This window comes from Vescimonas fastidiosa, from assembly GCF_018326305.1.
Lineage (GTDB): Bacteria > Bacillota > Clostridia > Oscillospirales > Oscillospiraceae > Vescimonas > Vescimonas fastidiosa.
On sequence record NZ_AP023415.1, the window covers coordinates 115,344 to 171,762 of the forward strand.

54 protein-coding genes and 1 other annotated feature (2 of these 55 only partly in view) are annotated in these 56,419 nt (G+C 59.4%); of the genes, 29 read left to right on the top strand and 25 right to left on the bottom strand.

Annotated elements, in window-relative coordinates:
- Together KI236_RS00535 and KI236_RS00540 are read left to right on the top strand one after the other, a co-directional pair.
- Positions 1-3,858, top strand: partial view of a phosphodiester glycosidase family protein gene (locus tag KI236_RS00535; RefSeq protein ID WP_212818396.1) — the 3' portion only. It extends 3,690 nt beyond the left edge of the window; the window shows 3,858 of its 7,548 coding nt (coding positions 3,691-7,548); the start codon falls outside the window, past its left edge; it ends in the stop codon at positions 3,856-3,858.
- Between the two features lie 115 nt (positions 3,859-3,973).
- Entirely contained in the window at positions 3,974-5,200 is a 1,227-nt protein-coding gene (locus tag KI236_RS00540) for a cohesin domain-containing protein (RefSeq protein ID WP_212818398.1), read from the top strand.
- 127 nt (positions 5,201-5,327) lie between these two features.
- Here KI236_RS00540 and KI236_RS00545 read toward each other — a convergent pair whose 3' ends face one another.
- From KI236_RS00545 to KI236_RS00595, 11 genes are all read right to left on the bottom strand, one after another.
- Entirely contained in the window at positions 5,328-5,693 is a 366-nt protein-coding gene (locus KI236_RS00545) for an arsenate reductase family protein (RefSeq protein WP_212818401.1), read from the bottom strand.
- A gap of 144 nt (positions 5,694-5,837) precedes the next feature.
- Positions 5,838-6,587 (bottom strand): EFR1 family ferrodoxin, encoded by a 750-nt coding sequence (locus KI236_RS00550; protein WP_212818403.1) that lies wholly within the window; start codon positions 6,585-6,587, stop codon positions 5,838-5,840.
- Between the two features lie 77 nt (positions 6,588-6,664).
- Complete coding sequence (locus tag KI236_RS00555; RefSeq protein ID WP_212818404.1) at positions 6,665-7,300, bottom strand: DUF3592 domain-containing protein; 636 nt, start codon at positions 7,298-7,300, stop codon at positions 6,665-6,667.
- The gene (locus KI236_RS00560; RefSeq protein ID WP_212818406.1) at positions 7,290-8,210 is read right to left on the bottom strand and encodes a hypothetical protein; all 921 of its coding nucleotides are present in this window, start codon (positions 8,208-8,210) and stop codon (positions 7,290-7,292) included. The genes KI236_RS00555 and KI236_RS00560 overlap by 11 nt, the downstream gene beginning before the upstream one ends.
- Positions 8,211-8,423: 213 nt before the next feature.
- The gene (locus KI236_RS00565) at positions 8,424-10,166 is read right to left on the bottom strand and encodes a glutamine--tRNA ligase/YqeY domain fusion protein (protein ID WP_212818408.1); all 1,743 of its coding nucleotides are present in this window, start codon (positions 10,164-10,166) and stop codon (positions 8,424-8,426) included.
- Between the two features lie 79 nt (positions 10,167-10,245).
- The gene (locus KI236_RS00570; protein ID WP_212818411.1) at positions 10,246-10,761 is read right to left on the bottom strand and encodes a CYTH domain-containing protein; all 516 of its coding nucleotides are present in this window, start codon (positions 10,759-10,761) and stop codon (positions 10,246-10,248) included.
- Between the two features lie 156 nt (positions 10,762-10,917).
- Positions 10,918-13,611 (bottom strand): M28 family peptidase, encoded by a 2,694-nt coding sequence (locus tag KI236_RS00575; protein ID WP_212818413.1) that lies wholly within the window; start codon positions 13,609-13,611, stop codon positions 10,918-10,920.
- 132 nt (positions 13,612-13,743) lie between these two features.
- Positions 13,744-14,352 (bottom strand): toprim domain-containing protein, encoded by a 609-nt coding sequence (locus tag KI236_RS00580; protein ID WP_212818415.1) that lies wholly within the window; start codon positions 14,350-14,352, stop codon positions 13,744-13,746.
- Entirely contained in the window at positions 14,349-15,395 is a 1,047-nt protein-coding gene (holA, locus tag KI236_RS00585) for a DNA polymerase III subunit delta (RefSeq protein ID WP_212818417.1), read from the bottom strand. Before holA ends, KI236_RS00580 begins: the two co-directional genes overlap by 4 nt.
- Positions 15,396-15,411: 16 nt before the next feature.
- A complete protein-coding gene (locus tag KI236_RS00590; RefSeq protein WP_212818419.1) occupies positions 15,412-17,697 on the bottom strand; it encodes a DNA internalization-related competence protein ComEC/Rec2 in 2,286 nt (761 codons plus the stop codon).
- A 345-nt stretch (positions 17,698-18,042) separates the two neighbouring features.
- Positions 18,043-18,648 carry a helix-turn-helix transcriptional regulator gene (locus tag KI236_RS00595; protein ID WP_212818421.1) on the bottom strand — a complete coding sequence of 202 codons (606 nt, stop codon included), beginning with the start codon at positions 18,646-18,648 and terminating at the stop codon, positions 18,043-18,045.
- Between the two features lie 277 nt (positions 18,649-18,925).
- Between KI236_RS00595 and KI236_RS00600 the strand changes: the two genes are divergently transcribed.
- Positions 18,926-19,615 carry an MgtC/SapB family protein gene (locus KI236_RS00600; RefSeq protein ID WP_212818423.1) on the top strand — a complete coding sequence of 230 codons (690 nt, stop codon included), beginning with the start codon at positions 18,926-18,928 and terminating at the stop codon, positions 19,613-19,615.
- 120 nt (positions 19,616-19,735) lie between these two features.
- Here the strand turns inward: KI236_RS00600 and KI236_RS00605 are convergent, their stop codons facing one another.
- Genes KI236_RS00605 through KI236_RS00620 form a run of 4 tightly spaced genes read right to left on the bottom strand, consistent with a single transcriptional unit; the run spans position 19,736 to position 23,084 of the window.
- Complete coding sequence (locus KI236_RS00605) at positions 19,736-20,413, bottom strand: N-acetylmuramoyl-L-alanine amidase (RefSeq protein WP_212818425.1); 678 nt, start codon at positions 20,411-20,413, stop codon at positions 19,736-19,738.
- Positions 20,406-20,624: a holin gene (locus KI236_RS00610; protein ID WP_212818427.1), complete on the bottom strand. Its 219-nt coding sequence runs from the start codon at positions 20,622-20,624 to the stop codon at positions 20,406-20,408. The genes KI236_RS00605 and KI236_RS00610 overlap by 8 nt, the downstream gene beginning before the upstream one ends.
- Before the next feature lie 49 nt (positions 20,625-20,673).
- On the bottom strand, positions 20,674-22,785 hold the full coding sequence (locus KI236_RS00615; protein ID WP_212818429.1) for a metallophosphoesterase: 2,112 nt from the start codon (positions 22,783-22,785) through the stop codon (positions 20,674-20,676).
- A complete protein-coding gene (locus tag KI236_RS00620) occupies positions 22,785-23,084 on the bottom strand; it encodes a hypothetical protein (protein ID WP_212818431.1) in 300 nt (99 codons plus the stop codon). The genes KI236_RS00615 and KI236_RS00620 overlap by 1 nt, the downstream gene beginning before the upstream one ends.
- Positions 23,085-23,469: 385 nt before the next feature.
- Here KI236_RS00620 and KI236_RS00625 point away from each other — a divergent pair, with 385 nt between their 5' ends.
- The 12 genes from KI236_RS00625 (at position 23,470) to KI236_RS00680 (ending at position 36,186) form a co-directional block, all read left to right on the top strand.
- Positions 23,470-23,631: a PglD-related sugar-binding protein gene (locus KI236_RS00625; RefSeq protein ID WP_212818433.1), complete on the top strand. Its 162-nt coding sequence runs from the start codon at positions 23,470-23,472 to the stop codon at positions 23,629-23,631.
- Positions 23,628-24,812: a glycosyltransferase family 4 protein gene (locus KI236_RS00630; RefSeq protein ID WP_212818436.1), complete on the top strand. Its 1,185-nt coding sequence runs from the start codon at positions 23,628-23,630 to the stop codon at positions 24,810-24,812. The genes KI236_RS00625 and KI236_RS00630 overlap by 4 nt, the downstream gene beginning before the upstream one ends.
- A complete protein-coding gene (locus KI236_RS00635) occupies positions 24,809-25,660 on the top strand; it encodes a LicD family protein (RefSeq protein ID WP_212818437.1) in 852 nt (283 codons plus the stop codon). Before KI236_RS00630 ends, KI236_RS00635 begins: the two co-directional genes overlap by 4 nt.
- A 30-nt stretch (positions 25,661-25,690) precedes the next feature.
- Positions 25,691-26,473: a glycosyltransferase gene (locus tag KI236_RS00640; protein ID WP_212818440.1), complete on the top strand. Its 783-nt coding sequence runs from the start codon at positions 25,691-25,693 to the stop codon at positions 26,471-26,473.
- A 2-nt stretch (positions 26,474-26,475) separates the two neighbouring features.
- Positions 26,476-27,531 (top strand): EpsG family protein, encoded by a 1,056-nt coding sequence (locus tag KI236_RS00645; RefSeq protein ID WP_212818442.1) that lies wholly within the window; start codon positions 26,476-26,478, stop codon positions 27,529-27,531.
- Between the two features lie 21 nt (positions 27,532-27,552).
- On the top strand, positions 27,553-28,494 hold the full coding sequence (locus KI236_RS00650) for a glycosyltransferase family 2 protein (RefSeq protein ID WP_228738106.1): 942 nt from the start codon (positions 27,553-27,555) through the stop codon (positions 28,492-28,494).
- Between the two features lie 24 nt (positions 28,495-28,518).
- Positions 28,519-30,069 carry a lipopolysaccharide biosynthesis protein gene (locus tag KI236_RS00655; protein WP_212818444.1) on the top strand — a complete coding sequence of 517 codons (1,551 nt, stop codon included), beginning with the start codon at positions 28,519-28,521 and terminating at the stop codon, positions 30,067-30,069.
- 126 nt (positions 30,070-30,195) lie between these two features.
- Positions 30,196-31,464: an EF-P 5-aminopentanol modification-associated protein YfmF gene (gene yfmF, locus KI236_RS00660; RefSeq protein ID WP_212818446.1), complete on the top strand. Its 1,269-nt coding sequence runs from the start codon at positions 30,196-30,198 to the stop codon at positions 31,462-31,464.
- Positions 31,461-32,732 (top strand): EF-P 5-aminopentanol modification-associated protein YfmH, encoded by a 1,272-nt coding sequence (gene yfmH, locus KI236_RS00665; RefSeq protein ID WP_212818448.1) that lies wholly within the window; start codon positions 31,461-31,463, stop codon positions 32,730-32,732. Before yfmF ends, yfmH begins: the two co-directional genes overlap by 4 nt.
- 4 nt (positions 32,733-32,736) lie before the next feature.
- Positions 32,737-33,672: a prolipoprotein diacylglyceryl transferase gene (gene lgt / locus KI236_RS00670; RefSeq protein ID WP_228738059.1), complete on the top strand. Its 936-nt coding sequence runs from the start codon at positions 32,737-32,739 to the stop codon at positions 33,670-33,672.
- Between the two features lies 1 nt (position 33,673).
- Entirely contained in the window at positions 33,674-34,519 is an 846-nt protein-coding gene (folD, locus tag KI236_RS00675; RefSeq protein WP_212818450.1) for a bifunctional methylenetetrahydrofolate dehydrogenase/methenyltetrahydrofolate cyclohydrolase FolD, read from the top strand.
- 14 nt (positions 34,520-34,533) lie between these two features.
- Positions 34,534-36,186: a formate--tetrahydrofolate ligase gene (locus KI236_RS00680; RefSeq protein WP_212818452.1), complete on the top strand. Its 1,653-nt coding sequence runs from the start codon at positions 34,534-34,536 to the stop codon at positions 36,184-36,186.
- 106 nt (positions 36,187-36,292) lie between these two features.
- Here the strand turns inward: KI236_RS00680 and KI236_RS00685 are convergent, their stop codons facing one another.
- The 3 genes from KI236_RS00685 to KI236_RS00695 form a co-directional block, all read right to left on the bottom strand.
- Positions 36,293-37,141 (bottom strand): DegV family protein, encoded by an 849-nt coding sequence (locus tag KI236_RS00685; RefSeq protein ID WP_228738060.1) that lies wholly within the window; start codon positions 37,139-37,141, stop codon positions 36,293-36,295.
- A 5-nt stretch (positions 37,142-37,146) separates the two neighbouring features.
- Complete coding sequence (locus KI236_RS00690; protein WP_212818456.1) at positions 37,147-37,593, bottom strand: MarR family winged helix-turn-helix transcriptional regulator; 447 nt, start codon at positions 37,591-37,593, stop codon at positions 37,147-37,149.
- A gap of 215 nt (positions 37,594-37,808) precedes the next feature.
- Positions 37,809-38,105 carry a hypothetical protein gene (locus tag KI236_RS00695; RefSeq protein WP_212818458.1) on the bottom strand — a complete coding sequence of 99 codons (297 nt, stop codon included), beginning with the start codon at positions 38,103-38,105 and terminating at the stop codon, positions 37,809-37,811.
- Positions 38,106-38,277: 172 nt separating this feature from the next.
- Between KI236_RS00695 and KI236_RS00700 the strand changes: the two genes are divergently transcribed.
- Positions 38,278-39,273 (top strand): hypothetical protein, encoded by a 996-nt coding sequence (locus tag KI236_RS00700; protein WP_212818460.1) that lies wholly within the window; start codon positions 38,278-38,280, stop codon positions 39,271-39,273.
- A gap of 60 nt (positions 39,274-39,333) precedes the next feature.
- Here the strand turns inward: KI236_RS00700 and KI236_RS00705 are convergent, their stop codons facing one another.
- The 3 genes from KI236_RS00705 to KI236_RS00715 form a co-directional block, all read right to left on the bottom strand.
- The gene (locus tag KI236_RS00705; RefSeq protein ID WP_212818462.1) at positions 39,334-39,579 is read right to left on the bottom strand and encodes an IreB family regulatory phosphoprotein; all 246 of its coding nucleotides are present in this window, start codon (positions 39,577-39,579) and stop codon (positions 39,334-39,336) included.
- An 87-nt stretch (positions 39,580-39,666) separates the two neighbouring features.
- Positions 39,667-42,108: a phenylalanine--tRNA ligase subunit beta gene (gene pheT, locus KI236_RS00710; protein ID WP_212818464.1), complete on the bottom strand. Its 2,442-nt coding sequence runs from the start codon at positions 42,106-42,108 to the stop codon at positions 39,667-39,669.
- Positions 42,109-42,126: 18 nt separating this feature from the next.
- Entirely contained in the window at positions 42,127-43,164 is a 1,038-nt protein-coding gene (locus tag KI236_RS00715) for a phenylalanine--tRNA ligase subunit alpha (protein WP_212818466.1), read from the bottom strand.
- A 432-nt stretch (positions 43,165-43,596) separates the two neighbouring features.
- Between KI236_RS00715 and KI236_RS00720 the strand changes: the two genes are divergently transcribed.
- The 5 genes from KI236_RS00720 to nrdR all read left to right on the top strand — a co-directional run bounded on the left by KI236_RS00720 (position 43,597) and on the right by nrdR (position 47,491).
- Positions 43,597-44,448 (top strand): NAD(P)H-hydrate dehydratase, encoded by an 852-nt coding sequence (locus KI236_RS00720; protein ID WP_212818468.1) that lies wholly within the window; start codon positions 43,597-43,599, stop codon positions 44,446-44,448.
- A 100-nt stretch (positions 44,449-44,548) separates the two neighbouring features.
- Entirely contained in the window at positions 44,549-45,136 is a 588-nt protein-coding gene (locus tag KI236_RS00725) for a hypothetical protein (protein ID WP_212818470.1), read from the top strand.
- A 13-nt stretch (positions 45,137-45,149) separates the two neighbouring features.
- Positions 45,150-46,319, top strand: coding sequence for an alanine racemase (gene alr / locus KI236_RS00730; protein ID WP_212818472.1), 1,170 nt, complete (start codon positions 45,150-45,152; stop codon positions 46,317-46,319).
- 148 nt (positions 46,320-46,467) lie between these two features.
- Positions 46,468-46,833, top strand: a complete 366-nt coding sequence (locus KI236_RS00735) for a type II toxin-antitoxin system PemK/MazF family toxin (protein WP_212818474.1) — start codon at positions 46,468-46,470, stop codon at positions 46,831-46,833.
- A gap of 205 nt (positions 46,834-47,038) precedes the next feature.
- Positions 47,039-47,491: a transcriptional regulator NrdR gene (nrdR, locus tag KI236_RS00740; protein WP_212818476.1), complete on the top strand. Its 453-nt coding sequence runs from the start codon at positions 47,039-47,041 to the stop codon at positions 47,489-47,491.
- Between the two features lie 647 nt (positions 47,492-48,138).
- On the opposite strand, the gene KI236_RS00745 is transcribed toward nrdR, so the two are convergent.
- Positions 48,139-48,519 carry a DUF4363 family protein gene (locus KI236_RS00745; RefSeq protein WP_212818478.1) on the bottom strand — a complete coding sequence of 127 codons (381 nt, stop codon included), beginning with the start codon at positions 48,517-48,519 and terminating at the stop codon, positions 48,139-48,141.
- On the bottom strand, positions 48,516-49,199 hold the full coding sequence (locus KI236_RS00750; RefSeq protein ID WP_212818480.1) for a DUF421 domain-containing protein: 684 nt from the start codon (positions 49,197-49,199) through the stop codon (positions 48,516-48,518). The genes KI236_RS00745 and KI236_RS00750 overlap by 4 nt, the downstream gene beginning before the upstream one ends.
- A 320-nt stretch (positions 49,200-49,519) precedes the next feature.
- Here KI236_RS00750 and glmS point away from each other — a divergent pair, with 320 nt between their 5' ends.
- Together glmS and KI236_RS00760 are read left to right on the top strand one after the other, a co-directional pair.
- The gene (gene glmS, locus KI236_RS00755) at positions 49,520-51,355 is read left to right on the top strand and encodes a glutamine--fructose-6-phosphate transaminase (isomerizing) (protein WP_212818482.1); all 1,836 of its coding nucleotides are present in this window, start codon (positions 49,520-49,522) and stop codon (positions 51,353-51,355) included.
- A 12-nt stretch (positions 51,356-51,367) separates the two neighbouring features.
- On the top strand, positions 51,368-51,772 hold the full coding sequence (locus tag KI236_RS00760; RefSeq protein ID WP_212818484.1) for a hypothetical protein: 405 nt from the start codon (positions 51,368-51,370) through the stop codon (positions 51,770-51,772).
- 269 nt (positions 51,773-52,041) lie between these two features.
- On the opposite strand, the gene KI236_RS00765 is transcribed toward KI236_RS00760, so the two are convergent.
- Positions 52,042-53,274 carry a BaiN/RdsA family NAD(P)/FAD-dependent oxidoreductase gene (locus tag KI236_RS00765; RefSeq protein WP_212818486.1) on the bottom strand — a complete coding sequence of 411 codons (1,233 nt, stop codon included), beginning with the start codon at positions 53,272-53,274 and terminating at the stop codon, positions 52,042-52,044.
- Complete coding sequence (ruvX, locus tag KI236_RS00770; protein WP_212818488.1) at positions 53,271-53,696, bottom strand: Holliday junction resolvase RuvX; 426 nt, start codon at positions 53,694-53,696, stop codon at positions 53,271-53,273. The genes KI236_RS00765 and ruvX overlap by 4 nt, the downstream gene beginning before the upstream one ends.
- Positions 53,697-53,984: 288 nt before the next feature.
- Between ruvX and rpmG the strand changes: the two genes are divergently transcribed.
- The 6 genes from rpmG to rplJ all read left to right on the top strand — a co-directional run.
- On the top strand, positions 53,985-54,134 hold the full coding sequence (gene rpmG, locus KI236_RS00775; RefSeq protein WP_022176735.1) for a 50S ribosomal protein L33: 150 nt from the start codon (positions 53,985-53,987) through the stop codon (positions 54,132-54,134).
- Positions 54,135-54,161: 27 nt separating this feature from the next.
- Positions 54,162-54,371 (top strand): preprotein translocase subunit SecE, encoded by a 210-nt coding sequence (gene secE / locus KI236_RS00780; RefSeq protein WP_212818490.1) that lies wholly within the window; start codon positions 54,162-54,164, stop codon positions 54,369-54,371.
- Positions 54,372-54,381: 10 nt separating this feature from the next.
- Complete coding sequence (nusG, locus tag KI236_RS00785; RefSeq protein ID WP_212818492.1) at positions 54,382-54,906, top strand: transcription termination/antitermination protein NusG; 525 nt, start codon at positions 54,382-54,384, stop codon at positions 54,904-54,906.
- Between the two features lie 133 nt (positions 54,907-55,039).
- Positions 55,040-55,465, top strand: a complete 426-nt coding sequence (rplK, locus tag KI236_RS00790; protein ID WP_212818494.1) for a 50S ribosomal protein L11 — start codon at positions 55,040-55,042, stop codon at positions 55,463-55,465.
- Between the two features lie 14 nt (positions 55,466-55,479).
- A complete protein-coding gene (gene rplA, locus KI236_RS00795) occupies positions 55,480-56,172 on the top strand; it encodes a 50S ribosomal protein L1 (protein WP_212818497.1) in 693 nt (230 codons plus the stop codon).
- Positions 56,173-56,222: 50 nt separating this feature from the next.
- Positions 56,223-56,356 (top strand) — a sequence feature (ribosomal protein L10 leader region).
- Between the two features lie 36 nt (positions 56,357-56,392).
- Positions 56,393-56,419: the 5' end (the start) of a 50S ribosomal protein L10 gene (gene rplJ, locus KI236_RS00800; RefSeq protein WP_212818499.1), read on the top strand. It continues 489 nt past the right edge of the window; the window shows 27 of its 516 coding nt (coding positions 1-27); its start codon is at positions 56,393-56,395; its stop codon lies beyond the right edge, outside the window.

Genomic DNA, 56,419 nt, shown 5'->3' on the forward strand with positions numbered 1-56,419 from the left:
ACCAATGGCGTATCTGAGCCAAATGCTAAGAGCATAACTTGGCTTACCCAGATCGATGGCTCCGCTGCTGTGGCGCAGGTGAAGTATTCCACCAGCGCTGATCTCAGCAATGCCGTGACGGTGGAGGGAACCTCTGCGCTTCAGACCTTTGTGCAGAGCAGCCGCGGCGATGCCCTGCGCAGCAACAGGGTGTATCTTACCGGTCTGCAGCCCGGCGCGACCTATTACTATCAGGTGGGTGACGGGGAGACCTGGTCTGATACGCAGAGCTTTAAGATGCCTGCGGAAGGGGCTGAGTCGACCAACTTCTTCATTCTGGGCGATATTCAGTCCAGCAATACTTCTAATCTGGACAGATCGTTGCGTGCTCTGAGGGATAGCGAGACCAGCTATGACTTCGCTATCCAGACCGGCGACGCCATCGACGATGTGACAAACTACATCGGGAACTGGCGCCCGTTCCTAAACGCGGTCAACAGCAAGACTCTCAGCGGTGTGGACATGATCCATGTTATGGGCAACCACGAATATTATGGCGATCCGGACGGTGAAATTAGTAACGCGATCTATGATTTGCCTGTCAGTACCGAGAATAGCTGGTACAAGATGGAGTATGGTAAGGTTTGTGTTGTTGCTATTAACAACGGAAAGAAACTGGCGGAGACCCTTGCTGATATTGCCGAAAACCTGACCACTGACTGCATCTGGAAAGTTCTTGTAGCCCATGAGCCGATTTATGGCACAGAGTCTGTTTCTGCAACGCCGGAGATTATCTCTTCTATTGAAAAGGCGGGCTTTGACTTTGTGTTCGGTGGGGATGATCACGCTTATGCGCGGACTTATCCTATGATCGGAGGCATAGCGCAGCCTGAAAATAGCCGCGGCGGTGTCGTGTACTATGTCTGCGGTGACCTCAGTGGCAAGAGCAATGAGTTCCATGACCGCGATGAGTATGCAGAAGCGATCTCGCACAACGATTATACCGGTATGTACCTGACGGTGCAGGCAACGACGGAAACCTTCACGGTGCGTGCAATTGACTACCAGGGCAACCTGCTGGATACTTATACCGAGAGGCGTACGGATTGCGAATTGGGCAACCACAAGGTAGATGCTTCCAGCAAGTATGATATGTCCACAGGGACGATTACCTGCGTGACCTGCGGAACGGCGTTGAAGCCCACGGGTGAGTATGCGTTCAGTGGACTGCTGAATACCACCGATGGCAAGCAAGTGATTCTCAAAAATGGCGTACCTATGAAGAACGAGTTTGCATCACGGGGTGACAGCAGATACCATGCCTGTGCGAATGGCTACGCCTATGTCACCGCGCAGAGCGATAGCCGCACCTGCGTAACAGGAGGCTATATCACCTACACCTGTCCGGAATGCGGGGCAAAGGATAGATCTGATTTCCAACGGCCTGTGGACCACAAATGGGATGACAATCACATCTGCACTGTATGCCATACGAAGGGTATTGATATAAACAGCAAGGAAGTCGTCTTTAAGCTGGGAACACCTGAGAAACCTCGCGACCTTACCCCGATACCCAGTTACTACTATAGTGGCAGTGGAGTTCGTCCCGGCAGCTTTGCCAAGCGCGGAGACTATGTTCTGACGCAGAATAACGATGCCAATCTTATTAATGGCAGAATCCCGGACCTCTATGTGCAATGGCCTGACAGCAAAAATGTGGGCAAGGCTGAGATTGAGTGCGAGGGCCGCGGTGATTACTACGGAAGTAAAACCTTGACCTACATTATTGTCCCCAACGATGTAAAGAATCTCAAATGCGAGACTTCCACAGAAACAACGCTGACACTAAGTTGGTCTGCGGCCTTGGGCGCGGAGTATTACGAGGTTTTCCAGTGTAATAAAAACAACGACAAAGGCACAAGAACCTCCTTGGGAACTACCTACGAAACTACATTTAGCGTCACCGGGCTGACAGCGGATACGGACTACTATTTTGTGGCAGCCGGCCGCACGAAAGTTCCTACGGAAAACAACGAGGTCTACAATAGTGCTAAGTGGTCGAATATTCTCCACGCACGGACCGCCCCCAATCCGTCCGATGTCACCGGAGTGAGTGCGGTGGTGGATGGGCAAAGGATTGCCCTTGCGGAAGTCGACGGCGCAAAGTACCTCTTCTTGCCGTCGTCTACGGATTTGACAAAGCTATCTCTGACCTTTGTCACAGAGCCCCTGAGTGATAGAATTGCACTTTCCGGCAACAAGGGAACTGTTTATTGGAGCAGCTCCGTAGATCTTACCGCTGTTGCAGATGTGAATGCAGCCGGATATCGGGAAATCACCGCTTCTGTTGGCAGTGGCCAGACAATAACCTTCCGCGTGATGCAGGCGTCGCCCATTTCTACCGTGTATCTGACCAGTAGTAACTCTGCTCAGGGACGCGATTGGGTAGATAGAGACAAAAAGAATATTACAACCGGATCTATGAGCATGGTCAGCGCGGATGGTGGTTCTATTTACTCCGGTGAACTTAAGCAAATTAAGGCGCGGGGCAATTCTACCTTTACCTATGCAGATAAGAAATCCTATCAGATCAAGCTGAACACGGCTTCTGATCTGCTGGGGAATCAGGAGCAGGTAAAGACTTGGGTGCTGCTGGCGAGCTACTTTGATGCGACGCAGATGCATGACAAGCTTATGAAGGACCTGGCAACTAAGCTGGGCCTTGCGTATACCGCAAGCTGTAATTGGGTAAACCTTTACTATGACGGTGAGTATCGCGGCGTCTATCTGCTCAGCGAGAAGAACTCTGTTGGTGCAGCTTCCGTGGCCATAACTGACATGGAAGAGGCGTACAAAGCACAAAACCCAAGCTATGGAGACAATATGAGCACCGCCTTGTCTCAGAATGCCTACGGCCAGCAATTCCAATACACAAAGGGACTGCAGGAGCCTGCAAATATAACAGGTGGCTACCTTATCGAGCTGAACCACAATATGTGGGATGAGGCCAGTGGCTTCAAGACTCGCCAGGGTGTTGCGTTCAATGTCAAGAGCCCTGAGTGGTGCGGCGAAGCGGCCATGCGTTATATAAGCGAGTATTATCAGGACTTTGAGGACGCTGTTTACGCAACAGACAAATCCGGCGCTTATACGGGCTATAATGCCTCTACCGGGAAGTATTTCTATGACTATGTGGATATGGATTCACTGGTCAAGGTATTCCTTCTGCAGGAACTGTCGCTGAATTGTGATGGATTTATTTCCTCGGTCTACTTCTACAAGGATGCAGACGGCAAGATGTTTGCTGGTCCCATCTGGGATCAGGATATGACCTTCGGTACCGGCTGGACCAAGACAAATGCTGCTGACATTGAGGACTATCACTATCTGGCAAAGGCGCTGATTCAAATTCCGGCCTTTAAGACTGCGGTAGTCGAGTATTACAGCAGCACCTTTGCTCCGGCAGTGCGGGAGTGGCTGGGTAATAATGGTACGATTGCACATCACTATAACCTCCTGAAGGACAGTGCAGCCATGAACTATAAGCTTTGGGACTTCATTCGCATTGGTGATCCGAAGGCCGACGGCCACATTTGGCAGGGCGCAAGCTATGACAGTGTCGTGGCAGACATGACCTCGTGGATCGAGGCACGGCTGTCCGTTATGGATAAGCGCTTTGCCCAGCAGACGACCTTGGCAGGAGATGTCAACGGAGATGGCGATGTTGATATTTTCGATGTCTACGCACTGAGTCGCTACCTTGCGGGGTATGAGGTAGAAGGTATCATTCCTGCTAATGGCGATATCAATGGCGATGGCGATGTTGATATTTTTGATGCTTGGACGCTTCAGCGTCGACTGGCTGGCTATAACGACTGAGTCATCCCCCCTGTCTCTGTCGGGGGTGCCAATAAAAAGGCACCCCCGATGGATCAAACCTCATTCGTGTATCCTGTGATACAACACATTTTTATAATGAAAGGAAAGAAAAAACATGAAAAACAGAAAACGCGTGCTGTCTGTTCTTCTTGCTCTGGCGGTGGTATTTACCATGTGCATTACCGCGGCTGTGGCAGTTGATACAGGTAGCGGTAGTGCAGCTAAAGTTACCGTTGAGACTGTGAATAAAGCGGTCAAAGTGGGCGACACGGTTACGCTGAATGTCTCCATTGCAGGGAACCCGGGCTTTGCGGCTTTTGACTTTACCGTCAAGTATGACGAAGGTAAGCTGGAGCTGGCAAAAGCTGAAAAGGGAAATAATATTGAGGGCAGCTTTACCGGCAATAAAGAGACGGGAAAGGTGAATCTCTATGTTGCTGCCGATAAAAAGGAATATACAGAGGATGGCGTGCTGTTTACCTTGACATTCGATGTAAAAGCAGATTGCACAGATGGTGCGCAGGTAACGCTTGAGACCACCACCTTTAAGAATGCGCAGAATGTTAAGCTCGACCCGACCATTGTGGCTGGCGGCATCAATGTGACCACTGGCGGCAGCACCACTGGCGGTAGCACCACCGGCGGCAGCACCACTGGCGGTAGCACCACTGGCGGCAGCACCACTGGCGGCAGCACCACCGGCGGTAGCACCACTGGCGGCAGCACCACTGGCGGCAGCACCACCGGCGGCAGCACCACTGGCGGCAGCACCACCGGCGGCAGCACCACTGGCGGCAGCACCACCGGCGGCAGCACCACTGGCGGCAGCACCACTGGCGGCAGCACCACTGGCGGCAGCACTACTGGCGGTAGCACCACTGGCGGCAGCACTACTGGCGGTAGCACCACCGGCGGCGGCACCACTGGCGGCGGTAGCACTGTGGTTTACAATATCATCGAGGGTGCCAACGGCTCTTGGACGCAGAACAGCGACGGCACCCTGACCGTCCGTGTAGACGGCGTATTCAGCAAGTTTACAGACGTGAAGGTGGACGGGAAACGCCTCATTGCCGGTAAAGATTATACGGCGAAGTCTGGCTCGACGATTGTTACGCTGAGCAAGGATTATCTTGCAACGCTGTCTGTTGGCCAGCACACCCTTACCGTTGTATTTAATGACGGCTACGGTGAAGCCACTTTCGCAGTAACCCCCGACAATACCACCAACAATCCGCAAACCGGTGATCACAGTGGCATTGTTCTGGCTGTTGTGGTATTGCTCGTCAGTGGCGGCGCTCTGACTGTGCTTGGCATTGCAAAGAAAAAGTCTGGCAAGTGCTAAGAAACGCAAAGTGAAGTAACCGTCAAATATAACCGCGCATAAAACACCAGGGCTGGCAGGTCATTGACCTGCCAGCCCTGGTTCGTTTATTTAGTGACCGTCAAATCACACCGCGCAGCACCCGGCGTCAGTTTTTAACATCGGCAGAGAGCTGCTCTGCCCACGCACTTTCCTTGAATCCCACCAGCACAAAGTCGTCGCCTACCAGCATCGGGCGCTTGACCAGCATCCCGTCTGTAGCCAGGAGCTGCAGCATTTCCTCCTCACCCATGGTGGGGAGCTTTTCTTTTAGCCCCATGGATTTATACAGCAGGCCGCTGGTGTTGAAAAATTTCTTCAGCGGCAAGCCGCTGCGCCGATGCCATGCAGCCAGCTCGTCATAGGTGGGGTGCTCTCCCTTGATATCCCGGAGAGTATAGGCGATGTGGTTATCCTCCAGCCACCTTTGCGCCCTTTGGCAGGTGGTGCATTTAGGGTAACAGAGAAAGATCATTTTTCCACGCTCCTTTTAAAATTGATTTTACCATACTGGGTCACGGTTGCCCGACTAAAGGGCTGAGGCGATGGACGCAGTCACACCGATCGGTGAGGAGCTGTGTGATCTGCAATCCCCGGGGCACACGGCAAAACGCCGCCCTTACAGTGCCTCCAGTCGATACCGGGGCTTGCCCACGCTCTTTTTCCCGTATTCAATGGCCTCTGTGGGGCAGTAGCTGATGCAGGCCATGCAGTGGGTACAGTTTCCGCCCCAGACGGGCTTGCCGCTTCGAAGAACGATATTATTGGTGGGGCAGAGCTGCGCGCATCGGCCGCAGCCGGTGCAGGCGGCTCCGGCCGCAAAGGCCCTGTCCTTCACCACCAGAGCGTAAAAGACCGGATTCACCGGCCCGCTGACCACCCGGTCATAGAGGTTATTCCGGAGCGGGGCAAAGGCTTCGCCTGCGGCGAGGGCGGCAATGGCCCGGTCTATGTCCGGCTCGGCCCGGGTCACGATCTGCCGGGACTCCTCCACGCCGGGCACACGAAACAGGGCAATGTAGTTCTCCGGCATCACCACCTGGGCCGTACCCATGTAGCTGAGTCCCATCTCCCGGCTAAGGGCCCGGTTATACTTTTCCGCGTTCCCGATCTCACTGCCGCAGGTCATAAGAAACCACACCCGTTTCGCCCCGGGGAATTTCGCTTTCTGCAGCCAATCCCCCACAAGACGGGGAATGCGCCAGGCGTAGGTGGGGGTCACCACGATCAGCCGCTCCCCGGTCTCCACCGGCGAATAGTCCCCGGCCTTAATGCGCTCATTCAGGCTGCACAGCGGCTCCCCCAGGGCCCGGGCCACCCGCCCGGCCACATATCGGCTGTTCCCGGTGCCCGAAAAATACAGTACCATGTTTTTGCTCCTCTCTTCGGTTGCAGTGTCTGAAAGTCCATAAATTCGCCGCACCCGCCGTCCGGATGGGGGGTGAATTAGAATCTCGCATTTTGGATGAGCATGAGGATAAATCCAAAAAGCAGGAATATGAGTATCGGTGCAAGGGTTCGGAGGATATTGCGTATCCCCATAACTATATCGCGGGCTGAGGGTGCGGGGGCTTTGGGGGGCGCGGCGCGTTCCTCTTCCGGCGGTGCGTAGTCTGGGATCTCGCTTCGATGCAGTCCCCGCAGAAGCCTCCGCAGCAGGCCGAGAATGCCCGTCATGAAAAACCCAGGCACGGCAAGAATCGTTCCTATGATCACCAGGGCAAGGTCATTGCCGCCGGGTGCCAAAATGCCGGTGGAGTTTTCCGGGGCGTTCGGATCATATTTGATGCGGATGGACCTTCCCACCTCGATAGAGTTCGCCAGGGGGCCGTACTCGCCCGTGTAGCGCGTGCCATCCACTTCATATTCATAGGTCATCGAATAGCTGATGCCGCCCCTGCCAACTCTGCTTCCGTTCAACTGGGAAATGCCCGTAATGTATGCATTTCCAAATACCCAATCCGTCTGCTTGTACGATTGAATATAAGTATTGGCCCCCATATAAAACATAAAGAGGCCGATAAGCAGCGCCGCAACGCCCCAGCCCTGTATCACAGACCGAAAAACCGAATCATTCTTCATCTTCTTTTGCCCTCTCGATCCTGGCGACCAGCTCGTTCATCTCTCGCTCGTAGAGCGATTTGTCATAGAGAACCCGGTGTGTCCGGTTTGCGCGGTCAGTGAATTTCATGTAGTAAGCGTAATATGTTTCGTGTCTGCGCGTACCCCGCTCCGCCTCCACGAGACAGCAGTCCAGAATGTCGCCGTAGCGGTAGTACCGCCCGTCGAAGGGGTTGGTGCGGCAGTAAAAGCCGTCCTTCTGGATCTTTAGCTTGAAAAACAGCCCGTGGGAAAAAACCTTAACGACCGGAATCAGCACAACGGCGACCGGAATTATGCGCAGAATCAGCGGCATGGAGGTCCACACAAAAAGAATCAAGTAAAGCACCGGCAAGAGAAGCACCGCGAAGATCATAAGTCCCCCGACCTTCTTTTTGCCGGGGATGACGAACTCGCGGTCACGGTCATCCTCTTCGCGGCTGGCTCCCACGGCCTCAACCCGCTCAATCATATAATCCACTGCGTCGATGTTGGGGTCAAGCACGAGAAATCTCGACCGTTTCCCATCCATCGTCTCAAAATTGCAGTAGGTCGCCTGCTGTAAATCCGTCTCTTTGTCGGTGGCGAGCCACATGCTGCGAATCTCGCGGTAGCGGTAGTACCGCCCGTTGCCGGGTTTGGTCCGAAAATAAAAGCCGTTTTGATCCACAAGCAACTTGAAAGACATCGCACCGTATGCGGACAGAACGCAGATGATAGCAAAAAAGGCTGTCAGCCCGCCGAGTCCAACAAAGGCACCGTCGTGTGCGGTGTAAAGCCAGAATGTGAATCCCCCGGAGACCGCCGTCGTGATGGCAACTGCGATGACCGCAGTCCAGCTGCTGGTGATCTTATACTTCCAGTTTCTTTCTTCCATTTTATTCTCCATCATGAATCCCTTTCCCCTGCGGAGCTTATATAGAAATAGTATATCTCAAAATCCAAAAAAAGCCAATATTTTCATGAACATTCAGACATTTCTTTTCCTTATGCGCTCCCATGTCCGGGTGGGCTTGGCGGTTACGGAAAAGCCTGCCGGCGGCAACGCCGGGTGCGGGACGAGAAAAATCCCCCGGAGCGGGCTCCGGGGGAGGGAAGATGGGGCTTATTTTTTGAAGCTGTCCTTCAGAGAGACGCTGCGGTTAAAGACCAGGTGGTCTGCGGTACAGTGGCGGTTATCCATGCAGAAATAGCCGGTGCGCATAAACTGGAAGGTAGGGGCGTTGGTGCCGGTGCGGTTTTCCCGCTTGTCAAATTCGGCAGCCACGGCAGCCATCCTCTTTTCCACCTTGCATCCGGTGAGGATGGAGAGAGAGTCGGGGTTCAGACAGTCCAGGAAATTCTTGTCCGGCCCATCGGGCTGGGCGTCGGAGAAGAGGTTGTCATAGAGCCGCACCTCGGCATCCAGGCAGTTTTCCGCGTCAACCCAGTGGAGCGTCGCGCCCTTGACCTTGCGGCCGTCGGCGGGATCGCCGCCCCGGGAATCGGGGTCATATTCGCACAGGACCTCCGTCACCCGGCCGCTTTCATCCTTCACGCAGCCGGTGCATTTCACCAGATACGCGCCCTTCAGGCGGCACTCGGGGCCGTCTGGGTACAGGCGCTTATACTTGGGGATGGGCTGCTCCATGAAGTCGTCGGCCTCCATCCACAGGTGGCGGCTGAAGGTGATCTCGTGGGTGCCCTGGGTGGGGTCGGTGGGATTGTTCTCCACCTGAAAAACCTCGCTCCGTCCCTCGGGATAGTTGGTAACGGTGAGCTTGATGGGGCGCAGGACGGCCATAGTGCGCTCGGCGGTGGCGTTCAGATCCTCCCGCAGGCAGTGCTCCAAAAAGCCGTACTCCACCACATTGGGGGACTTGGCCACGCCGATGCGCTCGCAGAAATTGCGGATGGAGGCGGCGGTGTAGCCCCGGCGGCGCAGGCCGCCCAGGGTGGGCATACGGGGATCGTCCCAGCCGGAGACCCGGCCCTCCTCCACCAAGGCCCGGAGCTTGCGCTTGGACATGACGGTGTGGTCGATGCCCAGCCGGGCAAACTCGATCTGCCGGGGATGGGCGGGCAGCTCGCAGTGCTCAATGACCCAGTTGTACAGCGGCCTATGGGCCTCAAACTCCAGGGAGCAGAGGCTGTGGGTGATACCCTCCAGGGCATCCTGGATGGGATGGGCGAAGTCGTACATGGGATAGATGCACCACTTGTCACCCTGGCGGTGGTGATGCATATGGTTGATACGGTAGATGACCGGGTCGCGCATATTGAAGTTGCCGCTGGCAAGATCGATCTTAGCCCGCAGGGTCATGGCTCCGTTGGGAAACTCCCCGGCGCGCATACGGCGAAACAGGTCCAGGCTTTCCTCCATAGGCCGGTCCCGGTAGGGGGAGACGGCGGGCACACCGATGTCGCCCCGGTTGGCCTTGAATTCCTCCGGGGTGAGCTGGCACACATAGGCCAGCCCCTTTTGGATCAGCAGCTCCGCCTGGCGGTAGTCCTCTTCAAAATAGTCGCTGCCGTAGAAGAAACGGTCGCCCCAGTCGAAGCCCAGCCAGTGGATGTCCTGCTTGATGGCCTCCACGAACTCCTCGTCCTCCTTGGTAGGGTTGGTGTCGTCCATGCGGAGGTTGCAGAGACCGCCGAACTTCTCGGCGGTGCCGAAGTCGATGCACAGGGCCTTGCAGTGGCCGATGTGCAGGTAGCCGTTGGGCTCCGGCGGGAAGCGGGTGTGTACGGTCATGCCCTGGTACTGGCCGCCCGGGGCCAGATCCTCGGTGATGAAATTATAGATAAAGTTGCTGCTCTCGGCGCGCTCCGGCTCGCCGGAGGTGATGACTTTGGTTTCCTCGCTCATATGCATCGGCTCCTTATGGTAGATTACAGAAATACCTAATTATTATAAAGGGTATTGGGGGAAAAAGCAAGGCTTCCTTTTACAGAAGCTCATTTTCCGCCGGAATGCGCCGGGAGAGGGCGGCATTGCTGAATCGGTGGTCGCCGGTAAGCTCCCGAATTACGCGGATGCCGTGGGGAAAGCGGAAGGGGGCGTCCTCCCGGGGCAGCTCTATCTCCATGACGGCGTAGTGAGGCCAAAAGGGGTAGAGGTCGATTTCAAAGGTGTACGGCCCCTCAGGCAGGCAGTAGCGGGTCTTGTAGATGGTCTGGGTCATGGGGTCCCGGCGGGAGAGATAGGCCTCGTATGCCTCCGGGGTAATTGCCTCCTCCTGCTCCAGGCGGGTGAGGGCGGTACGGTCGATTTTCACAGTGTGGAAAAAGGCCACGCCGTCCTGCCCCTCCCGACGGCGGACCCGCTCGGTCTGGTGGGGCGGGGAGAGAAGATAGGTCTGCTCCATGGAATAGACCCGGGTGCAGCGCCTGTCCAGCTCCGCCGTGTCCGGACGGAGAATGAGAAAGCGGCGCTCGATCTCCAAGGGCTCCGAGCTGTTCATAAAATCCCTCCCGAAAAAGCTTTCTATAAAATAATTATATCTGCCTTACAGGGGAATTGCAAGATGTATTCCCACGCGCTCGACATAAAAAGGCTGGGCGGACAGCAACACTGTCCGCCCAGCCGTAGGGTCTAAGGGTATGAGGTTCAGTGAAAATCACTGGGTCACGCGTCTGCGCAGCAGCAGCACACCGGCGCCGGACACGGCCAGCAGAGCAAACATGGCTACGATGGGCATAGTGTCACCGGTAGCGGGATTGCTTGCGGGGAGCTTTTCAAATACCACCTGGATGGTATCGCCGGAGGCCAGCTTATCCAGCTTGGCAACCTTGCCTACGCTCTTGCCGTTGAGCAGCACATCCTTAATGGCGTAGCCGCTGTCCGGCGTGATGGTGGCCTCGGTCATATCCTGGTTGAAGGTGACCTTGCCTCCCTCATTGGTTTTGGCGGTGGGGTTCACGAAGGGGATGAGCACATCGTCCTCGGTGAGCTCCTTGGTAGCCTGAGGATCGGCAAACAGCTTGCCGCAGTTCTGGCAGTACCAGAACTCAATGTTGCCGGGCTCGCTGAAGGTAGGCGCCGCAGCGTCGATCTTCACAAGACCGGTGTGGGTCACCTCATCCTGCAGATACTCATCGGCGCAGGCCAGAGCCAGAGCCAAACGCTGCTCCAGCAGGTCCAGCAGCTCCGCCTGGGTATCCCGGAAGATCTGGCTGGGCGCATCCAGCAGGTACTCGGCGGGGGAGGCCAGGGCCTCCTTGTACCAGTCGGCCCAGGCCTGGAGCACTTCCTTCTCATTAGCCAGGGCAGCGGTGAAATCCTTGCCGTGGGCCAGGGTGTAGATGCGGTGGTTCTCGGTGTTGGCCTGCTCCATGTCGAAGCGGTCCAGGGCGGCCATCATTACGGTGCCCAGGATCTCCAGGGCCAGGGCTTCGTTGCCGTCGGTGGCGTTGGCGATCATCAGGGCGGTGGCCATGGTGGTAATGCTCACATTCTCCATCTCCCGGGCGCTGGACATATTCAGCGTATCCACGGAGGAGTGGTAGGTGTAGTCGGTGAAGTGCCAGGTCAGCAGGGCGGGCACATTCTGGGCCAGGAACCGGGAGTGGTCGCTGCCGCCCTCATAGGGGCACACATCCACCCGGAAGTCGCTGTCGTGATAGTTGATCACGCCCTGGGCGGCATACATATAGAGATCGTTGAGGAAGAAGCCCTCCTGGAACATACCCTCATAGGAGCCGGCGCCCCACAGGGTGTGGGAGTCGGGCAGACGGATAAACTGACCGTCGGGATCGGCAAAGGTCTCATCGTAATAGGAATCCGTTTCCCAGGGCAGGGTATCCAGGGTATAATTGTACTTGGCGGAGGGATCGGGGGTCTTTTCAATGCGCATGACGCCGCCGGTCTTATCGGGATCTTCGCCCACCATGTCCATGTCCAGCGCGGAGATGACCTTGGCCTTTTCATCGGGATGGCTGTTCAGCCACAAGGTAGCCAGATTCATCTCGTCGCCCCACAGGAAGGTGATGGTGCGCTCAGGCCGGGCAATGGCGCCGCTGTCCACCATCTTCTTCAGAGCGGTGGCCAGGCCCAGCAGGGAGGCAACGCCGGTGGCATTGTCGTTGGAGCCGGGCTCCTGCACATGGGCGCAGATGATGACCCGCTCATCGGGCTTGGAGGCGCCCTTGATCTCGGCCATGGTCACAGCCTGACCCTTGCCGCCGTTAGAGGCGTCATTCATGGCATAGGTGCGGCCAATGCTGATGTTGGTGGCGTATACGGGGGTGCCGTCGGCCTTCTCCAGCAGCTCCAGCAGAGCGGCCTTCTGATCGTTGGAGAACTGCCACTCCACAATGGGCTTGCCGGTCTCGGTCTGGGCGGCGGTGGTTTTCAGAGCTGCGCCGGAGGCATACCGGGCGGAGTAAACAAAGGGCTCCAGGATGTTGCCGTTTTCATCTCTGGGGGTGCTGTAGTTATTGAGGCTGGCGGTGGACATCACGGCAATAGCGCCGGTCTGCTGCGCCAGGGCAAAGGCATTGCGGAGAGAGGAATCCGTCAGGATGACCTTGCCGGAGAGGTTGGCATTGGCCTCGTCCACAGTGGGATACTTGGTGCAGGTATAGGAGCCGCTCTTGCCGCTGACAGCGCCCACATACACCACCTCGCCGGTGACGCCTACGGCGTCGGCGGGCTTGGTGCCGCCGGGCTCAGTGAAGCAGCTGTTCCAGGCCAGGTGGCAGCGCTTGTTCAGCTCGGCCTCCTTGCCATTGAGCACATTGACGCGGTTGCCGCCAGCGTCCTTCTCGGTGATCCACTTCCACATGTCGTCAATGGAATCGACACCGTAATGCTCTTTATATGTATCGGTGGTGGGATTGAAGCCGTAAGACTCCACATTGACACGGTCAATGAGCTTGTCCACGCCGTCAAAATTGGCGTTGGTGGTAATGGAGAGCTTTGCGTACTCAGGATCCCAGGTCAGAGTATCTACATCATAATAAGTGACCCATGAATAGTCTTTGTCGTGTTGGCCACTCATGTCGTTGGAACCTTTGGTTCCCAGGGCCACGGATTTACCGCCGGTGAACGCATAGCCGGCCGCCTTCAGCTGGTCCACCACAAAGGTGTCGATCACCTGGTTTTGCCAGGAGCCGCCGGTGGTGCGCCAACCCAGGTAAACATAGGACAGATAGTCGAAGATTTTTTCACCGTCCACATATTTGCCAAGGGTCTCAACCAGAGTCTGCATTTCCGTGGTTTCCTCATCGTTTTTCGCGAATGCGGGGGTCGTCATGCCCATGATCAGGCACAAGGAAAGAATCAGCGCTAAAAATGTCTTGATTTTTTTCATTTTCGTACCCTCTTTTCGTCTTTTTTCAAATTTGCCGGATTCTGCTAACAAAAGACCTCCCTTCCAATATAATTACTATATTCATAATACCATGGGAAACAAAAGACTTCCATTATAAGTAATAGAAAAAAATTACACTTTCATTTGGTCGTTATCGCTAAAAAATTGAGTGTCAAATTCGTCAGGTGTGAACAAAATGTTCAGGGCCTCCAGCAGGGCGTTGGGGGTCAGATGCGCAGGCAGCGACAGCTCCCTCAGGAGGGCCTGCCGCCTGGTCACGCTGCCGGGACCGATGAGGCCCCTCTCCAGCAGGTCCGCCTTGGTGATAGGGGCCGGGGGCGGGGAGAGGGTCTCACCGTCGAAGGTAGCGCCGCTGCGGCGCAGGGCCTCCAGGAGGATTTCCGGGGTCATACCCTCCACCCCCAGCTTGCCCTCCTTCCCGGCCTTGCGCTTGCGGCGCTCCTTGCCGGGTATGTCGGGGATGTAGGCCTGCTTCACCCGGTCCCGGGGCAGGGCGCCCTTGAGATAGTTGCGGATAACAAAGCCTGCGCCGTCCGAGTCCGTCAGCAGGATAATGCCTCGCTTTTGGGCCAGGGTGCGGAGAAAGGCCAGCTTTTCCCGGTCGTTAAATACGGAGAAGCCCCCGGTCTCCACAATAGTGGCGTCCACCACCTGGGAAAGGATGTTCTTATCGTAGCGGCCCTCCACCACGATGACCTCTTGAATGCGCTGCTTGCTCATTTTTGTGCCAGCTCCAGTACGAATTTTGTCAGCTCGCCCTCCCGGTCGATGTTCTTCTCGCTTTTCATGCGCCGATCCAGCACCTGGCAGGCGGTGAGGGAACGCTTGCACCACTCGTGGTCCACATTCCGGGCCGCCTGCAGCAGGAGCTTTGCCGGGTAGTCGCTGCGCATCTGCCACAGCTCCATGAGCCAGAAGCGGTCCTTACCGGCGTCTATGGCCATGCGGGCGGTGTAGAGCCGGCGCAGCTCCTTGCCGATGGCCCCCAGAATGACAATGGGCTCCGTCTGCATCCGCAGCAGGTCTCCCAGCACGGCGGCGGCCCGGTCGTATTTCCCGGCGGAGATATGGTTGGTCATGTCGAAAATCCGGGCGTCCAGCACCGGCTCGGCCACGGCGTCGATGTCGGCGGTGGTGATCTGCTGGGCCTTGGCGTAGGCGGCCACCTTGCTCACCTCGCTGATGAGGTTATCCATCATGGTGCCGCAGTAAAAGAGCATATAGTCCGCGGTGGTGAGGTCGATTTGGTGGTCCAGGGCCCGAAAGCGCTTTTGCAGCCACCGAACCAATGCGTCCCGGGACTGGCCCTGAAACTCCACCACCTCCACATTTTTGTCGATGGCGGCGGCCAGCTTTTTCATCTTCCCGTCCCGCTTATAGGCAACGGTGTCGTAGATGAATAGAAGGGTGCAGTATTCCGGGATGTCCTCCAAAAGCTCTATAAGCTGGCTGCGCTGAGCCTCCTCCAGCTTAAAAATGTCCCAGTCTGTAACGGTGACCAGGGTGTTGGCAGCCATCATGGGCATAGCCTCCACGGCGTCAGCCACCTCCTGAGCGGTGAGCCGTGGGCCGGAGAGACGGTGGAGGTTAAAATCCTCGCTGCCCTTGGGAATGAGCAGGGTCTGAAGCTGCTGCACATAGGTCTGGCGCAGATAGCTCTCCTCCCCGTAAAAGAGGTAGGCCCGGGCCGTGGTCTGCGCCTTCAGAGCGGCGCGGAGACGGTCGTAGGCGGCGTTTTTAGAGGTTTTCTTTTCCGATGCCATAGGGATTATCCTTTCCTCATTGCTTGTGCAAAGTCACGGTGACGCAGCCCTGCCGGTCGGTGCGGTACACCGTGGCCCCGGCGGCCTCCAGACGGGAGATGGCGGCGTCGGTGGGATGGCCGTAGTTGTTGTCTCCCACGCTGATAATAGCTGCGTCCGGTTCGATTTTCGACAGAAACTCCTGCTGAGAGCTGTATTTAGAGCCGTGGTGTCCCACCAGCAGCACCTCCACATCCGGGAGCTTGTACATTTGCGTCAGGGCCAGCTCCGTGGGGCCGGACATATCGCCGGTAATAAGCAGGTCAAAGTCGCCGCTGGTGCAGAGATAGGTGAGACCCTGCTCGTTCATGTCGCCCTTGCCCACAGGGGGAAAAACCGTGACGGTGGCCGCCCCCAGGGAGATCTCCGTCTGCTCCGTAACGAAGATGACCCGGATATTTTTCTCCGCCGCCAGGGCCACCAGCTTGTCCCGAACGCCGTACTCATCCTCTATTTCGGGCAGGTACAGCGCATCCACAGCCACCCGCTCCAAAAGCTCCGGCAGACCGTTGGTGTGGTCGGCGTGGTAGTGGGTCACCGCCACGGCGGAAAGGCGCTCCACGCCCATGCTGCCCAGCTGAGAAAGCACCTGCTGGGCGGGCTTTTTATAGCGGTTGCTGCTGCCGCAGTCCACCAGGATCGTGTCCTCCCCGGACCGGAGCAGGGTGCTGGCCCCCTGGCCCACATCCACAGCCACCGCCGTCAGGGCGTCGCTGCGAAATTCCCCGGTGCGCAGGGTGATGCACAGAACCAAAGTGAGAACGGAAACCCCCGCCGCAAAGGCGTATTTTCGCCCTCGCTCCCGGCTGAGAATGCACAGGAGAAAGACGGCGTATACAAACACCAGCCACCACACAAGATAGGGATTGGTGTCCGTGTAGAGAGCGTGGTAGGGGATGGCGCAGGCCAGGTCCACCACCCATAAAAAGAGCTTGGTCAGCACCCGGCAGACATACCCCAGCACCTGGGCCGCCGGAAGAAACACGAAGCCCAACAGGGCGGTGAGAAACCCGGCCATGAAGTTCCAGGAGGCCAGGGGAATGCACAGGAGGCTCGTTAGCGGGGCCACGGTGGAGAAAACGCCGAAATAGTAGGCTGTCAGCGGAACGGTGAACACCATGGCGCCCAGGGTGGAGCAGAGGGTGCTGAGGAGAAAGCTCACGGCGGCCCGGACCGGCTTTTTCCGCGGTTGGATGCGCCCGGCGAAAAAATCATGGACCCGAGGCGTAACCAAAATCAGTCCCAGCATAGCCCCGAAGCTCAGCTGCAGGCTGACGCTTTGGGCGGCATAGGGATTCCAAAGCAGGATCACCAGCAGCGCCGAGGCCAGAGAGGTGGGCGGGTCGGCGTCCCGGAGAAACAGCGGGGCCAGCAGCAGGAAAAACTGCATGATGCACGCCCGCACCACCGACGGCGTCAGGCCCACCATGAGCATATAAACCGTCAGCACGGCGATGCCCACCGCCGCCAAAAGCCGCCGCCGCTGGGGCCCCACCAGGAGTGAAAGCAGCGTCAGCAAAAAGGCGCAGTGCAGGCCCGACACGGCAAACAGGTGGCTCACCCCCGCCTCAGAAAACCGGGAGGAGAGGGCGGTGTCTATGCCGGATCGGTCTCCCAAAAGCTCTGCCCGGAGGATAGCGGCTGCGGTTTCGTCCGGCCATACCCGGCTGATCGTATCGCGCATCGCCCGGGCCAGGTGCTGGGGCAGATATCGTACCGATCCGGCGCTTCCCGGGGAGACATCGGGAAATGTATTGCAGTACAGCAGGGCGAAAACGCCCCGGGCGGTGAAGGTGGTTATCTCTGTGCCCTTGATAACGGAGGCGTCTTGCCAGTAAGCCTCCCCCAGGAGCATTTGGCCCGGCTCCAGGCCTGCGGCGTCGTCACTGAGATAGCACACGGCCTTGGCGCCCCGGGCATCGGTCAGGCGCACCGTGACCCGCCAGCCGGAGTCGGTCTCCTGAGGCCAGTCGCATACGGTGGCGGAAAAGAGGTGACTGCCGCCGCACTTTTCCCGGACGGGGTCAGCGATGAAGTGACGCCAGCCCCGGCCGTACAGCAGTCCCGCCGCCAAAGACAGGGCGATGAGGACCAGGGTGAGCCGCAGCCGCTTGGTTTTCCCAAGGGCCGGGAGCAGAAGCGCCGCCCCACCCAGAACCGCCAGCCCTGCCGCGGCCCAGAAGGCCCAGGCCCCCTCCGGCAGATAGCACAGCAGCGCCAGCGCCGCGGAGAAGGAAAACGCTATGGCAGCCAAGGTGCGCACCGAACAGGACCTCCCTCCGTTTATATTCTGTGTCGATTATAGCAAATATAGAAAATGATAACAAGAGAAAAAACGCCCTCGTTTTCAAAGCGAAGGAGGCGTCAGCGCGACAAAAAAGCCTCGCAGAGTTACGCGTCCGCAGACGCGAAAAATTGGGATCATTTTTCACCGCGACATGTGCGTGGGGAAAAATACCGCGCAGTCTGCCAGTGTGGACTTTTGTCGCTTTGCGGCAAAAGTATGCGCGCAGCAGACTGTAAACCTTTTGTCGGAAAAACCGGAGGTTTTTCGACAGTCTCAAAAAACGCCCCCTCTGCCGAAGCGGAGGAGGCGTTTGTGGCGCGGTCAGGTTTTGGATATATCAATGTTGGTGTAGCCGGAGAGCTGGTTGAAAACGGACTGCTTGCCCTCCTCCACGGCGTGATGCAGCATCTTCATATCGGGCTGCACATTGTCAGGACACACCAGGTCGCCGCAGACCTGATCCATCTCGTAGTTTTCCAGAATGGTCCGGGCAGCCGTGACCCGGGAGCGCAGAGAGCTGTGGCAGTGGGCCGTGAACATCTGCAGCAGGGAGTACCAGGGGCTGCCGTGGCGGCCGGCCATGAGGTAGAGGAGCTGGCGCTTTTCCACCTGCGTCATGTTCTTCACCAAAAACAGCAGGGCCTGCTCAATTTCCTCGTCGTTGTCGTCGGGCTTAATGCCGTCAAACATCCAGGGATAGAGGAAGGCCAGGTAGTAGGGCAGGGGATTGATACCCAGCACCCGGAACCACTCAGACCCCTCAAACAGATCCGGGGCGCTGGCGCCCTTTTCCCAGTTTTGAATGGTTTTTTTACTTACGCCCAGGCCGTTGGCCATGTATTCCTGGGTCTTGTCCGTATCGGCGCGGGACAGGCTCCAGATCTGCGCGAAGCGCTTGACGCGATCACTTTTATTGTCTTTACGCATGTATATCACCCACTTTACAAAAAATCATATTCGGCAATAATATTTTATCAGCTTAATAACAGCTTGTCAACAGCTAAGATAATTTTTTTGACCTAAATTATTGGGGTCGAGATAAATATTCTGCCATAAAACGCACAAAAAATAGGGCACTGCGCTTTTGACTGCATTTCCGGTCTCCTTTTTTGCATCTGCCGAGGACAAAACCAACGGTTGCAATGGAGCCGAATTTATGCCATAATCAGGTCACAAAAACATTTTTAAGACCGGGAGGGGCGTAATGGCGCACTTTTTGACCTTATTACAGGAAAATAATCTCTTGTCCACCGTGTTGCGGCTGCTGCTGGCGGCGGTGCTGGGGGGCCTTATCGGCACCGAGCGGGGAGCCAAGGGCCGGGCGGCGGGGATGCGCACCCACATCATCGTGTGCATCGGCGCGGCCATGACGGCCCTGGTGGGGCTTTACACCACGGATGTCCTGGGGCAGAGCTCCGACCCCATGCGCCTGAGCGCCCAGGTCATTTCGGGCATAGGCTTTTTGGGCGGCGGCATGATCCTCATCCGGGGCCGGCACCGCATCACGGGGCTGACCACGGCGGCGGGCCTGTGGACCACGGCGGCCATCGGCCTGGCGGCGGGTGTGGGGTTTTACACCGGAGCCATTGCCGCCTCGGCCCTGCTGCTGCTTACCAATATTCTCCTGCCCCATATTGAGCGGGAGAAGAGTCTCACCCGGGATGTGATCTACGCGGAGGTGGACCGAGAGGGCTGCATCAATGAATTTTTGGAGCTGATGAAGGCCCGGTACGCCATCGACAGCGTCCGGGTGGTGGCGGCCCGAAGCAATCTGCCGGGGCATATCGGCCTGGAGCTGGATGTTCCGGCGGCCAGCAAAATCAAAACCGAGGATATTTATAAGCAGATCCGGGAGCTTCCCTATGTGGCCTTTGCCATGGAGCAAACGGACTGAAAGACGATGCTTTGCAAACAAAAAAATTCGGTGTGCGGGGACGCTCCTTCGGAGTACCCCCGCACACCTTTTTTTATTTTTATTGTAAGTTTTATCGAAAACTGTTTTCGGGACAGCCTGTTAGCTGCCCTCCCGGATAAACCCCTCAAACCCGGCTTCCCTCAGACGCCGGAGCATCCTCTCGGCGTTTTCCCGTACGGCGAAGGCGCCCACCTGCACACGGTAGAGCTTGTCGGTGGCGGGCTTTTCCGGCTCGACAGGCTTGGGCTGCTCTTTCTCCTGGAAGGTCACACCGAAGTAGTCGCAGATGCCCCGGGCGATGGTCTCCCCGATGAGCCCGGTGTTCTCCACGATCCACTTTGACGCAGTGGGGTTATCGTGGAACTCGCACTCGATATAGGCCGTAGGGGCGGCAGGCACCCGTACCTCGTAGAGGGAGGCATCTGCCCGGATATTCTCACTGGTGCCGGGGGTGACCGGGGCCAGCCGGTTGAAAATGGCCTGACAAGCCTTCTGACCTTCCCCGCCCTCGGCGTAGCAGAACATCCGGGTGCCGCTCACCGTGCCGTTAAAGGCGTTGGTGTGGATGGGCACATGGAGGTCGGCGCCGAAGGCGTTGGATGCCGCGCACTTCTCCTGCATGGATTCATCGTGCATCAGCTTCACGGTCACGCCGCTGCGCTCCAGGGCCTCCCGGCAAGCCTGGGCGATCTTGCCGCACTGTACGCCTTCGGTGGTGTCGCCGTAGGCGTAGCGGTTATCATACTGGTTGCTGGGGGAGAGAAATACCTTAGGCATTTTCTGCGCCCTCTTCCTTGATTTCCGGCAGGCCCGCCACGCTGGTGAGCAGGGACAGGATGCCCGCCAGCAGCGACGCGCTGCCCACCATCACCCAGTTTACCTCGCCCAGCACGGCGCTGGTGCCGATGGTGGCCACGGCGGTCTGTGCCACGGTCTTTACGGCGCGCACGGCGGCGGCCTTTGCCCACTGTTTCCAATTCTTTTTCATTTTTTGCTCCTTCCTGTACCCGGTGGGTACGATCCATTTTATGATTTTCTCAGTAACACAGCTCCCGGTCATAGCCTGCGCCATAGGCGATAAAGTGGAGCTTTCGGTTCTTGCGGTCGATGCTCACCACGCAAAAGCTGGTGCTCTCGGCGGTGTTTTGGGTTTTGGGATAGTATACGGGGGCGCCGCTCTCGTCCCGCTCCCCGAAAACCCGTTTCCAGTCTGCGTCGTTGGCGGTGGCGGCCTCATTGTTGCGGCACACATCCAGGTTGGGGATGCACACGCTCCAGAGCCAGGCCTTTTCCGCCGTCACGGCGTGCCAGGGCTCGCTGCTGATCTTGCGGCAGGTGAAGTTGTGGTTGTGGCCGTGAATGGCGCAGATGATCTCCCCCCGGGGCTTTTCGGTAAAATCATAGCTTACAGCCGAGGTAACGCCGTTGCCGGTGACGCTCACCGTACCCTTTGTGCCGTTTTTGTAGGCGGTGAGCACGGCTGTGACCTGGGGGAAAATACTCAGGCAGTGGTGGGAAAACAGAACGATCTGCCACTTGCCTGCATCGGCCTTTCCCGAGAGATCTAGAGCCGTGTCCGCCAGCCACCGGGTCTGCACCGCCGTCACATCCGAGGCGCTGTCCGCCTGGCCCGTCAGGTCCGGCCAGTCCAGGGAGTCAATGGTGTTGAGATAAATGCAGCGGATACGCTGATTTTCAAAATCCAGGAATCCGTAGTTTCGGCCCGGATGGTCCGCGTCCTGCCTGGGTGCGGTGTTACCGGCTCCGATGGCGGCGTATAGCTCGTCCTCTGTCAGGCGCCGGTCGGCGTTTGCGCCGTAGTTGATGTCGTGGTTGCCGGTACACCAGATGCCGGGCAGGCCCCGTACCGCCTCCGCCATGTACCGGTGATACTGCCGCAGATCCCGCTTCACCTGGGCCGCCGTCTCCGCGCTGTCGGCGTAGGTGTAGTCCCCCAGCATCACCGCCAGGTCCAGGGGGATGTGCCTGCGCAGCTGCTCCAGCCCCAGCCCCGCATCCCGGCAGGCGGTGAGGTTGGCCTGCACCGCCGTCAGGGGCGAATCCACCTCCAGGTGTGCGTCCGCCATAGCCGAAAAGGTCAGGCTGCCTGCGGTGCGCTTAGACTGCACCAGGTCCGCCACCCGTGCGGCCTCCGCCGCAATGTACGCCGGAGCGTCGCCCTCCCGGGGCAGCGCCGCCTTCTCCTCCAGGGCCAGGATGCGCCCTTCATAGTCCGCCGGCACAAAGGCGCGGCCCGTGCTTTGCCAGCCGGTAACGGTCTGGGTGGTGCTCTCCAGGGGCTCATTTACCGTCACAACGGTGGCGCTGTCAATGAGCAGCATAGACAGGCGCATATAGGCCGTCTGCCGGAGCTGGTCCTGCGTCATAGTGGTGGTGGCAGCGGTGGAGAGACTGCCCTCCAGGGTGCCGTCCTCCAGAAGGAACTGGGCCAGGGGGTTATACTTGCTGTTCATGGTGAAGGCCACCAGGAAGCCGTGGTTTGCATCGTAAAAGCAAATGTTGTTGTAGCCGTTGGCATCCTCCACCCGAAAGCTTTTGGCCCGGAAGGTGTCCTCGTAGGTCACCGGGATGAAGCCGGACACCTCGTAGTTGGCCCGGGCGTCCTCTCCGCCGGTGCCGCCGTGGAGCTTGTAGCCGGTTTTCCATCCGGCCCCGCCGTTAAAGGGCGTACCGTCCGCCTCGGTAGACAGTGGCAGCCGGTTGGTGGGGTGGAGCACCGAGGTCTTGGTCATGTTGGCATAGACGAAGCCGTCCGGCAGCACATAGACCTTGCTTGTGTCGGTGCAGTCCGCCACGGTGTCGGCGTAGAGGGGGATGAGCTGGGTGGTACCGGGCTCGCCCTTGTCCCCCTTACTGCCCCTGTCGCCCTTTTCGCCCTTTTCGCCCTTTTCCCCCCGGTCTCCCTTTTCCCCGGGCACGCCCTGGGTGCCCCGGGAGGGCAGCCCCGTGTCGGTGCTGCCCAGAAACCAGTTGCCGTTTACCCCGATGGTGGGGGTGTCGCCGTCCTTTCCGTCCCTGCCGATGTTCACGAACCCCTCCGATACCGCCGTAAAGCAGCGGCTCTCCTCCGCCATGGCGGCGGGGAAGGGGATATTCTCCGCCTGCAGGGAGACTTGCATCTTACCCATCACAGCGTCCCCTCTTTCAGAATTCGGCCCACCGTGGCGGTGATGACCTCCGAGGCCAGGCGCTTTTCCCCAATGCCGCATCGAAGCTGGATCTGCAGCACCGACCCGTTTTGGCGAAAGGCCAGGGTGTCCTCCTCCGTCAGACGCACGGAGACCTGCTGCCCGCTGACGGTGCAGTCCTCCAGTTTTTTCTCCAGCACCAGGACGCCGTCCTGCTCAAAGGCGATGGATAGCTTTGTCAGCGCTCCAGCGTCGAAGGGCAGCTGGAAGGTGAGCTCCGGGGTTGTTCCCCTTGTCACATTCGATCACTCCTTTCTCAGTATTCACCTATCCCCCATCCCGGCCGGGATGTTTCCCCTCCGTTGCCTGCCTCTGTGCAACAGGAGCAGACTTTTTATCCGGTGTTAATTTTTCGTATATTTCGATAAAAGGAAAACTGCGAAAATTACGATTGATTTCACATGAATTGCCATAATTTTTTGGCGTATTGCCGAAAAACGCAATAAAAAATCTACAAACAGACATATAGGAAATGCTGGTAAACTTATTCCGGTATGCTATAATTAGACCGTAAAATCTTTCGTTTATTCGACAAAATGAGACAGGCGCTTGCCTGGTGCGTCACCGCCCCGGGCTGTGCCGCGGCGGAGAAATTCAAAAGAAGGAAAGAGGCGAGCGCGGAGCATGAGAAAGCGCCTTGTGATCTTCGGCGGCGGTCATGGCAGAGCCATGGCCGATGCCGCGCTGAAAATGGGCTACCGCACCCTCGCATTCCCGGATGACCGCGCCACGGGCCGGTGTATCGGCTTCCCGGCCCGGAGACGGGAGAAGGGGGCCGCCGTATGAACATTCTCCTGCTGGCCCACTTCGTCACGGACTTCGACCCCCACGGCACCAGCCGCTTCATCTGCCTGGCCCGGCGTTTGGGCCGGGAACATCGGGTGGAGCTGGTGACATCGGATTTTGACCATCGGGCTAAGGAGACCCGGCGGGAAAGGGACTTCGCCCTGCCTGCAAAGGTCACCCTTCTGCCCGAGCCGGGCTACCCGAAAAATATATGTCTGCGGCGGCTTTTCAGCCATTGGCTCTTTGCCCGCCGGGTGCGGGCCTATCTCAAGGGCCGGGAAAAGCCCGACGCGGTTTACTGCGCCGTACCGTCCCTGAGCTGCGCCTACTACGCCGCCCGGTACGCCGAGAAAAACCGGATTCCCTTTGTCATCGATGTGCAGGACCTGTGGCCGGAGGCCTTCTCCCTGGCGGTGCCCGGAGCGGCCCGTTTCCTGCTGCGCCCCCTTGTCCGGCGGGCGGAATATATCTATAAAAGCGCCGACATCATCGTGGGCGTTTCCGAGACCTATTGCCGCCGGGCGGCCCGCTGCAGACCCGACCCCGTGCCGTGCCTGCCGGTATATTTGGGCACGGATCTGGCCCGGTTTGACCGCTGGGCTTCTTCTCCGGCCCGGCGGGACCCGGAGAAATTCATTCTGGCCTACGGCGGCACCCTGGGCCATAGCTATGATATCCCCTGCGTTTTGGAGGCCCTGGCTCTTTTGAAAGGGCGAGGCATCTCCGTGACCCTTTGGGTCCTGGGCGACGGGCCTCTGCGCGGAGCTTTTCAGACCCGGGCGGAGGAGCTGGGGGTGGAGGCGGTGTTCTATGGCCGGGTGCCCTACCCGGAGCTGTGCGCCCTGCTGCGTGCCTGCGATGTCTGCGTCAATCCCATCGTTCCCGGCGCGGCCCAGTCCATCATCAATAAGCACGCCGACTATGCCGCCGCCGGGCGACCGGTCATCAGTACCCAGTCCTCCCCGGAGTATCGGGCCTTGCTCACGCGCTACCGCTGCGGCCTGAGCTGTCCAGCCGGGGATGCCGCCGCCGTGGCGGAGGCGATTTCCTATCTTATGGACCATCCCGGGGAGCGCCGGGCCATGGGTGAGCGGGCCCGGCAAATGGCGGAGGACTTATTTGACCGGGAAAAAACCTATGAAAAGATTTTGGATTTGTTTTCCGGGGAGGGGAGCCTATGACCGCGCTGCAAGAGCATCAGGCGGTGCTGCTGGAGCTGCTTCGGGAGCTGGACCGGGTCTGCACGGCCCACAATATCCCCTATGTCCTCTTTGCGGGCACCGCCCTGGGGGCGGCCCGGCACAGGGGCTTCATCCCCTGGGACGACGATTTGGATGTGGCCCTTCTGCGTCCGGACTACGAACGGCTTCTGGCCCTGGACGATGGCTGCTGGGGCGAAAAGTATTTTCTCCAGCGGGAATTCTCTCCCCACTGGCCCCTGCATTTTTCCAAGCTCCGCAAGAACGGAACCACCTGCCTGGAGAAGTATCGGCCCAAGGATGAGAGGAGCCACCGGGGCATTTACATAGATGTGTTTCCGCTGGATAACGCCGCGCCCACGGCGGCGGGGCGGCTGTGGCAGTTCGCCGCCTCCCGGGTGGTGCTGGCCAAGAGCCTGTGGGAGCGGGGCTATGAGACGGATTCGGCCACGAAAAAGCTGTTTATGACCCTGTGCAGGCCCCTACCGATTGGGCCGTTTTTGCGCGCCGTGAATCGGCCCGGGGCCAGGGATTCTCAGTGCGTTCACAGCTTCTTAGGCGGCACCTCCAGGTGCCGAAAGGGCGTGTTTCCCCGGGCCTGGTTTACAAGGCGGAAGACCGCCGATTTCGCGGGCTTCCGGGCTCCTGTGTCGCAGGAAAACGAGGCCCTGCTCACCGCTCTCTACGGCGACTATAGGCGCCTTCCCACAGCGGAGGAGCGGAGCAAAAAGCGGCACGCCATGCTGGTGGATACCCGGCGGGATTACAGGGAATATGCCGGGCGGCAGGAGACGCTGCCCATTACGGAGTTTACCCGGAATATCCGGTAGCTTTCGCCTGAAAAGAGAGGAGGTCGGGGTGTGGAAAGCGTGCAGGTTTTGGTGGCGGCGGTGGAGCAGGAGGCCGCTGTTTTGCCCCGGAAAATGCACCTGCAGACCGGTGCAATTGTGTGCAATCAGTGCCGTTTCGGTGCCAATTCGGTGAAGCAGAGCGGTGCCGATTCGGTGACATGGGGCGACTTTTCGGCCCGGGGTGTGGGCCGAAACCGCAACGAGGCACTCCGGCGGGCGGAGGCGGACATCGTTCTCTTCGCCGACCAGGATCTGACCTATGCCGACGGGTATGAAAAAATCGTCCGGGAGGCATTTGAGAGGCTGCCCCGGGCGGATGTGATCATCTTCGACCTGACCTATCCGGAGGGCGGGCGTAAGCCCATCCGGCGGATCCGGCGGCTGGGGATTTTGGGCTGTATGCGCTTCGGGGCGGCCCGGGTGGGGGCACGGCTGGCGTCCCTGCGGGAGAAGCACATTACCTTCAGCACGGATTTCGGCGGCGGAACAAAATACGGCAGCGGGGAGGACTCGCTGTTTTTTCGGGATTGCCTGCGTGAGGGGCTGAGGATTTACGCCTATCCCGCCGTTATCGGCCATCTGCGGCCGGAGCCCTCCTCCTGGTTCACCGGGTACAACGAAAAATATTTCTTTGACAAGGGCGTGCTGTGGTCGCAGCTTTTTCCGCATGGGGGCTGGGCCTATGGCCTGGCCCACTGCCTAAAGCAGCGAAAGCGCTATGCAGACTTCGGCCTGGTCTCCGCCTGGCGGGCTGTGTGCCGGGGGCTCCGGCAGGGAAAGCGGGGGCTGTGAGAATGGATCTGCAGTCTCTGGCCATATACGGCGCCCTGGCCCCGGTCCTGTTTCGGCTGGGGAAGTCGGCCCGGAAGCGGGAGAGCCGGGGCATTGTATGGCTCATGGCGCTGCTGCCGTCGCTGGTGGCGGGGCTTCGGCATGTGTCCGTGGGCATCGACACCGCCACCTATGACGCGGCCTTTACCCTCATAGAAAGAGGACAAACGGAGCAGGTATTCGGGCTGGAGAGGGGCTTTGTCGGTGTCTGCGCCCGGCTGCTGCGGCTGTGGAGCAGCCACGGATTTTTGTTCTTTGTCTTTGCCCTGGCCTCCTATGGGCTGCTATTTTTTCGGCTCTGGCAGGAGCGGGGGAGGCTGTCCTTTCCCTGGGCGGCCCTGGCCCTTTACATTGGATTTTACCCCTTTTCCCTTAACGGGATGCGGCAGTTTTTGGCGGCGGCCCTGGTGGTGTATGCCACGGGGTATTTGCGGGAGGGGAAATATCTCCGCTTTCTTTTATGGGTGGCGGCGGCATCGCTGCTGCACCTGTCGGCCCTGGTGGGACTGGGATATTTGGGAGCGGAGCTGCTGTTTCTGAAATACTTTGACCCCAGGCGGCGCAGGCGGGCGCTGCTGCTGTGCGGGGCGGCTCTGGCGGTGGGAGCGGTGGCTTTTGCCCGGCTTATGGACCGCTACGGAGGGTATCTTGCCGCCCGGTCCTCCGGGGTGGGGCTGATGCTCCCGGGAAAGCTCCTGCTGCTTTTGGGTGCGGCCACGGCTTTGCGGCGCACCCGGCCGGAGGAGGAAGGGTACGAGACAAGAGCCTGGGGCCTTTACTACGGCCTGGGCCTGGGGCTTACCTCCCTGGGCTATTTTGTCCGCTATGGGGGCCGGGTGGGTCTGTACTACTCTATTTTTGAGGTGTTTTTCCTGGGGCGCGTGCTCCGGGCCGAGAATGACAGCGTGTGGATCGTATCCTTAAAGTGGCTGTATGGGGCCATGCTGGGCTACCAATTCTATGTGTCCCTGACCCACGGGGCCCAGGGAGAGATGCCGTATCGGTTTTTCTGGCAGTAAGGGGGAAAGGATTTGTTTTCGGTGATTATGCCCGCCTATAATGCGGAAAAGTGCATCGGGCGGGCCATAGCCTCGGTGTTTGGGCAGAGCCGGGGGGACTGGGAGCTGCTGGTGATAGACGACGGCTCCACAGACGGCACGGCGGCGGTGGCGGGGAGCTTTGCAGACTCTCGGGTGCGCTGCCTTCATCAGAAAAACGGAGGCGTCTCCGCGGCCCGAAACCGGGGCATCCGGGAGGCGCAGGGGGACTACATCTGCTTTCTGGACGCAGACGATGTGTGGCGGGCGGGCCACCTGGCGGAGCTTGCGGAGCTGATAAACACCTTCCCGGACTGCGGACTTTACTGCACGGGTCACGATACGCGCCTGCGGGACGGACGGCTGATACACCGGACGGAAAGATGCCTGCGCGATGCGCCGGGGCAGCGCTTTGTATGCTCCGATGGCTACGGGGCCCTGGCCCGGTACGGATACTTCCTCATTACCGGGGCCCTGTGCGTGCCGCAGACGGCTTTGGACCGGGTGGGACTGTTTGCCCCGGGGGTACGGAGCGGGGAGGACGATGACCTGTGGCTGCGTATTTTTGCCTATTATCCTGTGGCCGTATCCCGGGTGGTGACTATGGAGTATGACCGCAGGCAAAGCGGACTGACCGCCCGACGGGCGGAAAGGTATGAAAATCCCTTTCCGGGCCGGGTGGCGGCGCTGCTTCGGGACCCGGCCGTGACAGAGGAGCGAAAGGAGAGCCTGCGCACCTGGCGGGAGCGCAACCGCCTTTCCCGGAGCCGCCAGTGCCTTCTGGCCGGGGACAGGGCCGGGGCCAGGGACTATTTGCGCCGGGTGGAGCCGGCGAGAGTGCCTCCGGGCAAATACTTGACGACCTGGCTGGCCCTGGGGCTTCCCACGGGCCTTCTGCGGCAGATCGTCCGCTGCCGGGACCGGCACTATTACCGGGAAAAGTAGCAGCCTAAGGAAGGGGGCACGGCTGTGGTAAGAGAGGTGAATCAACTGAAAATAGGGTCTCTGCTCTCCTACCTGCAAATGATCTTGGGGGCGGTGGTGTCCCTGGCCTTTACGCCGGTGATGCTGCGGCTTTTGGGCCGGGGCGAATACGGGCTGTACAGCACCGTGACCTCGGCCATATCCATGCTGTCGCTGCTGGACCTGGGCTTTAGCAGCGGGTACATTCGCTTTTATGCCCAGTACCGGGAAAAGGGAGACCAAAATGGCATTGCCCGGCTGAACGGCTTCTTTCTGCTGCTGTTTTCCGGTCTGGGCCTGGTGGCCCTGGGGTGCGGACTGTTTTTGACAAGCCACGCGGAGCTGGTATTTTCCCGGGGGCTTACGGCGGAGGAATACGCCACGGCCCGGGGGCTTTTGAGAATACTGAGCGTGAATCTTTCGTGTATGTTTCCCATGCGGGTGTTTGGGAACATTATATCGGCCAAGGAGAGGTTCATATTTCTGCGGGCGGTGCATCTGGGACGGACGGTTTTAAGCCCCTTGGTAATGCTGCCGCTGCTGCTCATGGGCTATCGGTCCGCGGCTATGGTGTGGGTGACGCTGCTCTTCTCCCTGGGGACGGATCTGCTCTTTGCCTGGTATGTGCTGCGGGTGCTGGGGGAGAAATTCGTCTTTCGGGGCTTTGAAAGGGGGGCGGTAAGGAGCCTTTTGCTCTATACCTCCTTCATCGCCGTGAATCTCATCGCCGACCAGGTGAACTGGAATGTGGACAAGGTGCTGCTGGGCCGATTTCGGGGCACCGGGGAGGTGGCGGTGTACGCGGTGGGGTACACCCTGTTTCAGTACTACATGATGCTCTCCACCTCCGTCTCCTCGGTATTTACGCCCCGCATCCACCGCATCATCCGGCAGACGGAGACGGATACGGCGGCCCGGCGGCAGGCGCTGACAGAGCTGTTTACCCGGGTGGGCCGGGTACAGCTTTTGCTGCTGGGACTGGCGGCAACAGGGGTGGCCTTCTTCGGGCGAGCGTTCATCCTGCGCTGGTGGGCGGGGCCGGAGTACGGCGGAGCGTACCCGGTGGCACTGATTTTGATGCTCAGCGCCACGGTGGATCTGATCCAGAACACGGGCATCGAGATGCAGCGGGCCCAGAATCTGCACGGCTTCCGCTCCCTGGTATACGGGGCTATGGCGGTGGGAAACCTGGTGCTGTCCGTGTTCCTGTGCCGCCGATACGGCGCCCTGGGGGCGGTGGCAGGGACGGCGGCGTCCATGCTGCTGGCCAACGGTCTGGCCATGAATCTCTACTACCACAGGCGCTGCGGTGTGGATGTGCTGCACTTTTGGCGGTCTGTGGGGCGGCTTTGCCGGGGAATGATGATACCGGTTTTCTGCGGCGGGGCCCTGGGGTGGCTGGTCCGGGACGCGGGACTCGGGGCCTATTTAGGGGCCATAGCGGTCTACACGGCCATTTACGGAGCGTCTATGTGGCACTTTGGCATGGACGCATACGAAAAGGAGCTTTTTGCCGGGCCGGTCCGGCGGCTTCGGGCCCGGAAACCGATACAATAAATTTTTGCCGGGGCGGTGCAATAAACCGCTCCGGCTTTTTCCCTTTTCGGGCGGAAAGAATTGATTTTCCCGTGGGGGTGCGGTATAATAAGCTCCGTATATGTAGTTATCGGGAGGTTTCATACTATGATGGAATTTCGCAGGGAGATCATGCGACATGTGTATTTGACGGTCCTGCCCGCCAGTAAGTTTAAGACCAGCTGCCTGTCCGCCCAATTCGTTACGGAGCTGGACCGGGAGCGGGCGGCCTACAACGCCCTTTTGCCCGCGGTGCTGAGCCGGGGCACCATGCGCTGCCCGGACATGGAGGCCCTGTCCGCTGCCATGGACACCCTCTACGGCACCACCGTCACCACCACCGTGCGCAAAAACGGCGAGCGCCAGTGCGTGGGCTTTGTGGCCAGCTGCATTGACGACCGCTTCGCCCTGGGAGGGGAGAAGCTGCTGGAGCCTATGGCGGCGCTGGTGGGGGAGATGCTCCTGGACCCCGTGACCCAGGGGGGACACTATCTGCGGGAGTATGTGGAGAGCGAAAAGGTGAACCTTATCGACAGCATCCGCGCTATCCGCAACGACAAGCGGGACTGGGCAAACCTACGGCTTTTGCAGGAGATGTGCGCCGCCGAGCCCTACGGCGTCAGCCGCCTGGGCGACGAGGAAACGGCTGGGAAAATCACCAACCACACCCTGTTCCGCCACGGGCAGAGGCTCCTTTCCTCGGGCAGACTGGAGCTGCTGTACTGCGGCAGCGCGGAGGTTTCCCGGGTAGAGGAGGCGGTTTTACAGGCCTTTTCCACCCTGCCCCGGGGGAGCGCGGAGGAGCTGCCCCCTATGCAGACCTTTGCCGCCCCGGAGCAGCCCCGGTTTATCACCGAGGAGATGGATGTGACCCAGGGGAAGCTGGCGATGGGCTTTCGCTGCGGCAGCGACGATGTGCCGGCTATGATGCTGGCGAACCTGATTTTCGGCGGGTCCAGCAACTCGAAGCTGTTTCTCAATGTTCGGGAGAAGCTGTCTCTTTGCTATTACGCCTCCAGCTCCTATGCCCGGGCAAAGAAAATCCTCACCGTGTCCTCGGGTATTGAGCCCAAGGACTATGACCGCACCCTGGAGGAGATCCTGCACCAGCTGCGGCAGGTGCAGCAGGGACAGTGGGAGCCCTGGGAGCTGGAGGGGGCCAAGAGCACGGCCCTGAACTCCCTGCGCTCGGTGGCGGACTCCCAGGGGGCGCTGGAAAACTTTTACATGAGCCGGGCCGCTGTAGGGCAGCAGGAGACCCCGGAGGAGCTGATGCAGAGCCTGGAGGCGGTGACGCCGGAGCGTATCTGCCAGGCGGCGCAGAGCATCAAGCTGGACACGGTGTACTTCCTCACGGGAAAGGAGACGGCACAATGAGTGAAAAAATCTATCGCCGGGTAGGGGAAAGGGTAGTGTGCAAGACCCTGCCCAACGGGCTGCCGGTATATGTGGTGGTGAAGCCCGGGTTTGCCCGGAAATATGCGTTCTTTGCCACCCGGTACGGCGGCATGGACCTGCGCTTTCAGCTGAATGGTCAGTGGCTGGACACCCCGGCGGGTATTGCGCACTATCTGGAGCATAAGATGTTTGACACGGAGGAGGGAAACGCCCTTCAGGAGCTGGCAAAAAACGGCGCGGAGCCCAATGCCTTCACCTCTAACGCCATCACCGGGTACTATTTTGATTCTACGGAGCATTTTAAGGAGAATCTGCGGATTCTGCTGTCCTTTGTATCCGTTCCCTACTTCACCGACGAGAGCGTGGAAAAGGAGCAGGGCATCATCGGCCAGGAGATCGGCATGATCGAGGATAACCCGGAGTGGCAGGTGTATAAGAAGCTCATGCAGGCCCTGTACCGCACCAGCCCCGCCCGGGTCAGCGTGGCCGGGTCTGTGGAGAGCATCAGTCATATTACGGCTCGGACGCTCTACGACTGCCACAAGGCCTTTTACACCCCGGCCAATATGTGCCTGGTGGCCGTGGGCGACCTGGACGCGGAGGAGGTGTTCTCCCTGGCGGAGGAGGTACTGCCGGGGGAGAGTGGCCCCGCCATCCCCCGGGACTATGGCCAGGAGACGGACCTGACGCCCCTGGAGGCGGAGGTCTCCTGCCAAATGGAGGTTTCCATGCCCACATTTCTGCTGGGCTTCAAGTGCCCGCCTATGAGCGGGGGACAGGAGCAAATGCGCCGGACCCTTATCGGGGAGCTGGCCTGCGATGTGCTGCTGGGGGACTCCAGCCCCCTCTATGCCCGGCTTTATAGCGGGGGGCTTATCAACGGCACCTTCGGCTATAGCTTCGACACCCTGCCGGGGGTGGCTTACGCCTACATCGGCGGCGACAGCAACAATCCCCATGCCGTTGCGGACGCGGTTTTGCAGGAGGCAGAGCGCCTGGTGAGAGACGGCATCGACGAGGACTATTTCCACCGCATTTGCCGGGCCAACTACGGCTCCACCCTCAAGAGCCTCAACTCCTTTGAGTCCGTGGCCATTTCCATGGCAGAGGGCTGCTTTGACGGGTATGACCCGCTGCTGTTTCCGGAGATGTTCGACTCCATTACCCGGGAGGACCTGACGGACTTTATCCGCCGGAATCTGGTCCGGGAGCACATGGCCCTATCTGTGGTTTATCCGAAGGAGTGATCGTATGGATATGAATTCTGTTATCATGACCGACAGCCCCATCCGCTTCCCGGGGCTTTTCGGCGACTGGACCTTTACCGCTAGCTCCAAGGCCATTAACATCGGCCACGGGGTCTACTGGTACGGCATCCTCATTGCCACGGGTCTGCTGCTGGCCATGCTGCTGGCTATGAAGGAGCGCAAAAAGTACGGCATCAGCGAGGATAACCTCTATGACGGCCTGCTCTGGGGCATTCCCGTGGGCATCATCGGGGCGAGGGTCTACTATGTGCTGTTTTACCTGGATAATTTCAAAAGGGCTGACGGCTCCTTTGACTTCGGCAGCGCCATCGCCTTTTGGGACGGGGGCCTGGCCATTTACGGCACGGTCATCGCCGTGGCCATCCTGGCCCTGTGCCTTTCCCGGCGCAAGGGAAAGCGTGGCTTTAAGCTCTTCGCCATGACAGACCTGGTGGTTATGGGCCTGCTGGTGGGGCAGATCGTGGGCCGGTGGGGCAACTTTATGAACCGAGAGGCCTTCGGCGCGGAGACCACCTCCGTGTTCCGCATGCAGCTCACCACCAAGATGGGCACCCTCATTGAGGTGCATCCCACCTTTTTCTACGAGAGCTTTTGGAACCTCATAGGTCTGCTTCTGCTGCTGTTTGTGGTGTCGAAGCACCGGAAGTTTGACGGGGAGAACACCTGGTTTTACTTCCTGTGGTACGGCCTGGGCCGCTTCTGGGTGGAGGGCCTGCGCACGGACAGCCTGTACCTGTTCAACTGGCAGCTTTTCGGCCAGCCCATACGGGTGTCCCAGGCTCTCAGCGCCGTGATGGTGCTGGTGAGCATATTTATGCTGATTTGGAATCTCAAGGTGCGGCCCCACAGACCCGAGGAGCTGTATGTGAACCAGGTGGCTGCCCGGGAAAAGGCAGAGCAGGAGGAAAAGGAGGGCTGACATGAGCGCTGGGATACTGGACGGTAAGGCTCTGGCCGGGCGGATAAAGGAGGAGCTGCGCTGTAAGTGCGGGCGCCTTGCCCGGGCGCCGCGGCTGGCGGTGGTGCTGGTGGGGGACGACCCGGCCTCGGCCATCTATGTGCGCAACAAGGAGCGGGACTGCCGGGAATGCGGTATTGACTGCCGGGATCATCGGCTTCCGGCGGACACCACCCAGGAGGCGCTGCTGGCCCTGATTCGGGAACTGAACCGGGACGATAGCGTGGACGGTATCCTGGTGCAGCTGCCCCTGCCGGGACATCTGGACGGGGCACAGGTGCTGCGCGCCATTGACCCGGATAAGGATGTGGACGCATTTCACCCGGAAAATGTGGGGCGGCTCCTGCTGGGCCAGCCCCGGTATCTGCCCTGTACCCCGGCGGGCATCCTGGCCCTTTTGCGGGAATATGCCATTGACCCGGCGGGCAAGCACTGCGTGGTGGTGGGCCGCAGCAACATTGTGGGCAAGCCCCTGGCTCTGCTCCTTTTGCAGGCGGACGCCACGGTAACGGTGTGCCACAGCAAAACGCCGGACTTAGCTGACCAGTGCCGGCGGGCGGATATTCTCGTCAGCGCCGCAGGGCAGGCCGGGCTCATTACCGCCGACATGGTCAGGCCCCACGCGGTGGTCATAGATGTGGCTATGAACCGGGGAGCGGACGGAAGGCTCTGCGGGGATGTGGACTTCGGCACGGTAGCACAGCGGGCGGACTATATCACCCCGGTGCCCGGGGGCGTGGGCCCCATGACCCGGGCGATGCTTATGGAGAATACCTATCAGGCGGCCCTGGGCCGCAAAACCCGATGAGAGGAGGGGGAGCTATGCGCTCGGATATTGAAATCGCCCAGAGCACCACCCTTTTGCCCATCGACCGGGTGGCCCGGAAGCTGGGACTGGGGGAGGAGGAGCTGGAGCGGAACGGCCAATACATGGCCAAGCTCCGGCTGCCCCGGGAGAAGCGGAAGCAGCGGGGCAAGCTGATCCTGGTCACGGCTATCAACCCCACCCAGGCCGGTGAGGGCAAGACCACCACCAGCATCGGCCTGGCGGACGCCATGAACCGGCTGGGGGCCAAGACGGTGCTGGCCCTGCGGGAGCCGTCCCTGGGGCCTGTGTTTGGACTCAAGGGCGGGGCCACCGGCGGCGGAATGGCACAGATCGTGCCCATGGAGGAGATAAACCTCCACTTTACCGGAGACTTCCACGCCATCGGCGCGGCGAACAATCTCCTGGCCGCTATGGTGGATAACCACATTTACCAGGGCAATGAGCTGGGAATCGACAGAGTGGTTTGGCGGCGGTGCGTGGACATGAACGACCGCCAGCTTCGCTCCATTCTCTCCGGCGTAGGCGGAGGTACAAACGGTGTGCCCCGGGCAGAGCATTTTGACATTACCGTGGCCTCGGAGGTGATGGCGGTATTCTGCCTGGCGGAGGACCTGAGCGACCTGAAGGCGCGGCTGGGGCGGATGATCGTGGGCTATACCCGGGAGGGAAAGCCCGTTACCGCCCACGACCTGAAGGCGGAGGGCGCCATGACGGCGCTACTGAAGCGGGCGATTTTGCCCAACCTGGTGCAGACCCTGGAGGGGAACCCTGCCATCGTACACGGCGGGCCCTTTGCCAACATTGCCCACGGCTGCAACAGCATAGCGGCTACCCGGGCGGCCCTGGCCCTGGGGGACTACTGCGTCACAGAGGCAGGCTTCGGCGCAGACCTGGGAGCGGAGAAATTCCTGGACATCAAATGCCGCATGGCGGGTTTTGCGCCGGATGCGGCGGTGGTGGTGGCCACAGTCCGGGCTCTGAAGCTCCATGGCGGAGCGACGGGAGACCTTTCCCGGGAAAACCCGGAGGCGCTGAAACGGGGCCTGCCCAACCTGCGGCGGCATGTGGAAAACCTGCAGCAGGCCTATGGGCTGCCGGTGGTGGTGGCACTGAACGAATTTGCCACCGACACCCCGGCGGAGACGGCCCTGGTCCGGGAGATGTGCCGGAGCATCGGCGCGGAAACGGTCTGCTCCCGGGTGTGGGAGCAGGGGAGCGCCGGAGGCGTAGAGCTGGCGGAAAAGGTTATTGCGCTGACCCGGCAGAGCCATAACTTCCGCTTTGCTTACAGGGCGGACAGTACCGTGGAGGAAAAGCTGCTGGCGCTGACGGAGAAGATCTACGGCGGCGCGGAGGTGCGCTTTACGCCCCAGGCCCGGCGGGAGCTGGAGGAGCTGGAGGGTCTGGGCTTCGGGGAGCTTCCGGTGTGCGTGGCCAAGACCCAGTACAGCCTGTCCGACGACCCGAAAAAGACCGGCGCGCCGGAGGGATTTGCCGTGACGGTGCGCTCGCTGCGGGTATCGGCGGGGGCCGGGTTCGTGGTGGCCCTGACCGGGGATGTGATGACCATGCCGGGCCTACCCAAGCACCCGGCGGCGGAGAACATCGACATCACCGGGGACGGACGCATTACGGGCTTATTCTGAGACGGAGGAAAAGGCTCCGCTTTTGCGACAAGTTTTTTTGACACATAATAAAAAAGAAGGCGGGCAGGCACCGGATGTGCCTGCCCGCCCCATTGTATAGCGGTTTTTATTTTTTGAAAAAGGCTACCACCACTGCACCGGGGCCTGCGTGGGTTCCGATGACGCTGCCCACGGTGGTGTAGCGGACCTCTGGTACATTGCCTTCCCAGATATAGCGGCTGTCCGTAATGTATTTCTGCAGCAGCGCGTCAGAGATTCCGCTGTAGCCCAGGAGGATCGGCCGGCTGAAGTCGATACCGCCGGCCTTGTCGATTTCCTGAATGAGCAGATTGTTGCCCATTTTAGATCCCCGGGCTTTGCCCAGCAGGTGGATCTCGCCGTCAATGACGGAAAGCACGGGCTTGATATTCAGGATTCCGCCGGCGAAGGCGGCTGTTTTGGAGATGCGGCCGCCCCGCTTGAGATATTCCAGAGTATCTACCAGCGCCACGACAACGATTTTCTCCTTCTCCGTCTCCAGAGTCTCCGCAATCTCCTTTGCGGACATTCCCCCGTCCAAAAGCCGGAATGCAAGCTCCACCAGAATGCCTGTGCCCATGGCTGCGCTTGCACCATCCACGACATAGACATTTTCGTAATCTGCCGCCGCAATCACGGCGCTTTGATATGTGCCGGAAAACTTGGAGGCGAGGGTAATAATGACGGCGGCCTCCCCAGCCTGCTTCGCCTTTTCAAGCTCCTGCGCAAAGGCGCTCGGGGTCGCCTGACTGGTGGTGGGCAGCACATCGCTTTCAATCAGCTTCTCATAGAAGGTCTTGTGGTCGATGGTCACGCCGTCAATGTATTCCTCCCGGCCGAAATGAACGGTGAGGGGGACCGTATATACCCGCGCCTTGATCTCGGGGATCATATCCGCGGTGGAATCAACGATGATCCTGGTTTTCAATTCTGTCACGCTCCTTAGGCTTCGCTGTTTTGGGCGATGGTGTCCAGACTTCTGCTGATGGCGGATAGGCTGCGGTAAAATGCCGCTCGCTCCTCCTCGGTGAGGGTGTGGCTGACGGCATCCAGAATGCTCCGGATCCTCTCTGCAATCTGCTCGCCCACCGCCCGGCCCTTCTCCGTCAGGTGCAGGGGGCTTTTGTACCGCTTGGCCCCCTCGCAGGGGCGCAGAATAAACCCGTTGCCCTCCAGGTAGTCCAGAGCCCGGGAAATGGTCGCCTTATCCTCCTCGCAATGCTCGCACAGCTCCGCCGAGGTCACGCCGTCCAACGAATAAATGTAGTATAGACAGGAGACATGGGCGCTTCTCAAATGATAGGCGGCCATCTCCTGATTTTTGATTCTGCGGATGTCGCGGCTGATACGGTTGATCAAAACCGTAAACATCTCAAATCGCTCCTGCATGGCTGCCTCCTGTCTTTATAGATGTTGAAGTTTCAACAAGCGGATTGTATCACACAGATGTTGAAATGTCAACATCTTTTTTGGCGGCCAAAGGGAAAGCAACAGGGAGGCTGTGGCGAAGCACAGCCTCCCTGAGAGGGAAACGGTATAAACTTATCCGGTGGATTTGCGAGGTGTCCCGCCGGAATCCCCGCCCTCCGGCGCTTTTGCGGAGCTTATTTTCCGGCCAGGGCGCGCTCCAGCCAGATGGAGCCCACATCCATAGCGGCATAGAGACTGTCTTTCTCCGTCTTTTTCACCACCCGGTCACGGCTCTTCAGGTCCGGGGCGGTGAGCTGCAGCTGCACGGACACCCGGCTGGCCACATCCATGTCCTTTTCCTTCTTAGTCTCCAGAATTTGCAGCATGACGATATACTCGTCGGCCATGCTGCCGTAATAAATCAGGTTATCCACCCGGCGCAGGGGATGATTTTTATAAACAAGGCCTTCGCCCTTTTTCACATCAGCCATAAAATACAACTCCTTTTCCCATAACTTGCTTTCTATCATAGCACAAGGCGCTTCGTCTGTCAAATAAAGCGGGGGAAAAAGCGGGCAGTGGGGGCATTCGTTGGCATTTTCATTGACAAGGATTTTATAAAATGGTAAAATATATACACAAAAATGAAAGAGAGGGCGAAAAATGAAGAAACTCATTGCCAGTATTTTGATCGTGCTCCTGATGATCCCCACCGTGGCCTTCGCCGAGAGCACCCATACGCTGAGCGAGCTGGACCTGACGGCTTCGGGACACAGCGACAAAACGCTGGAAAACGACGGCTACACCTGGGATGCGGCAAACGCCGTGCTGACGCTGAAGGACATTTCCGTCGGCGGCGATGTCATCCTGCCTAAGAAGGACTGCACCATCAATGTGCAGGGCGAGTGCTATGCCGGCAAGATCTGGAGAAATGATTCCGGCGCAGCCCAAAGCACCACCATCAACGGCTCGGACGGGGCCAAACTGTGGGCTGAAATCGAAGTGTCCGGCGCATTGACGCTGCATAAGCTGACCATGACCGACGGCGAAATTCGCAACCAAACCCCCGGACCTTATCCCAACTATATATTGACCTTGCACGATAGCGCCATCAATCTGCGCAGCCTGAGCTGGATGCCGAATGCGGGTATCGACCTGCACAGCAGCAAGCTCCATGTGGTGATGGCCATGCCGGACAGCATGCCCCAGTTCTGGGTGGAGAAGATCACCATGGATGAAAAGTCCGAGATCGTATCGGATACGAGGCTCATCAACTACGGCCTCTGTGATCTAGCGGACTTCGGCAATGTGCTGAACTATGTGGCCGAGCCTGTGGGCGGCAGGTTCTTTAAGCAGCCCGGCGAGGCAGTTACCATCGTCACCGAGGTGCAGGGAGAGCTGAGTAAGGCGGATCACTTCGTCCTGCGTGCGCCCACCGGCGGCGGTGAGGAAATCCCCGGGGACGGCGGCTCGGAGGCGGGCCCCGGCGGCACTACCGGCGGTACTACTGACACCGGCACAAGCGGCGGCGCCCAGGCCGGTTCAGGCGAGAAGGCTCCGGCCACCGGAGACGGCGGTCTGCTGCTCTACGGTGGGGCTGCGCTGCTGTCTATGAGCGCAGCGGCGGTGCTGCTCTCCCGCAAGAAGAGGGAAAGGTAATAGTTTCGTGAACAGAAAAAGCCCTGCGGACTGTTTTCAGTCCGCAGGGCTTTATCGTTTTTACAGATCCAGATAGCTTTTCACCAGGGCCTGGAGCATCTCGTCCCGGTCCAGCTTGCAGATAAGGGTCCGGGCGCCGTTGTGATTGGTGATATAGGTGGGGTCCTCGGATAGAATGTAGCCAACGATCTGATTAATGGGGTCGTAGCCCTTTTCCTTCAGGGCGTCGTACACAGCCGACAGGATATGATGGGTCTGCTCCTCCCGATCCTCTGCCGTATTGAATTTACGGGTAAATTCATCCATAGGGGACACCGCCTTTCTTGCTTACTGGAAATAGTATATGCTTCTTTTACGAAAAAGTAAAGGGAAAAAGATTTCCCGCCGGGGGTTTTATTTTGCCCGGAGCTCGGCACCCAGGTTTTTCACCAGCTTCTTTACGGCGGAGGCGGCGCAGGCCTCGATCTCGGCGGAGGTGAGGGTCTTTTCCGCAGAGCCGATGGTCAGGCGGATGGTCACGGATTTCTTACCCTCCGGGATCTGCTTGCCGTGGTACTCGTCCACAAAGGAGGCACCGTGGAAAAGCTCGTTGTGGATGCCGGAGAGAATCTTCTGCATATCCGCCCACTTGGTCTGCGCGTCAAAGAGCAGGGAGATGTCGTAGTCCGTCATGGGATACTCGGCCAGGTGGGTGAAGGTGTTGGTGCGGGAGCGGAAGGGGACCAGGGCGTCTGCATCCAGCTCGAAGAGCAGGACACTCAGGTTCTTGATGCCGCAGGCCATGGAGGCCTTTTTATTCAGCAGGGCCAGGTTGCCGATGCGCTTATCGCCCAGGCAGATATTCAGCCACACCACATCGTCGGCCCACAGGGGCTTTTCCTCCTGACGGAAGGTGAAGCCCTCCATGTGGGTGTACCGGGGCATACTCTCGATAACGCCCTTGGCCCGGCGGAAGAGATCGGTGACATTTTTGCTGTCACCGGCGAAGGCACCGGCGATGTTCTTGCGCTGGGAGGGGAGCTTTTCCCGGCTGTCGTAGGGGGTGGTGTAGTCCGCGTCCCGGAACACCTGGGCACACTCGAAGATGGAGAACTCCGTGAAGAAGCGCTCGTTTTTCACCACGGACTTGCACAGGTTGGGCAGCAGCGAGGAGCGGATAAGGCTCTCATCGGGAGAGGGGGGCGTGGAGAGGGAGAGAATGCCGGTGGTATCCTGCAAAATGGCATTTACATACTGGTCGGTCATCCAGGGATAGGTGAAGATCTCCTGCATCCCGTAGCGGATGGCCAGATACTCCTTGATGCGGCGCTCCAAGTCCTTATCCAGCTGGTTGATGGCCCCGTCAAAGGAGGTGGTGATGGGGGCGGCCCGGAAGTTCTCGTACCCGTACATACGGGCCACCTCCTCCATAATATCCGCCTTGATGGACACATCGCCGGTGGAGCGCCAGGTGGGGACCACAATGTGGAGGTTATCGCCGTCAAAGGTCAGGCTGTAGCCCAGCTCGCCCAGCTTTTTAGCAATATCCTCATTGGGGATGCGCTTGCCCAGGCGGCGCTCCAGCCAGTTCAGGGAAACATCGATTTCCGCCTGCTGCAGCTTATGGGGATAGCAGTCCACAAAGCCCGTGACCTTCATCTCCGGATAAAGCTCCGCAAACAGGGCCATGGACAGGTCCAGAGCCTGGTCGCAGCGCTCGGGATCAACGGCCTTTTCATACCGGGCCGAGGCCTCGGTGCGGTTGTCATAGCGCAGGGCTGTGCGGCGGATGCCCGCAGCCTGGAAGTTGGCTATCTCCAAAATCACCTTGTTGGTGGTGGGGAGGATGGAGTCCTTGGCGCCGCCCATGACGCCAGCCAGGCCCACCACCCCGGCATCGTCGGCGATGACCAGGTCGTCCGTGGACAGGGGCAGATCCTTGCCGTTGAGCAGCTGGAGCTTTTCGCCTTCTCCGGCCCGGCGGACGATGATGTGGCCGGCGATATGGTCGGAGTCGTAGGCGTGGGAGGGCTGACCCGTGGCCAGCATCACATAGTTGGTAATATCTACCAGGGCGTTGATGGGGCGCATACCCACCTTCCAAATGCGGCTGCGCATCCAGTAGGGGGCGGGCTTTACGCTCAGGCCCTCGATCTGCGTGCCGGTCATCCGGGGGCAGCGGTCGCTGTCCTCCACGGTGATGGTAAGGCCTGCGGTGTTTTTAACGGTCCGGTCAAAGGGGGGCAGGGGATTCATGGGCAGATCGTACAGGGCCGCGATCTCCCGGGCAATGCCGTAGTGACCCCAGAGGTCCGGGCGGTTGGTCATGGATTTATTGTCGATCTCCAGGATGATGTCGTGGAGGTCCAGGGCGTCGGCCAGGGGCGTCCCGGCGGGGGCGTCAAAGTCCGACAGGTCCAGGATGGTGGCCTCCTCCGTGAAGGGGAAGAGGTCAAACAGGCCAATCTCGCTGCTGGCGCAGATCATGCCGTAGCTCTCCACGCCCCGGAGCTTGGAGACCTTGATCTCCACCGGCTCCCCCTCGCCGTGCCAGCGGCAGTGGGCCCCGGGCAGGGCCACGGCCACCTTCATGCCGTCCCGGAGATTGATGCCGCCGCACACGATGTCCTTTATCTCGCCGCCGATGTCCGTTTTGCAAACCCGGAGCTTATCGGCATTGGGGTGCTGCTGCACCTGCTGCACGACGCCTATCACCATGTTGCGGAAGCTTTCGGACAGATCCGTGGCGTCCTCCACCTCCACGGTGGACATGGTCAGATCGTAGGAAAGGCGCTTGAGGTCCATATCGTCAGGGAGCTTTACATAGTCCTTGACCCAGTTCAGAGAAACTTTCATTGTGTAAAACCCTCCTTATTAATGGAACTGCTTCAAAAAGCGCAGGTCGGCGCTGTGGAACAGGCGCACATCGTCCACGCCGTAGCGCATCATCACCAGGCGGTCCAGGCCGATGTTTACATAGAAACCGGTGTACTCATCCGGGTCCAGACCCGCCGCCCGGAGAACATTGGGGTGGGGGGTGCCGCCGGGCATGATCTCGATCCAACCCACCTGCTTGCACACCGAGCAGCCCTTGCCGCCGCAGACCAGGCAGCCCATGTCAATTTCAAACCCCGGCTCCACGAAGGGGAAGAAGCCTGCCCGCATCCGAACGGGGACCTCCCGGCCAAAGACCTTGGAGAGAATGCTCTGGATCATCACCTTGCCGGAGGCGAAGGTGAAGTCCTTGTCCACGATCAGAGCCTCATACTGGAAGAAGGCACGCTCGTGGCGGGCATCGGTGGTCTCGTTGCGGTACACCCGGCCGGGGTACACGAAGCGATAGGGGGGCTTGTGGGTCTGCATATAGCGCACGGAGCCGCCGGTGAGGTGGGGGCGCAGGCAGAGCTTGTCCCAGCACTCGCCCTTGTCATGGCCCGCCAGCCAATAGGTGTCCATGCTCTCCCGGGCGGGATGGTTGGGGGGAAAGTTCAGATTGTCAAAGCCGTAGAGCTCGCTGGTGATGTCGTCCTCCTCGTAGATTTCAAAGCCCATGGAGCGGAAGGCATCGTTGAGGTCGTAGCACATCTGGGTGATGGGGTGCAGCCCTCCGGCGGGAGGCAGATAGCCGGGGACGGAGATGTCGAAGTCCGCGTCAATCTGGGAAGCCTTCAGCTTCAGGTCGTTTCGGTGCTGCTCGATAAGCTCGGTGAGCTGGGCCTTGGCCTGGTTCACGGCCTTACCCATCTCCGGACGCAGGGAAACATCCAGCTTGGGCACCTCCTTCAGCAGCGCCGTCAGGCCGCCCTGCTTGCCCAAAATGGCGGCCTTGATGTCCTGCAGCTCCGTCTCGTTTTTCGCCGACAGAATTTTTTCCCTGCCCTCCCGGAGCAGTTCATTCAGCTTTTCTTTCATCAGCAATGATTCCTCCTCATTAAAAGTGAGATTCGTTTTGGGGATAAAAAAAATACCTTTCCTCCCCAAAATAAGGGACGAAAGGCATACAGCGTTCCGTGGTACCACCCAAATTCGCAGGAAAGCCCTGCGCACTCGTTTCCCCATAACGGAGGATGACCCGGCTGCGCATTTCCTCGCAGCAGCTCCCGGGCGAACACCGCAGACGGCTACGGGCCAGCTTGCAGCCGGTGACTGGCCCTCTCTTGGAAGCCGGGAAGGTGCGGATTTTCCCATTCGACGCTTTTCAGATTCTAATATGTACATTTATACCATATTTTTTTCCGCATTTCAAGGAAAATTTCTCGGTACATCGACGAAAAAATATCGCCTATGGGAGAAAAAAGTGCTATACTATGACCAAGTATTTTAGCCTGAAGGGAGGCGATGGGTATGGAGACCATTACAGCATCCCGGGTGTGCAGCATTCTGCCCCGGCGGGATCCGGCGGGACACAAGGGCGATTTCGGAAAGCTTTTGTGCGTGTGCGGCAGCGTGGGCTATACCGGGGCGCCTGTCTTTGCCAGCCGGGCGGCGGTGCGTACCGGGGCGGGCCTGGTGTTTCTGGCGGTGCCGGAGCAGGTGTGGCCTGTGGTGGCGGTGAAGAGTGAAGAGGCCATGCCCTTTCCTCTGCCGGAGACGGCGGAGGGCAGGTTCTCCCTGCTGGCGGAGGAGCCCATCCGGCAGCGGGCGGCCTCCTGCGACGCGGTGCTCATTGGCTGCGGCCTGGGCCGGGATCGGCAGACAGATGCCCTGGTGCGAAAGCTACTGGATATAGACAGGCCCCTGGTGCTGGACGCCGACGGGCTGAACGCCCTGGATGGCTGCCCGGAGCAGCTGCAAAGGCGGACTGCGCCCACGGTGCTGACACCCCATGAGGGGGAGTTTCTCCGGCTGGGGGGCGACCTCTCCCGGGGACGGGAAGCGGCTGCGGCGGCATTTTCCCGAAAATACGGCGTATACTTGGTGCTGAAGGGACACCGCACCCTGGTGGCGGACCCGGAGGGACGGCTGGCCGTGAACGAGACCGGCAACAGCGGCATGGCCAAGGGCGGCAGCGGCGATGTGCTGGCGGGGATGATCGTATCTCTGCTGGGCCAGGGCTGCGGGACCTTCGACGCCTGCTGCGCGGCGGTGTGGCTCCACGGCCGGGCCGGAGACCGGGCGGCGGCGGACAAGGGCGAGCGGGGCATGACCCCCACGGACCTGCTGGAGCAGATACCCTATGCCATGAAAAATTTATAAATGAATATAGAAAGAATGTCATTCGGTGTGCGCACTGGTTGCGCAATGACAACGCTTTGGGATGCGGAGAGCCTTTCAAATCATTCGGGAGGGCGATACCGTGAAAAAATATTTGCTATTACTTTTACCCCTGTGCCTGCTGCTGTCCGGCTGCGGCCATTCTAAGCGGGAGGCGGTGCAGGACTATTATGCCTCCATCCGCACGGCGCAGGCGGAGGCGCAGATCGTGGTACACCTGGACACGGACGACCGCACCTTTACCGTGTCGGCGGCCTATGACCGGCAGCGGGGAACGACCACCACCATTCTGGAGCCGGAGACTCTTCGGGGCCTCAGTGCCACCGTTACGGCGGAGGAGCTGCAGCTGCTCTACGACGGCAGCGTGTGGGCTGCCGGGGACGGAGGAAATCTCTCCGCCGCCAACGCCGTGCAGCTCGCTCTGTATGCGGCGGGACAGGGGTTCGTGACCCGGGAGGGGACGGATAAGATCGGCACTCTGGAGTACCTGCTTCTCACCTGCGAGGCAACGGACGGGGCGGGAGAGACCTACGCCTGTACCCTCTGGATGCAGCCGGAGAGCTTTGCGCCCTACGCCGCGGAGCTGAGCCGGGAGGGCAAGGTGCTGCTGACGGTGACATTTACACAATTTACTTGCCAGATGGAAGAAGATACGGAAGAAAGTACATGAAAGAGGCGACGGTATGGAATCTACACTGCGGAGGACCTGGGCGGTCATTGATCTGGACGCCCTGGGGGAAAACTATGAAAAGCTGCGCCGGCACATCGGCCCGGATGTGAAGTTTTTGGGCGTGGTGAAGGCGGATGCCTACGGCCACGGGGCCATTCGGGTGGCGGAGGTGCTGGAGAAAAGGGGGGCGGACTACCTGGCTGTCAGCAGCATCGACGAGGCCATGGAGCTGCGGCTGGGGGGCATTGCTATGCCCATTCTGATCCTGGGCCACACCCCCAAGGAGCAGGTGGAAAAGCTCATCGAAAACCACATCACCCAGGCCGTTACCTGCAAGGCTAAGGCACTGGAGTATAGCGAAGAAGCTGTCCGCTGCGGCGGCACGCTGAGGGTGCATATTAAGGTGGACACGGGGATGTCACGCCTGGGATACCTGGTCAGCGGGGCGCATTTTGAAAGCGGCGTGGAGGGCATTTGCGAGGCCTGCCGCCTGCCGGGGCTGGACGCCGAGGGTATCTTTACCCACTTCGCCGTGTCCGACGAGGAGGACCGGGAGAGCCGGGCATACACCCGGGAGCAGTTCGAGCTGTTTACATCGGTCATTGAAAAAGCGGAGGAGAAGCTGGGGCGGAAGTTTGCCTTGCGTCACTGCGCCAACACCGGGGCCGTGGCCTACTGGCCGGAGATGATGCTGGACATGGTGCGCCCGGGCCTGCTGCTCTACGGCTACGGCGACGGGGCAAGGAGGCTGGGCCTGCGCCCGGTGATGCGTCTGATGACCAGCGTCAGCACCATTAAGGTTTACGAGCCGGGTACCTCCGTCAGCTATGGGCGCATATTTAAGACGGAGCGCACCACCCGCATGGGCGTGGTGCCCTATGGCTATGCCGACGGATTTTTCCGCTGCCTGTCAAATCGGTGCAGCCTCATGACCGCCTATGGCCCGGCACCCCAGCGGGGACGCATCTGCATGGATATGTGCATGATCGACCTGACGGATCTGCCGGAGGTGGATGTAGGCGACGAGATCGAAATTTTCGGGCCGGAGAACCCGGTGGAAAGGCTGGCGGACCTGGCCGGGACCATCCCCTATGAGCTGACCTGCGCCGTAAGTAAGCGGGTGCCGAGAGTGTACATCGAAAACGGAAAAGAGACAGAGCGGGAGCTGCTGCTGCGGTTTTAAGGGAACCGGCGGAAGGCTATCTGCATAGACTGATATGGGACGGACACGGCACGGTTTTTTCCGTGGGGCGTATAATTTCGCAGACTGCGTGGGACAATGAAAGTGACCCGGCAAAACGGGTACTTCTTTCCGGCGGAGTGTGAACCTTGTGGAATCAACTGTCAGACGAGGCGAAATATATTATGCCGATCTCAGCCCGGTGGTGGGCAGCGAGCAGGGAGGTGTGCGGCCTGTGCTGATCGTGCAGAACGATACCGGCAACCGACACAGCCCTACCATCATCGCCGCAGCTATTACCTCCCGCACCGGCAAGGCCAAGCTGCCCACGCACATTGAGCTGCCCGGGCAGAGCAGCGGTCTGCCCCGGGACTCCATCATCCTGCTGGAGCAGATACGGACCCTGGATAAAAAGCGACTTCGGGAGAAGATGGGCCGGGTGGAGGATGACATCATGCAGCAGGTGGACGCGGCCATCGCCGTGTCCTTCGGGCTGGCCCAGGAGCGTTTGGTATGAGCAGCGCCTACATACCGGACGGGGACAAGTGAAAAAACGGGAGGGGTAACAGACGGCGCCCTTCCCGTTTTTCATAGCATGGTTACAAAAAAGAACTACCATATCTTGACGGAGTGTGGTACAATAGTCAAACACCGAATAGTATGCGCATTCCGCCCCGTTTTCCGGCCTGCCGGAGGGAGCGGATGGAAAGGGGAGAAAAACCATGAAATGTCCCTATTGCGGATTTTCCGAGAGCAAGGTGGTAGACTCCCGCCCTGCCGACGAGGGTAGTATCCGCCGCCGCCGGGAGTGCCTGCAATGCGAGCGGCGCTTTACCACCTACGAGACGGTGGAGAGCCTGCCCATGGTGGTCATCAAAAAGGATGGCAGCCGCCAGACCTTTGACCGCAGCAAGGTGCTCCGGGGTATCCAGCGCAGCTGCGAGAAGCGGCCTGTGCCCGTGGCGGACATGGAGCGCATGGCCCTGGAGATCGAGCAGGAGCTGCAGAACAAGCTGGAGCGGGAGATCAGCACGGAGCTGGTGGGCGAGATGGTCATGGACAAGCTGAAAAAGGCCGATGAGGTGGCCTATGTGCGCTTTGCCTCCGTGTACAGGCAGTTTAAGGACATCAATACCTTCATGAGCGAGCTGAATAAGCTGCTCAGCGAGAAGTGAGCGAAAGTCTCCCTTGCCTAAAGAGGGGGCCGACTGGGTGATTTTTCCCCACCGCACCGGCAAGGCACGCGGGCCCTGCCCTGCAAAGCGTTGCGTTATCGGGCCGGGCGGACAGAGTCGTCCGCCCCTACAAACCGATCCGTAGGGGCCGATGCCTACATCGGCCCGCCCACCGCACCACCAATAATGCGTCCGTAGGGGCCGTCGGTTGCTCACCGTCGTGCCCGCGAATCGACTGGCACTTCCTCGAAACCGGCTGGCTTCTTCCGCCGCTGGCGGTGCTTCGCCGATTTCCCCGCCTGCGGGAGGGGCAGAGCCCCTCCCCTACGCACTCCCTGTTACGCTTCCGTAGGGCGGAGTGCCCCACCCCGCCGCCCGGTCACGCACCGTACTTCTTGTGCCTGTGTAGGGGCGACCCTTGCGGTCGCTCGTCGCCTGAGTAAAACGGGGCGATGTGGGCATCGCCCCCTACGAAGCTCTATCGGTGAATGGCGTGTAGGGGCGGACGCCCCTGTCCGCCCGGCTGGTTTACCTTACAATATATTTCGCAGCCGCCCGGTCACGCACGGCACTTCTTGCAACCTGTCATTGCGAAGCCAGTGCGCACACTGGCTGTGGCAATCCGTACTCTCCGCGAACTCTGAAACCTACAATATATTCCGCAGCGAAAGCCCCTGGTTTTCACCCAGGATGGCCAAACGGGCGGAGAGCTCTGCCATGTCCGCGGGCAGCTCCGCGTCATCCTCCAGCGCCGCAAAGGCGCTGCACCGGCGCAGCAGGGTCTCCACCTCGTCCAGCTCCTGGTGCTCGGCCAGCATGTGCAGCCGATTCTGTTTTTCCTGCCACTGGTCGTTGAGGTCAGCCAAAATGTCCTGTGCCTGCCCCCAGTCCGACCGCTTCACCGCGCTCTCCGCCAGGGAAAGCTGCGCCTGCCATGCCTGGGCATAGTGCCGTATGCTGCTGCCCCCGTACAGCGACAGGAGAAATGTTACCAGCAGTATAAATATCGGTATGCGGAACGACTTCATTTTGCGTCCTCCTTCACAATGCATACAGTCTCTCCCCGTTCATCCACGCTTAAAAGAAACACCTGGTGGGGGGAGGAAACGCCGTTTTGGTCAAGCTGCTTTTGAAGCCACGCTTCGTCCCGGCCTGCCCGGCGCAGCTGGTCCGTCAGAAGGCGGCCATCGTTGATGATGACTGTGGGGAGAAACACATCGTCCTCGTAGGTCAGGCCCAGCTGATAGGGCGTAGCGGGCTGGGCCACGGTGCGCAGCAGCACCGACAGCTGCCCGCCGGTCTCCAAAATGGCGTACTTGACATCGCTTATATCCGTGACGCCCTGGGTGCGCAGCTCCTCAAAAAGCTCATCCAGAGTCAGGCGGTTGTGGCGCATGGCATCCTGCTGGAGCTTTCCGTCCCGGATAATCACGGCAGGGCGGCCGCAGATGAGCCGCCGAAAGCGCACATGACGCAGACTCAGGCAGCTTAAAAGCATACTCATGCACAGCAGCGTTATAATGGGAATGACCCCGTTCAGCAGCGGAATGCCAAAGTCCTGCATAGGCACCGAGGCCAGGTCCGACAGCAGCATGGTCAGCACCAGCTCAATGGGCTCCAGCTCCCCAATCTGCCGCTTGCCGGTGAGACGAAGGCCCACAATGAGCAGCAGATAGAGAATAACGGTCCTGAAAAAAGCGGTCATCATACGGTATACCCCCTTTCCGGCAGTATTTGCCCCGGGAGGTAGAAATATACATTTTTTGTTAACACAGAGAAGAAAGGAGACCATGGGGCGACCCATCACAAGCGCCAGTGCCCGTCTCAGGCGGGACGACGAGGAGGAGAGAGTATCGAGTTTTTCGGCGGAAGCTCTCCCGTACCGTCCGGGTACGCACACAGCCGGTAAATATGCGGGTGACCGCAAAACAGAGAGGCTGTGGCCGGACAGGAATGACAAATGTCTGTGTGTTTGTCCTTCCGGTTGTTAAATTTCAGAAAACGAAACGATCAGGAGGAACCATTTATATGTGTGGAATCGTAGGATATGTTGGCAAGGAGCAGGCGGCTCCCATTCTGCTGGACGGCTTGCAGCGCTTGGAATACCGGGGCTATGACTCCGCCGGTGTGGCGGTATTCGGTCCCGCAGGGTTGCAGGTGAAGAAGTCCAAGGGCCGCTTGCAGGTGCTGAAGGATCTGACCCATGACGGCGCAGATCTGCCCGGCAACCTGGGCATCGGCCACACCCGCTGGGCCACCCACGGCGAGCCCAACGATGTTAACGCCCATCCCCAGGTGAGCCGCAGTGGCCGCATCGCCGTGGTACACAACGGCATCATCGAGAATTTTTCGGAGCTGAAGGGTCAGCTGCTGCACAAGGGCTACCAGTTCAAATCCGAGACGGACACCGAGGTGGTGGCCCAGCTTCTGGACTACTATTTCAGCCAGTGCGGCGACATGGTGGAGGCTGTGCGGCGGATGCTCAATGCCGTGGAGGGGGCCTATGCCCTGGGCATCGTGTCCGCCGACGCACCGGACCGGCTCATTGCCGCCCGGAAGGACGCACCGCTGCTGCTGGGCTACGGCGAGGGGGAGAGCTTCATCGCCTCCGATGTCACCGCTATCATCCGCCATACCCGGGACATCTCCTACATGGAGGACGGCGAAATGGCCGTGCTGACCCGGGACGGCATCACCGTGTATAACGAACAGGGCCAGCCCGTGACCAAGAAGCATCACCATGTGGACTGGGACATCGGCGCCGCCGAAAAGGGCGGCTATGCCCACTTTATGCTCAAGGAGATCTTTGAGCAGCCCCGGGCGATCCGGGAGGCCACCGCTGCCCGGCTCCAGGGAGGGCGGGTCATTTTGCAGGACCTGACCATGACCGAGGAGGAAATTCGCAACATCGGGCGCATTATCATCATTGCCTGCGGCTCGTCTTACCATGTGGGCATGGTGGGCAAGTATAACCTGGAGCGGATGCTCCGGCGCAGCGTGGAGGTGGTACTGGCCTCCGAGTTCCGCTACAGTGATCCCATTGTAAAGCGGGGCGACCTGGTCATTGCCATCAGCCAGTCCGGCGAGACCCTGGATACCATGGCCGCCCTGCGGGAGGCCAAGAAGCGGGGGGCGCGCATCCTCTCCATTGTGAATGTGGTGGGTTCGTCCATCGCCCGGGAGTCGGATGATGTGCTTTACACCTGGGCAGGCCCCGAGATCGCCGTGGCCACCACCAAGGCGTATAGCACCCAGATGGCCGTGCTGAATATGTTGGGGCTGTATTTTGCCGATATTCTGGGCACCATTGACCGCCAGACCTACAGCGAAATGGTCCGGGATATGCAGCGGGTGCCGGAATATATCGAGAAGATTCTGGAATCCGCCGAGAGCATCCACGACATTGCCAGGGAGATCTGCAAGAGCGAGGATGTGTTCTTTATCGGCCGCAACCTGGACTATGCCCTGTCTCTGGAGGGCAGCCTGAAGCTGAAGGAAATTTCCTATATCCACTCCGAGGCCTATGCCTCCGGCGAGCTGAAGCACGGGACCATTTCCCTTATTGTGGACGGAACTCTGGTCATCGCCCTGGGGACCTATGGACCCCTGTTTGACAAGGCCCTGAGCAATGTGGTGGAGGTGCAGGCCCGAGGCGCTAAGGTCCTGGCCCTGACCACCCAGACCCACGCCGAGGAGATGGGCCGCCATGTACCTATGGTCATGACCATTCCGGATATTCATGAGATGCTGCTGCCTCAGCTGGGCGTGGTGCCGCTGCAGCTGCTGGCCTATTACATCGCCCTGGAGCGGGGCTGCGACATCGACAAGCCCCGGAACCTGGCCAAGAGCGTCACAGTGGAGTAAACGGGAGGCGCTATGTTTCATCTAGCCATTGTGTTTATGCCGGTACTGCTGCTGGGACTGGGAATCGCCATTATTGCAACGCTCCTCACGGGGCTTGGGCTGCTCCTGGCGGCGCTGGCGGGCGGGGCCTCTGTGGCGCTGCTGGTGCAGGATAAGAGCCTGAAGCGGCTCCTGCTGCTGGGCTGCGGCGTCCTGGCCCTGGCGGGCATCGCCTGTGTGGGGCTGGTGCTGAATCTGCCGTATTTTATAGCGGCACTGTGCTGCCTGGGAGCGGTGGCCCTGGCCATTGCGGGCCTGTGCGGATGCAGGGGCATCGCCAATAAATACGGCCGGGTGGGCGGCACCCTGCTCTTCGCCTTTGCCGCTGCCGCAGCGCTGCTTTTCGGCATTATCGTTGTGGCCATGGGAATAGGTTAAACTGCATAGATTAAAGCCTCAAAAAAGCCTCGCAGAGTTTGCCGCCCGCAGGCGGCAAAGAAATGAAATCATTTTCTCTCGCGACATGTGCGTGAGAGAAAATACCTCTCAGGCTGCCAGTGTGGAATTTTTGCGCACGGCGCAAAAATTATGCGCGCAGCAGACTGTGAGCCTTTTGTCGGAAAAACCCGGAGGGTTTTTCGACAGTATGAAAGCCCATGCTTTCGTTTTCTGAAAGCATGGGCTTTTTGACACGCTACCGGAGAAATTCAAAGAAGCCTTCCGGCCAGGCGGGCGCTGGACCAGGCCCACTGGAGGTTGTAGCCGCCGCAGTCGCCGTCTACATCCAGCAGCTCGCCGCAGGCATAAAGGCCCGGGATCAGGCGGCTTTGCAGGGTATGGGGGTCAAACTCCGATGTATCCAGGCCCCCGGCGGTGACCTGGGCCTGGTCAAAGCCGCAGGTGCCGGTGACGGGGAGAGGGAAGTCCTTGCATAGGCCGGCCAGCAGGGTCAGGTCTTGCTCCGTCAGGGCGCGCAGAGCTGCGGCGGGGGAGAGACCGGCGGCCTTTACCACCACCTGCCCCAGACGGCTGTGGAGGACCCCGGCGAAGATTGTCCCGGCGGTCTGCTCCGTAGGAGCGTCCGCTTTTTTAGCGTCCCGGCGGGCCCGGAGATGACAGAGAATTTTCTCTGCACTCTTTTCTGCCCACAGATCCAGATGCAGGGTCAGGCCGTCGCCGCCGGTGGAGGCATAGCGGGAAATTTCAAATACCGCGGGGCCGCTGACGCCGTACTCGGTGAAGAGGATTTCCCCCTCATTTTCGGCCAAAACCCGGCTGCCCCGGCGGAGGGTCAGGCGGGCGGGGGTTTTGACGCCCTTGAGAGCCCGGGGATAAGTGGGGTCGGTCTTTATCTGCACCAGGGAGGGATACAGGGCCGTGCGGTGGTGGCCCAGGGACTTGGCCAGCTTATAGCCGTCCAGCACCCCGCCCACCTTGCTGCCCGCCGCGCCGCCGCAGGCCAGAATCACCTTATCTATGTTGGTGTATTTTTCTCCGGAGAGGAAGGCGGCGGCGAAGGTGTCGCCCTTTTTGCGCAGGTCGGCCACGCCGTCTCCGGAGAGCAGGTGCAGCCGGGGATGCTCCAGGGCATAGCGTAGGACATCCAGGACAGAGTTGGCCATGTTGGAGCGGGGGTAGATTTTGCCGTCCGGCTCCGTCACCGTCTCCAATCCCAGGGCGGCAAAGTAGGCCAAAGTGGACGAGACCGGAAACTGCTCCAGGGCATAGCGGCAGAAATCCGGGTCCCGGCCATGGTAGTGGTGGGGGGCGGCGTGGAGGTTGGAGAGGTTGCAGCGGCCGTTGCCGGTAGAGAGGAGCTTGCGGCCCACCCGGGCCTGACGCTCGGAGAGGAGGACGGTGTTTTGCGGGTCCTCCAGGGCCGTTAGAGCGGCCAGCATTCCGGCGGCGCCGCCACCGACTATGAGAACGGTTTGGCTCATGGCTCCGCCTCCAGTCTGCGCCGGGTGAGATAGCCCTCCAGCATGAGGCTGGCGGCCACGGCGTCCACGATCTTCTTGCGCTGCTTGCCGTTTTTACCGTTTCCGAAGAGGATGGCGTGGGCCTCCACGGTGCTGCGGCGCTCATCCCAAAGCACCAGGGGAAGGCCCGTGGTCTCCTGGAGGATTTCCCCCAGGGCGGCACATTTTTCAGCCCGGGGGCCCAGGGTGCCGTCCATATTCTTGGGATACCCCAGGACCAGGCGCTCCACGCCGTGTTCAGCGATGAGGGACTGAATTTGCGCTACCACCTCCTCCTGGCGGCGGGTGTTTATGACCGTGGTGAAGCCTGCCAGAGTCTCCAAACGGTCGGAGATGGCGATGCCGGTGTGGGCGTCGCCGTAGTCGATGGCCATAATTTTCATGAAAAAATCCTCTCAAAAAGCCGTCGGGCGGCATTTTTTCTTTATAATACCACGCAGGGGGCAGGGATGGCAACAATTCCGATGATTTTCCCACAAAAAAATGCGAAATTTTTGCAAAAAACAGGTTGACCGCATGGAAAAAGAGTGCTAGAATAGACATTACCTGTGAGTAGGGCTTTCTTTTTGCGCGCTTTTCGCTTCAGCGCCGGGAAAAGGAGACCCTGCAGACCAGGGAGGCAAACGGCTGCGCCGAGAGGCCGGCCCAATCTAATAAGGAGGTGCCGTTAGATGCGCGTGAAGATTACTTTGAGATGCAACGAGTGCAAGCAGAGAAACTACAACACGATGAAGAACAAGAAGAACAGTCCTGATCGTCTCGAGATGAACAAGTATTGCCCCTTCTGCAGAAAGCATACGGTTCACACCGAAACCAAGTGATTGGATGAAAAGAAAGGTTGTGTAACGATGGCAGAGGCTAACAAGAAAGACCGCGGCAAGTGGTTCCGCGAGATGAGAAGCGAGCTGAAGAAGGTCGTTTGGCCCGATGGCAAGACGACGGCGAAGAACACCGGCACGGTGATCCTGTGCTCTCTGGGCGTAGGCGTGTTCATTTGGGTGTTTGACGCAGTGGCCGTGCTGGCCGTGAAGACCCTGGTCAGCCTGTTCGCAGCTTAAGGAGCGGAGCATGGCTGATAACGCAAAGTGGTATGTACTCCACACCTATTCCGGCTACGAAAATGCGGTAAAGGCCGCCATTGAAAAGTCCGTGACCAATCGCGGCCTGGAGGATATGATCCATAAGATGGAGATCCCCATGGAGACCGTGACCGAGGTGACGGAGTCGGGCGTGATGAAAGAAGTGGAACGCAAGGTGTTTCCCGGTTATGTACTCATTAAAATGGTGCTGACCGACGACACCTGGCATTTGGTCCGCAACATCCGCGGCGTCACCGGCTTCGTGGGCGAGGCGAATAAGGCCATTCCCCTTACGGAAGAAGAAGTGGCCGCATTAGGCGTGGAAAAGCACGAGATCGTGGTGCTGTATCATGTGGGCGACACCGTGAAGATCACGGAGGGCCCTCTGGCCAGCTTCACCGGTACCGTGGAGGAGATCGAGCCCGAGAAGAACAAGGTCCGGGTCGTGGTCTCCATGTTTGGCAGAGAGACCCCGGTCGAGCTGGAGCTGGACCAGGTAGAGGTTCTGCCCTGAGGCGCAGCAGACTCTGCGCGGGCCGGAGCATGACCACTCCGGCACAAGTGGGAGAGGCGCATGGGTGTCTCGCCAAAAGCGACCGCGGCATTAGGCCCGTCGCTACCACATTATGAAAAAGGAGGTGCCTATTATGGCACAGAAAGTCGTTGGTTATGTAAAGCTGCAGATCCCTGCAGGTAAAGCAACTCCCGCACCCCCCGTTGGCCCCGCTCTGGGCCAGCACGGCGTGAACATCGCCGCTTTCACCAAGGAGTTCAATGAGCGGACGAAGAACGATATGGGCCTGGTTATCCCCGTGGTCATCACGGTGTATGCCGACCGCTCCTTCTCCTTCATTACCAAGACTCCCCCCGCTGCCGTTCTTATCAAGAAGGAGTGCAACATTGAGTCCGGTTCCGGCGTTCCCAACAAGGAGAAGGTCGCTACCATTTCCAAGGCCTCCATTCAGAAGATCGCAGAGCTGAAGATGCGTGATTTGAACGCTGCTTCCCTGGAAGCCGCTATGAGCATGATCGCTGGTACCGCACGCTCCATGGGCGTTGTCGTCGGTGAATAAGGAGGGTGTAAGGTATGTTTAGAGGTAAGAAATATCAGGAGATCGCCAAGCAGATCGACAAGACTGCACTGTATGATCCCAAGGAAGGTCTGGAGTTCATCTGCAAGACCGCTTCCGCTAAGTTTGATGAGACCGTCGAGCTGCATGTGAAGCTGGGCGTGGACTCCCGTCACGCCGACCAGCAGGTCCGCGGTGCCATCGTGCTGCCCAACGGCACCGGCAAGTCCGTGCGTGTGCTGGTGTTCGCCAAGGGCGACAAGGCCGAGGCTGCCAAGGCCGCCGGCGCCGACTATGTGGGTGACATGGATCTGGTGGAAAAGATCCAGAAGGAAAACTGGTTTGACTTCGATGTGGTGGTCGCTACCCCCGACATGATGGGCGTGGTGGGCCGTCTGGGTAAGGTCCTGGGCCCCAAGGGTCTGATGCCCTCTCCCAAGTCCGGCACTGTGACCCCCGATGCCGCCAAGGCTGTCACCGAGGCTAAGGCCGGTAAGGTGGAGTATCGTCTGGATAAGACCAACATCATCCACTGCCCCATCGGCAAGGTCTCCTTCGGCGCAGACAAGCTCTTTGAGAACTACAGCGCTCTCATCGGCGCCATCATCAAGGCCAAGCCCGCTGCTGCCAAGGGCCAGTATATCAAGTCCTGCGTGGCTGCGTCCACCATGGGCCCCGGCGTGAAGATGAACGCCAACAAGCAGCTGTAATTTTTGCAGCAAAAGGATATTTGAGACTTGACAAATGCGCAGGTCTTGGATATAATATATGATGCGTTCCAAAGACAGCAGGGGGACTTGTCCGTAATTCCTGCCGAGGATGGCGAATCAATTTTTGATTGCTTTACCCCGTCCTTGTGTCCTTGGGCACAGGGACGGGTTTTTCCTGTTTTGAACGCACCGACAATTCTCATGGAGGTGAAATCAAAGAATGCCCAACGCAAAAGTTCTGTCTGAA

Bases quoted from the DNA above. Each gene is read 5' to 3' on its own strand.
- KI236_RS00540 (WP_212818398.1), top strand. From the start codon at position 3,974: ATGAAAAACAGAAAACGCGTGCTGTCTGTTCTTCTTGCTCTGGCGGTG.
- KI236_RS00545 (WP_212818401.1), bottom strand. From the start codon at position 5,693: ATGATCTTTCTCTGTTACCCTAAATGCACCACCTGCCAAAGGGCGCAA.
- KI236_RS00550 (WP_212818403.1), bottom strand. From the start codon at position 6,587: ATGGTACTGTATTTTTCGGGCACCGGGAACAGCCGATATGTGGCCGGG.
- KI236_RS00555 (WP_212818404.1), bottom strand. From the start codon at position 7,300: ATGAAGAATGATTCGGTTTTTCGGTCTGTGATACAGGGCTGGGGCGTT.
- KI236_RS00560 (WP_212818406.1), bottom strand. From the start codon at position 8,210: ATGATGGAGAATAAAATGGAAGAAAGAAACTGGAAGTATAAGATCACC.
- KI236_RS00565 (WP_212818408.1), bottom strand. From the start codon at position 10,166: ATGAGCGAGGAAACCAAAGTCATCACCTCCGGCGAGCCGGAGCGCGCC.
- KI236_RS00570 (WP_212818411.1), bottom strand. From the start codon at position 10,761: ATGAACAGCTCGGAGCCCTTGGAGATCGAGCGCCGCTTTCTCATTCTC.
- KI236_RS00575 (WP_212818413.1), bottom strand. From the start codon at position 13,611: ATGAAAAAAATCAAGACATTTTTAGCGCTGATTCTTTCCTTGTGCCTG.
- KI236_RS00580 (WP_212818415.1), bottom strand. From the start codon at position 14,352: ATGAGCAAGCAGCGCATTCAAGAGGTCATCGTGGTGGAGGGCCGCTAC.
- holA (WP_212818417.1), bottom strand. From the start codon at position 15,395: ATGGCATCGGAAAAGAAAACCTCTAAAAACGCCGCCTACGACCGTCTC.
- KI236_RS00595 (WP_212818421.1), bottom strand. From the start codon at position 18,648: ATGCGTAAAGACAATAAAAGTGATCGCGTCAAGCGCTTCGCGCAGATC.
- KI236_RS00600 (WP_212818423.1), top strand. From the start codon at position 18,926: ATGGCGCACTTTTTGACCTTATTACAGGAAAATAATCTCTTGTCCACC.
- KI236_RS00605 (WP_212818425.1), bottom strand. From the start codon at position 20,413: ATGCCTAAGGTATTTCTCTCCCCCAGCAACCAGTATGATAACCGCTAC.
- KI236_RS00610 (WP_212818427.1), bottom strand. From the start codon at position 20,624: ATGAAAAAGAATTGGAAACAGTGGGCAAAGGCCGCCGCCGTGCGCGCC.
- KI236_RS00615 (WP_212818429.1), bottom strand. From the start codon at position 22,785: ATGGGTAAGATGCAAGTCTCCCTGCAGGCGGAGAATATCCCCTTCCCC.
- KI236_RS00625 (WP_212818433.1), top strand. From the start codon at position 23,470: ATGAGAAAGCGCCTTGTGATCTTCGGCGGCGGTCATGGCAGAGCCATG.
- KI236_RS00630 (WP_212818436.1), top strand. From the start codon at position 23,628: ATGAACATTCTCCTGCTGGCCCACTTCGTCACGGACTTCGACCCCCAC.
- KI236_RS00635 (WP_212818437.1), top strand. From the start codon at position 24,809: ATGACCGCGCTGCAAGAGCATCAGGCGGTGCTGCTGGAGCTGCTTCGG.
- KI236_RS00645 (WP_212818442.1), top strand. From the start codon at position 26,476: ATGGATCTGCAGTCTCTGGCCATATACGGCGCCCTGGCCCCGGTCCTG.
- yfmF (WP_212818446.1), top strand. From the start codon at position 30,196: ATGATGGAATTTCGCAGGGAGATCATGCGACATGTGTATTTGACGGTC.
- yfmH (WP_212818448.1), top strand. From the start codon at position 31,461: ATGAGTGAAAAAATCTATCGCCGGGTAGGGGAAAGGGTAGTGTGCAAG.
- lgt (WP_228738059.1), top strand. From the start codon at position 32,737: ATGGATATGAATTCTGTTATCATGACCGACAGCCCCATCCGCTTCCCG.
- folD (WP_212818450.1), top strand. From the start codon at position 33,674: ATGAGCGCTGGGATACTGGACGGTAAGGCTCTGGCCGGGCGGATAAAG.
- KI236_RS00680 (WP_212818452.1), top strand. From the start codon at position 34,534: ATGCGCTCGGATATTGAAATCGCCCAGAGCACCACCCTTTTGCCCATC.
- KI236_RS00690 (WP_212818456.1), bottom strand. From the start codon at position 37,593: ATGCAGGAGCGATTTGAGATGTTTACGGTTTTGATCAACCGTATCAGC.
- KI236_RS00695 (WP_212818458.1), bottom strand. From the start codon at position 38,105: ATGGCTGATGTGAAAAAGGGCGAAGGCCTTGTTTATAAAAATCATCCC.
- KI236_RS00700 (WP_212818460.1), top strand. From the start codon at position 38,278: ATGAAGAAACTCATTGCCAGTATTTTGATCGTGCTCCTGATGATCCCC.
- KI236_RS00705 (WP_212818462.1), bottom strand. From the start codon at position 39,579: ATGGATGAATTTACCCGTAAATTCAATACGGCAGAGGATCGGGAGGAG.
- pheT (WP_212818464.1), bottom strand. From the start codon at position 42,108: ATGAAAGTTTCTCTGAACTGGGTCAAGGACTATGTAAAGCTCCCTGAC.
- KI236_RS00715 (WP_212818466.1), bottom strand. From the start codon at position 43,164: ATGAAAGAAAAGCTGAATGAACTGCTCCGGGAGGGCAGGGAAAAAATT.
- KI236_RS00720 (WP_212818468.1), top strand. From the start codon at position 43,597: ATGGAGACCATTACAGCATCCCGGGTGTGCAGCATTCTGCCCCGGCGG.
- alr (WP_212818472.1), top strand. From the start codon at position 45,150: ATGGAATCTACACTGCGGAGGACCTGGGCGGTCATTGATCTGGACGCC.
- nrdR (WP_212818476.1), top strand. From the start codon at position 47,039: ATGAAATGTCCCTATTGCGGATTTTCCGAGAGCAAGGTGGTAGACTCC.
- KI236_RS00745 (WP_212818478.1), bottom strand. From the start codon at position 48,519: ATGAAGTCGTTCCGCATACCGATATTTATACTGCTGGTAACATTTCTC.
- KI236_RS00750 (WP_212818480.1), bottom strand. From the start codon at position 49,199: ATGATGACCGCTTTTTTCAGGACCGTTATTCTCTATCTGCTGCTCATT.
- glmS (WP_212818482.1), top strand. From the start codon at position 49,520: ATGTGTGGAATCGTAGGATATGTTGGCAAGGAGCAGGCGGCTCCCATT.
- KI236_RS00760 (WP_212818484.1), top strand. From the start codon at position 51,368: ATGTTTCATCTAGCCATTGTGTTTATGCCGGTACTGCTGCTGGGACTG.
- KI236_RS00765 (WP_212818486.1), bottom strand. From the start codon at position 53,274: ATGAGCCAAACCGTTCTCATAGTCGGTGGCGGCGCCGCCGGAATGCTG.
- ruvX (WP_212818488.1), bottom strand. From the start codon at position 53,696: ATGAAAATTATGGCCATCGACTACGGCGACGCCCACACCGGCATCGCC.
- rpmG (WP_022176735.1), top strand. From the start codon at position 53,985: ATGCGCGTGAAGATTACTTTGAGATGCAACGAGTGCAAGCAGAGAAAC.
- secE (WP_212818490.1), top strand. From the start codon at position 54,162: ATGGCAGAGGCTAACAAGAAAGACCGCGGCAAGTGGTTCCGCGAGATG.
- nusG (WP_212818492.1), top strand. From the start codon at position 54,382: ATGGCTGATAACGCAAAGTGGTATGTACTCCACACCTATTCCGGCTAC.
- rplK (WP_212818494.1), top strand. From the start codon at position 55,040: ATGGCACAGAAAGTCGTTGGTTATGTAAAGCTGCAGATCCCTGCAGGT.
- rplA (WP_212818497.1), top strand. From the start codon at position 55,480: ATGTTTAGAGGTAAGAAATATCAGGAGATCGCCAAGCAGATCGACAAG.